Raw genomic sequence first — 57671 nt, forward strand, 5'->3', positions numbered from 1 at the left:
GGTTTTCCCCGGGGGGGGGGCCCGCCCCCCGCCCCCGGTCACCCGCCGCGGGCCCGCTCCGGGGGCCCGGCCCGCCCCGCGCCGGCCCCCGGGGGGCCCCCCCGGCGGGGGGCCCCCCCGGGGCCGTCCGGTCAGTCCGCGTAGGACACCTGGGTCTGGGCGTTCAGCTCCTCCAGCCTGACCTTCTTCGCCGGGTCGGTCAGCGGGTCATCGACACGGAGCACGTCCAGGCCCCGGGTCATGTCGCTGGAGTAGATGTGGCCGTTGTAGTAGTAGGCCGACCACGAGCCGCCCGCCCGGCCGTCTTCGAGGGGGCCGCGCTCGAAGAAGCCGATCTCCTTCGGACGCGCCGCGTCGGTGAAGTCCCAGATCGACACCCCGCCCTGGTACCACGACTGGACCATGACGTCCCGGCCGGGGACCGGCAGCAGCGACCCGTTGTGCGCGACGCAGTTCTCCCCGGGCCGCTGCTCGCGGGGGATCTTGAAGTAGGAGCGCAGCCGGAGGGTCCGGCCGCCGACGACGTCGTACACCGCGCTCGCCCCGCGGTTCGCCGGGGTGCCGGCGTCGCAGGTGGCGACGGTGCCGCCGCCCAACTCGTCGCCGAAGACCACCTTCCGGGCGTCGCCGGAGAAGGTGGCCGAGTGCCACAGCGCGAAGTGCTTCTCGTCGCGCACCCGCTGGAGCACCTTGGGACGGACGCGGTCGGAGATGTCCAGCAGGAATCCGTCGCCGAAGCAGGCAGCCGCCGCCAGGTCCTTCTCCGGGTAGACCGTGATGTCGTGGCAGCCCGCGGGGTGATCGACGTCCTCGGTGCCGGAGATCCGGGGCCGCGCGACCACCCTGGCCGCCGCCGGCTTCCCGACCGGGACCTTCACCACCGAGAACCTGTCGTGCGGCGCGGGACAGGTCCGGGAGTCCGGCTCGGGGCCGGGGGAGGAGACGTAGAGGTACACGGTCCGCGGGTCGTCGCCGGGCACGAGGGTGTGGGTGTGGGAGCCGCAGTCGGTGCGGACCGCCGAGACGAAGACGGGACGGGTCCTGTCGGTGATGTCGAAGATCCGGATGCCCTCCCACCCCTCGGAGAGACGGGCCGCGCCCCGGTCGGTGTCGCACCGCGACCCGCGACGGGGGGAGTCGACCGACAGGAACAGCAGGTTCCCGTGCACCGACACGTCGTTCTGCGCGCCGGGGCACAGCACCCGGCTGAGCACCGCGGGCTTCCCGGGGTCCGTGATGTCGTACACGGTGAAGCCGTCGTAGTTGCCGACGAACGCGTGGTTCCCCTCGAAGGCCAGGTCGGTCCCCCAGGAGTCGGGGCCGTCGAACGGCGCCGCGGGCGGGACGTTGGCCACGTGGGTGACGTTGGGGCTGTGCGAGACGTCCTCGGACGCCGGTCCGCCGGTCCGCGCCGACGGAGCGGCCCGGGATCCCCCGGTGTCCGCGGTCCCCGTGCGCCCCGCGGGATCGGGGCCGGCGGCGCATCCCGCGGCGAGCAGCAGGGTGATCAGGACTGGCACCACGGTCGATCGCACGGGGTTCCCATCACGTCGGCGGCCTTTGCCCCATTATGGAAGCCGCTCGCCGTACGTGGGGACGGGAATCGGAGGCGCTCGCCGTACGCGGGACCCGGGTCGGAGACGCTCGCCGTACACGAAGACCGGGATCGAGGGCGCTCGCCGTACGCGGGACCCGGGTCGAAACCGTGCGCCGTACGCGGGGACCCGGATCCACGCCGTGTTCCGTACACGGGCCCGGGCGCGCCCGCCGTCGTCGCGGCGGGCGCGGGGTTGCGCCGGATGAGGAGGCTCAGGAGCTCCAGAGCATGTTGCTGAGCTCTGCGTCGAGGTCCATGAAGTCGGTCTCCCGTCCGGCCGGCACGAGTTCGTAGGTGCGGTGCAGGAACTCCGTCAGCGGAGCCAGCGGCACCTCGAACAGGGCCTGCCCGAACGGGGACGTGAGGCTGATGTGCAGGGTGCGCTCGCCGTCGGCGCGCGCGGGCCACACCTGGACGTCGCCGTCGCCGACGCGCCGTACGATGCCCACGGTCAGCAACTCGCGGGCGAAGATCCACTCGACCGGTTCGTCGTTTCCCACATGGAATGCCATTCTGATCGCGTACGGGTCATCGGCCGTGTAGCTGAGACCGGCGAGCAGGGGGACGGTGGTACGGTCGGGGACCACAAGCCGAAGGCCAAGCTCGGCGGAGACGGTGGAGCTGTTCATCGTCAGCCAAACCTTTTTCGTCGTAGGTCCCCTCTGCGGGGCTTTCACTGCTCTGGCGGACTGTGTCCCGAGCTATGACGCGGAACAAAGAAACCTGTAGGAAAGATTCCGCCTCCAGGCCCTTCTGTAACACACATCACAGCGCGACATTTGGGCCTCTACCTGGCTAAACATCTCCAACAGGGCCATATTTACAAGGGTTTTGCGTATCGTTTTGGTCACCGTCGACTCCCCGGGCAGGGCGTCTCGGGCATAGGGGGTCAGCCTGGGCTGGTTCAGTGCTTGTTCGGACTAGGTCGATGCTATGACACCGTAGCCCTCCGGTGGACGCATCCTCCGATCTTTGGGCCGTCATCGTGTCGCCCTCGCGGGCGTCCGGCGGCCCGGGGCGCGCTTCGCCAGAACGCCGGGAGTGCTGTATGGTTTTCCACGTCGGCACCGCAAGGCGCCGGACAGGGCGGGCGATTAGCTCAGCGGGAGAGCGCTTCGTTCACACCGAAGAGGTCACTGGTTCGATCCCAGTATCGCCCACCGCATCAGAGGCCATCCGTGATCACACGGATGGCCTCTTCTGGTCTCACGGGCCACCGTGGCCCCCGGGCGGGGACGGATCGCCCCCGCCCCCGCCCCCGCCCCCGCCCCTCCGCCCGTTGTTCCCGGGGCGGGGATCACCGGCCGGCGCGGGACGTCCTCCGGCCCCGGCCGGCTCGTGGAAGACGGTCGTTCACAGCCGGCCCGGCGCCTCCCGGATCTGGCGCAGTACGCCGCGGGCGCCCTCGGTCTCGGCGATCGAGCCGGCCTCGTCGAGCAGTCCCAGAGCCTCGTCGCGGCGGCCTTCCGCGGCGTTGACGTAGGCCAGTCCGACCAGGTTGGCGGCGACGCCGGAAAGGAACCCGATCTCGCGGCGGAGCCGGGTCGACTCCTCCAGGCGTTCCCGCGCCGCCTTCGGGCGGCCCGCCATCTGATCCGCGATGCCCAGGTGCCGGAGGGCGTAGGACGCGGTCAGAGCGTCATCGGCGCGCACCGCTTCCCGGTGCGACCGCTCCAGCAGGGGGACCGCCGCGGCGTCGTCGTCCCGTACGACCTGATGGAAGCACCCCATCCAGAACAGGGCCTCCGCCTCGCCGCGTACGTCTCCGAGGTCCCGGTAGAGGTCGTCGGCGCGCTCGAACAGCCTCAGCTCCTGAGGATCCTCGCGTCCGTCGCCGAGGAACCGCGCGTGCGCGACACGGCCCCGGGCGAGGGCGAGGTCCGCCTCCACCGCGTCCAGTTCCCGATCGGCCGCCGCCACGGCATCGGTGTCGTCCCCGAAGACCGCTCGCTCGTACAGCGTCCTGGCCCGCTCGATCCGGCCGTCCGTACTCATCGCGCCCCCACCGTTTCCGTCTGGTTCGCCGAACCCTAGAAGACCGGGACGGTGCACGCGTCCGAACGCCGTCTCCCGGCATGCCCGGGGCAGGACGATATCCGGCAGGGGCGGCCGTTGCGAGCCGCGCCGGGTCGCGGAGGACGAGACCCGCACGGTGATCGTGCCGCTGCATGGAACCCTGGCCGTCGGCACGCTCGCCTCCATCGTGCGGCAGGCGGGTCTCGCTCCCGGGCGTCTGCGCGATCCGCTCTGATCACCGTCGCGCGGTCTTCCGCCGATGACGCTCGCCGGTCGGGCCCGGGTGAAATTTTCACCGGTCCGGGCCGTCCGGGTGTCGCCGTCGTCTCGTGAAGAGCCAGGCCGGAGGGGCGGAGGGCGGGGGTGGCCGGTACGGGGCGGGCGGGGTTTGTTGACGCGTCCCGGCCCTTCGGATGTACTCCGCGACACCGCCGCGTTTCCCGCGGTGGTTGTATGGCCCGGGAGGTCGTCACTTGTTAGCGCTAACAAGCGATAGCGGCACCGCCGCCTCCTTCGCGGGCCGCGACCCCGCCCGTGACGCGAAGCGCCGCGGAATCCCGCCCGGGGCCGGCTGGGAGACCGTCCCGGGCGCGCCGGCCGTGGGGAGCCCGGGTGGGACTCCCCACGGCCACCGCGCGCGCCGGAGCCTGACGTGCCGTCCCCGCCGTGGCCGCCGGGCCTGCCCACCTGGGCGGATCCCGCCTGCCGGACGCCGGACGCGCGCGCCGGGACGTGGGCGGGCCCGTCCACGTCCGGGGCACGCCGGCGGACCGGCGACGGACGCGCCGCGACCCGATCACCTCAAGATCAATCCGATTTCTCCAGATCGATGTCCGACGAAGGGACAGCCATGCTCGAAAACACCGTTCCCGGCCCCGGCCGCCGACGGACCCCAGGCGGCTTCGGCCGGTTGACCGCCGTCACCGCCGCCGGTGTGCTGGGAGCCGGCCTCATGCTGGCGCTGCCGACCTCGGCGTCCGGCGCGGCCACCACGCTGGGCGCGGCGGCCGCGCAGAGCGGCCGCTTCTTCGGCGCCGCGGTGGCGGGTGGGAAGCTCGGCGACTCCACCTACGTGAGCATCCTGAACCGGGAGTTCAACTCGGTGGTCGCCGAGAACGAGATGAAGTGGGACGCGACCGAGCCCAACCAGAACCAGTTCAACTACAGCGGCGGCGACCGGCTCGTCAACCACGCGATGGGCCAGGGGATGAAGGTCCGGGGCCACACCCTACTGTGGCACAACCAGCAGCCCCGCTGGGCGCAGAACCTGTCGGGCTCGGCGCTGCGCAACGCCGCGATCAACCACGTCACCCAGGTCGCCACCCACTTCCGCGGCAAGATCAACTCGTGGGACGTGGTGAACGAGGCGTTCGCCGACGGCGGCTCCGGCGGCCGGCGCGACTCCAACCTGCAGCGCACCGGCAACGACTGGATCGAGGCCGCGTTCCGGGCGGCGCGGGCCGCCGACCCGGGGGCCAAGCTCTGCTACAACGACTACAACACCGACGGGATCAACGCCAAGAGCACCGGCATCTACAACATGGTGCGCGACTTCAAGGCCCGCGGCGTGCCGATCGACTGCGTGGGCTTCCAGTCCCACCTGGGCACCACGATACCGGGCGACTACCAGGCCAACCTGCAGCGCTTCGCCGACCTCGGGGTGGACGTGCAGATCACCGAGCTGGACGTGGCCCAGGGCTCCAACCAGGCCAACGTGTACGCCGCGGTGACGCGCGCCTGCCTGGCGGTCTCCCGGTGCACCGGCATCACGGTGTGGGGCATCCGCGACAGCGACTCCTGGCGCACGGGGGAGAACCCCCTGCTGTTCGACGCGAGCGGTAACAAGAAGCCCGCCTACACCTCCGTGCTCAACGCCCTCAACAACGCCGGCTCGACGGCGACCCCCACCGCCACCCCCACCGTGACGCCCACGTCGACGCCGACCTCGACGCCGACCACCGGCACCGGCGCGTGCCGGGTGAGCTACACGATGAACTCCTGGGGTAACGGTTTCACCGCCGGCATCAGCATCACCAACACCGGTTCGTCGACGCTCAACGGCTGGTCGCTGGAGTTCACCCTGCCCTCCGGCCAGACCATCACCTCGGGCTGGAACGCCACCTACTCGCCCTCCAGCGGCCGGGTGACCGCGCGCAACGTCGACTACAACGGCACGCTCGCCCCCGGGGCGACGACCGACATCGGCTTCCAGGCCGGCCACACCGGCAACACCTCGAAGCCGGACTCCTTCACCCTCAACGGCGCCTCCTGCACCGTCGCCTGACCCTCCGTCCGGCGGCGACCGACGCCACACCGGCCGGGCCGTCTCAGGGGGCGGCCCGGCCGGAAGATCGATCGGAGGTTTCACCCCCCTACCCACGGGTAAGGCCGCTGACCTGGTCTTACATACTCCGTGGAGGAATTCGCCGGATGGATGCGAGCAAGCCCGCCAAGGCGGTCAAAGACGTGGTGAAGAACGCCGCCGAGAAGGTGGCCGACGCTCTGACCCCGGATGTCCCCGGTTCGCCGGGGAGTGCCCCGCCGACCGTCGAGGAGCCGACCACGCCGCGCGACCCGCTGCCGCCGAAGAGGGAGCAGGGCGCTCCGGCGACCGTCACGCCGACCGGGGCGGAGACCGGCGTGCCCGCCACCGCCAAGGGCCAGCAGGGCGCCTACCTCACCACCGCGCAGGGGGCGCGGCTGCGCGACACCGACCACTCGCTGAAGGCGGGAGAGCGCGGCCCGACCCTGCTGCAGGACCACCACCTGCGCGAGAAGATCACGCACTTCGACCACGAGCGCATCCCCGAGCGTGTCGTCCACGCCCGGGGCGCCGGCGCCCACGGCGTGTTCGAGGCCTACGGCACCGCCGAGGCGGTGACCAGGGCCGGGTTCCTCAAGAAGGGGCGGAAGACCGACGTCTTCGTGCGGTTCTCCACCGTCCTCGGCTCGCGCGGCTCGGCCGACACGGTCCGCGACACCCGCGGCTTCGCGACGAAGTTCTACACCGACGAGGGCACCTTCGACCTCGTCGCCAACAACATCCCGGTCTTCTTCATCCAGGACGGCATCAAGTTCCCCGACGTCATCCACGCCGGCAAGCCGCACCCCGACCGGGAGATCCCGCAGGCGCAGAGCGCGCACGACACGTTCTGGGACTTCGTCTCCCTGCACACCGAGGCGCAGCACCACACGATGTGGAACATGTCCGACCGCGGGATCCCGCGCTCCTTCCGGATGATGGAGGGTTTCGGCGTCCACACCTTCCGGCTGGTCGACGACGCCGGGGAGACGGTGCTGGTCAAGTTCCACTGGAAGCCCAAGCTCGGCGTGCACTCCCTGACCTGGGAGGAGGCGCAGATGCTCGGCGGCATGGACCCCGACTTCCACCGCCGCGACCTCTACGACGCGATCGAGGCCGGCGCCCATCCCGAGTGGGAGCTCGGCATCCAGGTGTTCCCCGACACCCCCGACGAGACCTTCGAGGGCATCGACCTGCTCGACCCGACCAAGATCGTGCCCGAGGAGCTCGCGCCGGTGCAGCCGATCGGGAAGATGACGCTCAACCGGACGCCCACGAACTTCTTCGCCGAGGTCGAGCAGGTCGCCTTCCACGTCGGCCACCTGCCGCCGGGCATCGACGTCACCAACGACCCGCTGCTGCAGACGCGGCTGTTCTCCTACCTCGACACGCAGATCACGCGGCTGGGCGGCCCGAACTTCGCGCAGATCCCGGTCAACCGCCCCCACTGCCCGGTCAACGACATGCTGCGGGACGGCTTCCACCAGCACGCCGTACACGCCGGGGTCGCGCCGTACCGGCCGAACTCCCTCGACGGCGGCAACCCGTTCGTCGCCGGTGACGCCGAGAACGCGTTCGTCGACGCGCCGGTCGAGGTCGCCCGGGCGCGCAAGGTCCGCGCCAACCCCGTGTCCTTCGACGACCACTACAGCCAGACGCGCCTGTTCTGGCGGAGCATGTCTCCGGTGGAGAAGGAGCACATCATCCGCGCCTACACCTTCGAGCTGGGCAAGTGCTACGAGCAGGCGATCAAGGAGCGCCAGCTCCAGTGCCTGGCGAACATCGACCCGGTCCTCTGCCAGGAGGTCGCCACCGGGCTGGGACTGCCCGCGCCGGAGCCGGCGCTGCCGCTCGTCGACACGGCGCCCAGCCCCGCGCTCTCGCAGGTGGGCGGTGAGTGGCCGGCCGACGGCCGCATCGTCGGCGTCGTCGTCGACGATGACGCCGACCTCGACGGTGTGCGCGAGCTGCGTGCGGCCGTGTTCGCCGCCGGCATGGTGCCGCTGCTGATCGCCCCGCACGGCGGCATGGTGGGGGACATGCCCGTGCAGCGGACCTTCGCCACCGCGCGGTCGATCGAGTTCGACGCGCTGCTGCTGGCCGCCGCGCCGGCGCCCGCGCCCGACGCCGTGCCCGCACGCGACGCCAAGGCGGGCGCCGCCGATTCCGCCGTGGTGGACCCGCGCGTGACGCTCCTGATCGACGAGTGCTGGCGGCACGCCAAGGCGATCGGCGCCTGGGGCACCGGCGTGGCCGTGCTGGAGCGCGCCGGGATCATCGGCGCGCCGGGCGTCGTCCGAGGCGACTCCGCCACGGAGGTCCTCGCCGGCGTGCGCGGGCTGATGGCCGCCCACCGCGTCTGGGAACGGTTCCCCGCCTCGGTCTCCTGAGGCCCCGGCGTCCGGCGGCGCCGAGGTGAGGTCCCGGCATCCGGGATGCCGACGTGAGGTCCCGGGCCCGGCGGCGTCGACGCCGCCTGGCCGGATCCCCGTGAGCGATCTGCTCGCCCGCGGGGATCCGGCCAGGGGGCGTCCCGGTCGTGCGGGCGGGACGCGGCGGTCCGGGCCCGGCGACGGATTCCTCCGTACGGCGCCGCGGACCCCGCGGTTCACAATGACCTGACTGAAACCTTGACGTAACACGCGGGCACGTTTCATAGTGGGCCGGTCGGCCTAATACGCATCGAAACTACGGAGGACTTGCCACCCGCATTTATGTTAACGCTAACAAAATAAACGTCTTTCTCTTTTCTGTCACGATTCCGCAGGTCAGCGGGCATCTTGCCATGCGATTGATCACGTGGCTATCACCCATGTCTTTCGGTCGGTGAATCATGCCCGAAACCCCCGGAATCCATGGCACACCCCCTGGAAGGCAGATGTTCATGATGTCCGTCCGATCCCGGTCACGGCACTTCAAAAAGGCATTGCTGTCCGCGGGCGCGACCATCGCGCTCGCCGCCGGTCTGCTGTCCGGCGTCTCCGCTCCGTCGCAGGCCGCGACATCGCAGCCGTGTGACATCTATGCCGCGGGCGGCACGCCCTGCGTGGCGGCGCACAGCACGACCCGCGCGCTGTACGGCGCCTACAACGGGCCGCTGTACCAGGTGCGCCGCTCCTCCGACAACGCCACCCGCGACATCGGCGTGCTGAGTGCGGGCGGAGTCGCCGACGCCGCCGCGCAGGACTCCTTCTGCGCCGCAGCCACCTGCCTGATCACGGTCATCTACGACCAGTCGGGACGCAACAACCGCCTCACCCAGGCCCCTCCCGGCGGGTTCTCCGGACCGGCCCCGGGCGGATACGACAACCTGGCGGACGCGACGCTGGCGCCGATCATGGTCGGCGGGCACAAGGCGTACGGCGTCTACGTGGCTCCGGGCACCGGGTACCGCAACAACGCCACCAACGGCGTCGCCAGGGGCGACCAGCCCGAGGGCATGTACGCCATCTTCGACGGCACCCACTACAACGGCGGCTGCTGCTTCGACTACGGCAACGCCGAGACCAACAGCCGCGACAACGGCAACGGCACCATGGAGGCCATCTACTTCGGCAACAACAAGGTCTGGGGCTACGGCGCCGGCAACGGCCCCTGGATCATGGCCGACCTGGAGAACGGCCTGTTCTCCGGCGTCAACCAGAAGTACAACGCGGGCGACCCCAGCATCAGCCACCGGTTCCTGACCGCCGTCGTCAAGGGCGAGCCCAACCACTGGGCCATCCGGGGCGGCAACGCCCAGTCCGGCGGCCTTTCGACCTTCTACAACGGGGTGCGGCCCAACGTGCCGGGCTACAACCCGATGAAGAAGGAGGGCGCCATCATCCTCGGCATCGGCGGCGACAACAGCATCGGCGCCCGAGGCACCTTCTACGAGGGCGTGATGACCTCCGGCTACCCGTCGGACGCCACCGAGAACGCGGTGCAGGCCAACATCGTCGCCGCCGGGTACGCGACGGGCGGCGGTACGGGCGGGACGCTCACCCCCGGCTCGTCGGTATCGCTGCGTGCGACGACGGCCTGCTGCACCGGCCGCTACATCCGGCACCAGAACGACAACGCCGTCACCTCGGTGATCACCTCGTCCAGCTCCGCCACCGACAAGAACGACGCCACCTGGATCGTGCGCGCCGGCCTGGCCGGCGGCTCGTGCGTGTCGTTCGAGTCGAGGAACTACCCCGGCAGCTTCCTTCGGCACTACAACTACCGGCTGTACCGGCAGGCGAACGACGGCAGCTCGCTGTTCGCCGCCGACGCGACGTTCTGCCCGCAGTCGGGGAAGAACGGCCAGGGCGTCTCACTGGCCTCGTACAACTATCCGGACCGGTTCGTCCGCCACTACTACGACACCGTCTACATCGCCGCCAACGGCGGCTCGAACGCCTTCGACAGCCCCACCTCGTGGAGTGACGACGTGAGCTGGATCGTCGCCCCTCCGTGGGCGTAGCCGCCGGCGAACAGAGCGGAGCCGTCCCCATCCGATGGGGACGGCTCCCGTCGTCCTCGCCCCTCCGCTGCTCATCCGGGTGGGACCGCGGCCCGGAAGCGGATGGGCGGGGTCAGCTCGTGCAGGACGCCTTGGCCGAGACGTAGACGCGGACGGCGCCTCCGTTGGCGGCCGTCACCGTGAGCCTGTCACGGCTGAAGGCGTCGGAGTCGGTGTCCAGGCTCGTCGTGACCGACACCCCGGCGCCGGCGGTGACGCTGATCGTGTCGGTCAGCATCGTGGGCGCGTACGAGGGGCACATGACGAGGAACGATCTGGTGGCGCCGGGCTCGACCCAGACCGCGTTGCCCGCGGAGCCGGTCTGCGCGGAGGCCGGGGCCGCGACGGCCGCCCCGCCCGCCACGACGGCGGCCGCCAGCACGACTCCGGTCACGAGGTTCTTGATCATGGTGATGTCCTTTCGCATGGGTTTCGCTGGGTTCTCCGGTCCCTTCCGGGACCGCCTCATCAGGGGAGGTGAGGTACGGTGCCCGGCCCCGAAGGGCCGTGAAGGCGCCGTTCTCCCGCCCTGCCGGGCCGGGAGGACGACACGCCGGCCCGACGGGGCCGGAAGCGGGCGGCCCGCCGGGGCGGGTCCGCAGGGAGGGGGTCGCAGGGCCGGGGCCTTCAGCGGCCGGCTGGGATCCCCTCCCGGGCGGCGGCCCGGGGACCGGCCGGGACGCCGCCCGGCCGCGGCAGGAGCACCCGGGCCACGACGCCCGGCGACAGCAGCCGCCGCGGCGGCTCCTGCAGGTTGGCGACGCTCAGGAAGGCGTTCCCGACCACCGGGTCCGCCTCGGCGGCCACGTGGAGACGGGCGAGGTAGCCGTTCAGCAGCCGCAGGCGCGCGGTGCGCCGGCCCTCGACGGACGGGAACCGCAGGTCCCCGCCGGCCGACATGTCCCACGGCACGTCGATGATCCGCGCGGCGCGCCGGAAGAAGCGGCGGGCCAGGCCGCCCGGCCCTCCGTCCGCCAGGCAGTCGCGCAGCGCGGCGGCCTCGCAGGCCGCCACCGTCATGCCCTGCCCGTAGGTGGGGTTGAACTGGCACAGGGCGTCGCCGAACACCACGTAGCCCTCGGGGAAGCGGTCCAGCCGCTCGTACCGGCGGCGGACGCTCACCGGGATGCGCATCGGCCGCGGCTCCCCGAGCGGTTCGAGCCGCCGCAGGAGGTCGTGCAGAGCGGGGACCGGGAGCCGGGCGGCGAACCGGTGGTACCCCTCGGGGTCGGCGGGCGGGACGTCGTCGCCCATGCCGTACAGGGTGACCAGCCAGCGGTCGCCCTCCGCGCTGAGCGCGACCCCGCCCCTGGGGACGGCCGCGCTGTGCCCCACGATGAGGGCGACGGCGTCGCAGTCGCCCGGCCGGCGCCGGTACTCGCGCGAGACGTACATCAGCCGGGACTCGACGCGTTCCTCCGGCACCGGCCCGTACCCCAGCAGGCGCAGCCACTCGGCGCCCCGGTTGCCCCGGCCGGTGGCGTTCACCACGAGATCGGCCGCCATGTCCCGCGGCCGGTCACCGGGGTGCAGCAGCCGCACTCCGGTGACCGCGCCGCCGGCGCCGGTGATCGGCTCGACCACCTCGCAGCCGTCGAGGATCGTCACGCCCGGAAGGGCCTCCACCCGGGACCGCAGGGAGCGTTCGAGCCGCGGCCGGCTCACCGACAGTCCGCGCAGCCGCGAGGGCGCGGGGCGCAGCAGCCTGCCGTCGTTGTACCAGCGGACGTCGCCCTGGAGGTCGCAGGCGACGGCGCCCGTCGCGACGAGGTCCGCGGTGAGTCCGGGGAACAGCTCCTCCAGCACCTCGCAGCCCCGCGACAGCATCCCGTGCGCGTGACGGCCCTGCGGCACGCCCCGCCGCGGGACGCCCTCGACGGGCAGCGCGTCGCGGTCGACCACCGTGACCCGGCCGAACGTCTCGCTCAGCACCCGGGCCGCCAGCAGGCCGCCCATCCCCGCCCCGGCGACGACGGCGTGCCCCGGGTGTCCGGGCCGCTCACCGCGACCGTCGCGGCCGGGAGACTCCGAGTGCCCGGCATATACGGCATATCCAGAATGTCTGTTGTCCCCGCCGTCCCCGGATGGCCGGTGGCCGGTGTCCTCCATGGCGTCCTCACCCTCGTCGTCCGGCCGCCCCGCGGGGCGGCGCCGTGCTCACGACATGAGGATGTGCGCGGCCGCTGGGAGGCCGCCGGGAGACGGCTTCCCCAGCGGTCACCCGGCGGTCGCCCGGTGACCGCCCAGCGACCTCCCAGCGTTCTCCCAGTGACCGCGGCCCCGGCCGTCAGAGGGAGCGGCGGCCGGTCAGGTCGGCGATCAGGGTGGTGAGCAGGGCGCTCACCTCCTGCCGGGACAGCGCGCCGCCGCGGGCGGCATGCCGTTCGTACTCCTCCGGCGGCAGCGCCTCGCGGACCGCGGCGGCCTCGCGCGGCCCGTCCAGCGGGTCCATCAGTTCCGGGGAGACACCGGCCCGGGATCCGATGGCCCGCACCGCGCCCATCAGCACGGCCGCCTCCTCGGCCCGCCCGGCCAGCACCAGCGCGCGGGCCGCGCTGTGCACGGTCACCAGCCAGAAGGAGGTGTCCCCGTAGCGGTCCATCGCGGCCAGCACGTCCCCCGCGACGGCCAGGGCCCGGAGGCCGTCCCCGCGGTCGCAGGCGGTCTTCAGGTCGCACCAGGCGACACCGTCCGCGACCCAGTCGTGGCCGCTGGCGCGGGCGGCGGCGAGGGCCTCCCGGAAGGCCGTGCCGGCACCCGGCAGGTCTCCCAGGATCCGCAGCACCATGCCCTGGATCATGAGCGTCTCGGCTTCCAGCCAGACCTGGGCGGTGCCCCGGGCCATCTCGACGGCCGCGCGGGCCGACGACGCGGCGTCGAGCGGAACCCCGGTCAGCAGGCCCAGATATGCCACGTAGGCGGCGGCGCCCGCCTCCGTCACCGGGTCACCGGCCTCGCGGGCCTCCTCCACGGCCCTGCTCGCCCTCTCGTACCCCGCCTCCGGATACCCGGCCAGGTAGTTCAGCGCCGCGTCGGCGAGCCGGGCCGGCGCCCGGAGGCCCGCGCTCGCCCAGGGGGCCCAGACGAACCCGTCCAGCAGCCAGGCCGTCCCCTCCGCGACATGGCCCCGGCGGAACCAGAACCAGAAGAGCGCGCTGCCCAGTCGCAGTGCGTATTCGCCCTCGCCTTCCACCAGCGCCGACGTGAACGCCGCCCGGAACTCCGGCTGGTCGAGGCTCAGCCCGTCGAGCAGCTCCGCCCCCTGCGGGCCGCGGAGGTGGCGTTCGGCGTTCTCGGCCCGGGCCAGGACCCAGGCGCGGTGGCGCTCCTCGGCGTTGTTCAGCTCGACGGGTGAGAGCGCGCCCGTGGCGTACCGGCGCAGCGTCTCCAGCATCCGGTAGCGCCGCGGCGCCGTGCCGGGCACGGCGATGACCAGTGACTTGCGGACCAGAGCCGACAGCGGCCCCAGGACGGGGGAGACCTCCCCGACGGCGGCGGCCCCGTCGAGGTCGAAGCCGGAGGCGAACACGCCGAGCCGGTAGAACAGCCGGCGCTCGTCCGGCTCCAGCAGCTGGTCGCTCCAGGCGACCGTGTCCAGCAGCGTCCGGTGGCGGTCCGGGCGGTCGGCCGAGCCGCCCACCAGCAGGGTGAAGCGGTCCTCCAGGGCGTCGGCGATCTGGCCGACGGACAGCATCCGGCACTGCGCGGCGGCGAGCTCGACGGCCAGCGGGATGCCGTCGAGATCCTCGCACAGGGCGGCGATCCGCTCCAGGTCGCCCGGCTCGGGCGTCCAGCCGGGCTGGGCGGCGGCCGCGCGGTGCAGGAACAGCTCCACGGCCTCCGTGGCGGCGGGCAGGGGCGGCACCTCGTAGATCGCCTCACCGGTGATGCCCAGCGGCTCGCGGCCGGTGCACAGGATCCGCAGGGATCCGCAGCGGGTCAGCAGGGTGTGGACCAGCTCCGCGGCGGGGGCCAGCAGGTGCTCGCAGTTGTCCAGGACGATCAGCGTGTCGCGCTCGACGAGCATCGTGGCGAGCCGGTCGGGGGAGGGGACGGTGGGCAGGCCCAGGGCGTCGGCGACGGTCGCGGCCAGCAGCTGGGTCGCGGTCAGCGGCTCGGGCACGTGCCGCTCTCCCAGCTCGACGAGCCAGGGTCCGTCGGCGTCGGCTCGGGCGCGGGCGACCTCCAGGGCCAGCCGGGTCTTGCCGACGCCGCCCGGACCGGTGAGCGTGACGAGCCGGTGCCCGTCCAGCAGGCCGGCGACGGCCGTGAGGTCGCCGCCGCGGCCGACGAAGCTGGACAGGGCGAACGGCAGGTTGCCCGGGGGCGGCGCCGGGACCGCGGTCCGGGTGGAGGGGACGCGGCCGGGCCGCTCGGGCGCGGGGGCCGGCCGCGGGTTCCGCCGCCCGGGAGCCGGGGCCAGCCGCGGGTCCTGGGCGAGCACCGCCGCCTCCAGGTCACGCAGGCCGGGGCCGGGGTCGATGCCCAGCTCGTCGGCCAGCCGTCTGCGAACCCTGCGCAGCGCGGTGAGGGCGTCGGCCTGCCGCCCCGACCGGTACAGGGCGAGGGCCAGCAGCTCCCAGCCGCGCTCCCGCAGCGGCTGTTCGGCGACCAGCGCCTCCAGCTCGCCCACGGCGGAGGCGTGCCGCCCCGCCGCGATGACGGCGGCGAGCCGGTCCTCACGCACCGTGGCCCGCAGCTCCTCCAGCCGGGTCGCGTCCGGCGTCGCGAACGCCGCCCCGTCGAAGTCGGCGTAGGCCGGGCCCCGCCAGAGCGCGAGCGCCCGCCCCAGGAGGTCGGCGGCCTCCTCAGGTTCGCCGTCCTCCAGCGCGTGCCGGCCGCGGGCGGCCAGCTCCGTGAAGCGCTCGGCGTCGATCGCGTCCGGGGCGGCGCGCAGGGCGTATCCCGGCCCCTCGCGCACCAGCAGCCGGGCCGGGGCGCCGGGGACCCGTTCGGGTTCCAGCGTCCTGCGCAGGTCGGCGACGTATCCGTGGAGCGTCGTCACGGAGGGCGCCCTGGAGCCCTCCCAGACCTCGGACAGGATCCGCTCCGCCGGGACGCTCCTGCCCCGCGCGATCAGCAGCCGCGCCAGCACGGCCCGCTGGCGGGACCCGCCCAGCGCCGCCGGGCGATCGCCCACCTCGGCCCGGAGCGACCCGAGCACCCCGAACCGCACGTCCCCGGCGAGTCTCACCGGCGGTCCTCCCTCGATCCGCCGGCCGTACGGAGGTCCGGCCGTCCGGGTCCCCGGTCGGCACGGTCGGCGCGGTCGGCGCGGGAGACGGAGGGGGCTGGGCGGGGGGCGGGGGAGCGGACGCCTGGACGCACCGGTTCGGCCATGCGGCAATGATGCTCCCGTTTCCGGCCGGGCGCAGCGGTCTCCTCGCCGCCTTCCGGAGAGAATCCCGTGCCCCGCGGGAACCCGGCTTCTCCGGGCGCCCATCTCTCGCGGAACGTTCCATCCCGGCCGAATTACGGATGGACATCACCGAACGTTTCGGTCGTGATAGTAAAGACCCTCAAAGTTTTCCGTACACGGGGGCGAAAGTGACGACCATCAGCCGGCGACGGCTCCTCCAGGCGGGCGCGGGGGTCGTGCCCGCGCTCGCGCTCGGTGCCCGGCCCGCCGAGGCCGCGACCATCACCACGGGCGTCGTGCCGAGCGCGCTCGCCGGGTTCGACAGCGCGATGAAGACCTACATCGCGGAACGCGGCATCGGGTGCGCCCAGCTCGCGGTCGCCCGCAAGGGGAAGATCCTCCTCGCCCGCGGCTACGGCGTCTACAGCCGGTCGGCGACCCTGCGGAAGGTGCAGCCGACGTCCCTCTTCCGGGTCGCCAGCCTCAGCAAGAACATCACGGGAGCCGCGATCGCCCGGCTGGCCCAGGACGGCAAGCTGAGCCTCGGGGCGTCGGTGGCGTCCCTGCTGGGGCTGTCCACCACGACCGACCCGCGCCTGGCGAAGGTCACCGTCTGGCGGCTGCTGCAGCACACCGGCGGCTGGGACCGCGGCGCGTCGCCGGACCCGCTCTGGGCGGACCACGCGATCTCCGCGTCGCTCGACGCGCCGCTGCCGGTCGACCACGCCGACATCATGAGGTGGACGACCGCCAGGAAGCTCGACTTCGATCCCGGCACCAGGCACGTCTACAGCAACTACGGCTACATGCTGCTCGGCCGGATCATCGAGAAGGTCTCCGGCATGAGCTATGAGTCGTACGTCAGGCAGAAGCTCCTGGCGCCCCTCGGGATCACCAGGCCGGTTCTGGGCGGCAGCCTCGCGTCGGAGGCCGCATCCATCGAGGTGCCCTACGCCTCGAAGTACACGAACAAGACCGTCCTCGACGACTCGGGCACGGTCGTGCCGTACCCCTACGGCGGCTTCAACATGCCGAACCAGGACGCCAACGGCGGCTGGCTCGCCTCGGCCGTCGACCTGGTCAAGTGGGGCTTCGCCTTCGACGCCGCCGGGCCGGTGCTCAACTCGACGTCGCTCTCCCGGGTGTTCGCCAAGCCCGAGACGGGCGTCACCTCCGGCGGCTCGTGGTACGGCTTCGGCTGGTACGTCCGCAACAACAACGAGGGCGGGCTCAACACCTGGCACAACGGTTCCATGCCCGGCACGTTCGCGTTCCTGGCGAGGATCCAGAACGGCGTCAGCTACTGCGCGATCTTCAACCGCAGGGAGGAGGAGGGCACCCCGGACTTCGACTCGATCGACCCGATCCTGGGCAAGGCCGCCTCAGGTGTGAAGACCTGGCCGACGACGGACCTCGCGCCGAACTACTTCTGACCCGCGCCCCGCCTCCGACCCGCCCCCGCCGGTCCGGCGGGGGCTCAGCGCGTCGACTCGCGGACCACGAGCTCGAAGGGGGCGACGTGCTCCCCGGCCGGGCGGAGGGGGCCGCGGACGCGCTGTACCGCCAGCTCGACGGCCTTCTCCGCCATCCACCGGTGGTCCGGCGCCACCGAGGACAGCGAGGGGACGAGGAAACGCGACTCGGGAACGTCGTCGAAGCCGATGAGGCGGACGTCGCCGGGAACCCGCAGCCCGCGATCGGCCAGACCCCGCAGGACGCCGAGGGCGACGGTGTCGGTGACCGCCACCACCCCGTCGACCTCCAGGCCGGAGTCGACCATGCGGTGGGCGGCGTCCCGGCCGGCCTCCATGGTCATGCCGTCCAGGGGGAAGAGCAGGGGCGGATCGGCGGGCAGGCCGCGTTCGGCGAGCCCGTCGAGGTAGCCGCGGTAGCGGCGCGTCACCACGTTCACGCCCTCGCGGGGGACGCCGGAGACGATGCCGATCCTCCGGCACCCCCGGTCGGCCAGGTGGACGGTCGCCGCCTTCATGCCCTCCTCGTTGGGCATGGCGACGTGGTCGAAGCGGCCGCCGAAGTCCCGCTCGCCGAGCATGACGACGGGGAAGCCGGCGCCGGTCAGCCGCTCGTCCAGCCCGTCGAGGGCGACGGCGCTGAGGATCAGGGCGTCGAACTGCAGGACGCGGGAACGGGTGAGCGCGCCGGCCTCCCCGGCCTCCGCCGCGCCGGTCCGCTCGATCGCGACGTGGTAGCCCCGGCGCCCGGCCGCGTCGATGACGAGGCCGGCGAGATGGCCGAAGTAGGGGACCTCCACCTCGGGGACGGCCAGGCCGATGACGCCGGTCCGCCCGGACCTCAGGGAACGGGCGGAGACGTTGAGGCGGTAGCCCGACTGCCGGATGGCCTCCAGCACCCGCCGGCGGACCAGGTCGCTGACCCCCTCGCGGTCGTTGACGACGTTGGAGACGGTCATCTTCGACACTCCGGCGAGCCGGGCGACGTCCTCCATGGTCACCATGCCGCGCCCCGTGTTTCGCCGTCCGGTCCGGATCCGGCCCGGACGTCTTCGGCCGGGCCGCCATCGGTGGCGAGTTTATCGCCCGGGAGATCCCGCGGACCCGGTCACCGCGACGACGGGACGGTGAGGGACCCTGTGCGGCCGCGGCGCGTCCGGGGCCGCACGGGATCCCGTCACGCGAGACGCCCCTCCACGGTGACGAAGGAGTGGGCGGGCAGGCGCACGCGCAGCCCGGAGCCCGTGGCGGAGACCTCGTACGGGCGGGGGGCGACGACGCCGGGCGCGGCGGGGGTGTTGTGGTCCTGCAGCCTGCCGGAGGTGAGGACGCGGGCACGGACGTCGGCCACGGCGCCGCCGCGCAGGTCCAGATCGACGTCGACGGCCTCGCCGGCGTCGAGGTTGGACAGCGAGACGAGCACCCGGCCTTCCTTACGGCTGGCCGACAGCGAGACGGTCGTCAGGCTCGCCTGTCCCACCTCGCGGGAGGGCAGGCCGGCGGGGAGGTCGACGCGCAGCGACGCGGCGTCCTGGTGGCCCTTGTTCATCTCGAACACGTGGTAGGTGGGGGTCAGCACGAGGGCCCCGGAGTCGGGGTCGGTGAGGATCATGGCCTGCAGCACGTTCACGGTCTGGGCGATGTTGGCCATGACGAGCCGGTCGGCGTGGCGGTGGAAGACGTCGAAGTGCAGGGCGGCGACCAGCGCGTCGCGCAGGGTGTTCTGCTGGTACAGGAAACCGGGGTTCGTGCCCGGTTCGACGTTCCACCAGGTGCCCCACTCGTCCAGCACCAGGCCGACGTTCCTGCCCGGGTCGTAGCAGTCCATGACGTTGGAGTGGCCGGTGATGAGCTCGTCGACGCGGGCGGCCGCGACCATCGTGCGGTAGTGGTCGTCGGTGTCGAAGACGGTGGCGTCGCCCTTGTCCTCCCAGGCGCCCGGGACCGTGTAGTGGTGGAACGACAGCGCCTGCATGAACGGCGCGGGCCGGTAGGCGCACCCCAGGTCGCCGAGCTGCTTCATCAGCGTCTCGGTCCAGGCGTAGTCGTCGCCGTTCGCGCCGGCGGCGACGCGGTAGAGCCTGTTGCCGCCGTGGTCGCGGCAGTAGGTGCCGAACCGGCGGGCCTCGGCGGCGTACTGCTCGGCGCGCATGTGGCCGCCGCAGCCCCACGCCTCGTTGCCCAGCCCCCAGAACCGCACCCGCCACGGCTCCTCGCGGCCGTTGGCCCTGCGCAGGCGCACCATGGGCGAGTCGCCGTCCCGGGTGAGGTACTCGACCCAGTCGCTCATCTCCCTGACCGTGCCGGATCCGACGTTGCCGCTGATGTACGGCTCGGCGCCGAGCAGCTCGCACAGGGCCATGAACTCGTGCGTGCCGAAGTGGTTGTTCTCCTCGACGTTCCCCCAGTGGGTGTTGACCATCACCGGACGCCGGTCCCTGGGCCCGATGCCGTCCATCCAGTGGTACTCGTCGGCGAAGCAGCCGCCCGGCCAGCGCAGGTTCGGGATGTCCAGCGCGCGCAGCGCCTCCACCACGTCCAGCCGGATGCCGCCCGCGTTCGGCAGGTCGCTGTCCTCTCCCACGTAGAAGCCGCCGTAGACGCAGCGGCCCAGATGCTCGGCGAAGTGGCCGTACAGGTGCCGGCTGATCACCGGGCCGGGGACGTCGAGGTTGATGACGGCGGGTACGACGAGGTCGGTCATCGGGGTGAACCCTGCCTTCGGTGGAGGGAGCGAGTCGAGGGGACGACCGGCGATGGGGGGCGAAGCGCCTTACTTTATCGATATATGTATCGATAAAGTAAGGCGACTTTACCGATACGGCCCCTCGTGTCAAGCCCCCGGTGCGAGGCGCGGACGGCCCGGGTGCCGGAGCGCGTCATCCGGGAGGGTGGAGGGGAGGCGGCACGGCGCCCGAGTGCCGGGCCCGGGGGCGGGATCGAAACCGGGATCGAAACCGGGAGCGGGATCGGGGCGGGGGCGAGGGCTGGGACGAACATCGTTCTAGACTGACCGCACCCACTAGAACGGAGTTCGGTAACGATGCGAGTCGGACTGTTCATCACCGAGCCCAAGGGGCCGGACGCGCTGGGCAAGCTGCGGGACCGGATCGCCCGCGGCGCCGACGACGGCTTCTCCTCGGCCTGGATCTCCAACATCTTCGGCCTCGACGCGCTGACCGCCCTGGCCGTCACCGGAAGTCAGGTCCCCGGCATCGAACTCGGCACCGCGGTCGTGCCCAGCTACCCCCGTCACCCCGCGGCCCTCGCGCAGCAGGCGCTCACCGTCAACGCCGCCCTGGACGGGCGGCTCGCGCTCGGCATCGGGCTGTCGCACCGGATCGTGATCGAGGACATGTACGGCTACGGCTTCGAGCGGCCCGCCCGTCACATGCGCGAGTACCTGTCGGTCCTGCTGCCCCTCGTCCGGGGGGAGAGGGCCGACTTCGACGGCGAGACGCTCAGGGCGCACGTGCAGCTGTCCACCCCGGGCACGGGCGACATGCCGGTGCTCATCGCCGCGCTGGCGCCCCGCATGCTCAAGCTCGCCGGGGAGAAGGCCGACGGCACCGTGCTGTGGATGACCGGTCCCAAGACCGTCGCCGGGCACGTCGCGCCCGCCGTGACCGAGGCCGCGCGCGCCGCCGGACGGCCCGCGCCGAGGATCGTGTGCGCCCTGCCGGTCTGCGTCACCGACGACGCCGACGCCGCCAGGGCCCGCGCGGGGGAGGTGTTCGCCGGCTACGGCGACCTGCCCTCCTACCGGGCGATGCTCGACCGCGAGGGGGCCGCGGGCCCGGCCGACGTGGCGATCACCGGGAACGAGGACGAGGTCGCGGCGCAGCTCACCGCGCTCGCCGAGGCGGGGGTCACCGACTTCGTGGCCGCCGAGTACGTCCGGGACGACGACCGGACCCGCCGCTTCCTCAAAACGCTCCTGTCAACGACCCAGGGCTGAAGCTCTGGGCTTGCGCCTCTCGCGCCTGCCTGGACGGCAGGCGCGAGAGGCACTGACCCCGCTTTCCACGGCGGGGTCGTTGGGCGCGTTGACGAACGCCCACGCCGTCCCGGCCCGTCGTGCGACGTTGAGGGCGGCGATGTGATCGGCGGGCCCAGCGAACCCGCACGACCGACACGAGAAAAGGTCCCGGCCCGGCTTCACCTCGCCCGGACGGACGCGCCCGTCAGACGCCGAAGGCGCTCAGCGTCGGCCAGGCCGAGCCCACCCCCGCCAGGACCCCGGCGGCGACCTGCGCCGGCGTGTGGTGGGCCAGCCGTACCCGCGCCCAGCAGACCGTCGCGGTGACCAGCGCGCCGGCCGCGAGCGTCGGCGCGGCGGGCAGCACGTGGGCCAGCACCACCACGGTGCCCGCCGACACGGCCGCGTGGAAGGAGATCTTCCACCGCAGCGTGACCGGGACCGTCACCGCCAGCGCGGCCAGCATCGCGGTCACCGTGGCCACCAGCAGCCGGGGCGCGCCCAGGACCGCCAGCAGCACCAGCGCCGCCAGCACCGCGGCGACCGCCACCAGCAGCGGCCCCGTACGGCGCGTCCGGTCGACCAGGTGGTGGGAGTCCAGCCGCCCCGACCGGACCCCCGCGTAGATCACCCCCGCCGGGACGCCCCCGCACAGCGCCGAGGCGACCAGCCCCCAGGCGGCGGCGGGCGGGCCGCCGGCGAGCAGCCCGACGACCGGCGGGAGCGTGATGACCAGCACCTGGGGCGCGAACAGCCCGGTGATCCACCGCGCCGCCACAGTGGCCCTGGCGGCCCTGTCCGGCGTCACCGCCGTCAGTCGTTGGCGTGCAGCGCGCTGTTGAGCTCGATGCCGGTGCCCCGCCGGGGGACGACCTCGACGGCGCCGGAGGTGGAGTTGCGGCGGAACAGCAGCCCGGACCCGCCCGACAGCTCGGCGGCCTTGACCACCCGGCCGTCCGGGAGGGTGACCTTGGTCCCGGCGGTGACGTACAGGCCGGCCTCCACGACGCAGTCGTCGCCGAGGGAGACGCCGATGCCGGCGTTGGCGCCGAGCAGGCAGCGCCGCCCGACGGAGATGACCTCCTTGCCGCCGCCGGAGAGGGTCCCCATGATCGAGGCGCCGCCGCCGACGTCGGAGCCGTCGCCCACGACCACGCCCGCCGAGATGCGGCCCTCGACCATGGAGGCGCCGAGCGTGCCGGCGTTGTAGTTGACGAAGCCCTCGTGCATCACGGTCGTGCCGGACGCCAGGTGCGCGCCGAGGCGGACGCGGTCGGCGTCGGCGATCCGGACCCCGGCGGGGACGACGTAGTCGACCATCCGCGGGAACTTGTCGACGCCGTACACGGTCACCGGGCCGCGGGCGCGCAGCCGCAGCCGCGTCCGCTCGAAGCCCTCCACCGCGCACGGGCCCTGATTCGTCCACACCACGTTGCCCAGCAGGCCGAACACACCGTCGAGGCTCAGGCCGTGCGGCGCGACGAGGCGGGACGACAGCAGGTGCAGGCGCAGGTAGACGTCGTGGGTGTCGGCCGGGGCCTCCGACAGCTTGGCGATGCCGGTCCGGACCGCGACCACCTCCACGCCGCGGGCCTCGTCGGGCCCGAGCAGTGCGGCGACGTCCGGGCCGAGCGCCTCGGCGGCCTCCTCCGCCGTCAGCCGCTCGGTGCCGGAGAGGGGCGGCTCGCCCAGCTCGGGGGAGGGGAACCAGGTGTCGAGGACGGTTCCGCCGGCGGTGATGGTCGCGATGCCGGCGCCGTACGCGCCGGAGGTCTGGGCTGCTGCGTTCACCCTTCCAAGGGTAGTCAGGGTCGCCGCCGCGGCGTGCCCGGGTCGATCTTGGCGCGCCGGGCCGCCTCCGGGATGCCGCCGGACCCCGGGGCACCGGCGCGGTGAGGCGCGGTCGCCGCGCCCCGAGGGCGTGATGCCCGGGATATCGCCCGTCCGGCACCGGTAGCATCGGTTGGACAGACCAGAATGTCGTCGTCTCCCAGGGAGCAACCGTGTCCGCCGTGCCAGAACTTCGTGTCACCCTCGCCGGAGCCGAGCGCGTGGTGGCGGAGGGCACGACGTACGGCGACGTGCTCGGGGCCGACGGCCGCTCGGTGGTCGCCGCCCGCGCGAACGGCGAGCTGAAGGACCTCGCCGCCCGCGTCGCCGACGGCGACGTGATCGAGCCGGTGGAGGTCGGCAGCCCCGACGGCCGGGCGATCGTGCGCCACTCCACCGCCCACGTCATGGCCCAGGCCGTTCAGGAGATCTTCCCCGAGGCGAAGCTCGGCATCGGCCCGCCCGTCGAGAACGGCTTCTACTACGACTTCGACGTCGCCGACGCGTTCACCCCCGACGACCTCAAGCGCGTCGAGAAGCGCATGCGCGAGATCGTCAAGCAGGGCCAGACCTTCTCCCGCCGGGCCGTCTCCGACGACGACGCCCGCGAGGAGCTGGCCGCCGAGCCGTACAAGCTGGAGCTGATCGGCCTGAAGGGCGGCGCCTCCGCCGAGGACGGCGCGAACGTCGAGGTCGGCGCCGGCGAGCTGACGATCTACGACAACCACGACCCCAAGACCGGGAAGCTGTGCTGGAAGGACCTGTGCCGCGGCCCGCACGTGCCGACCACCCGGTCCATCCCGGCGTTCAAGCTGATGCGCTCCGGCGGCGCCTACTGGCGGGGCAGCGAGAAGAACCCGCAGCTCCAGCGGATCTACGGCACCGCCTGGGAGTCGCGCGAGAAGCAGGACGAATACCTCCACCTGCTGGAGGAGGCCGAGAAGCGCGACCACCGCAAGCTGGGCGCCGAGCTCGACCTGTTCTCCTTCCCCGACGAGCTGGGCTCGGGCCTGCCGGTCTTCCACCCCAAGGGCGGCGTGATCCGCCGCGTCATGGAGGACTACTCCCGGCGCAGGCACGAGGAGGCGGGTTACTCCTTCGTCAACACCCCGCACATCACCAAGGGCCACCTGTACGAGGTCTCCGGCCACCTCGACTGGTACCGCGACGGCATGTTCCCGCCCATGGAGCTGGAGGGCGCGGAGTACTACCTCAAGCCGATGAACTGCCCGATGCACAACCTGATCTTCGGGGCGCGCGGACGGTCCTACCGCGAGCTGCCGCTGCGGCTGTTCGAGTTCGGCTCGGTCTACCGCTACGAGAAGTCCGGCGTCATCCACGGCCTGACCCGGGTGCGCGGCATGACGCAGGACGACGCGCACATCTACTGCACCCGCGAGCAGATGCGCGACGAGCTGACCTCGCTGCTGCGGTTCGTGCTCGACCTGCTGCGCGACTACGGCCTGGAGGACTTCTACCTGGAGCTGTCCACCAAGGACCCGGAGAAGTTCGTCGGCTCCGACGAGGTGTGGGAGGAGGCGACCGCGACGCTGCGCGAGGTCGCCGAGGCCGAGAAGCTGGAGCTGGTCCTCGACCCGGGCGGCGCCGCCTTCTACGGTCCCAAGATCTCCGTGCAGGCGCGCGACGCGATCGGCCGCTCCTGGCAGATGTCGACGATCCAGCTCGACTTCAACCTGCCCGAGCGGTTCGGGCTCGAATACCAGGCGGCCGACGGCACCCGCAAGCGGCCCGTCATGATCCACCGGGCGCTGTTCGGCTCGATCGAGCGGTTCTTCGGCGTCCTGGTCGAGCACTACGCCGGCGCCTTCCCCGCCTGGCTCGCCCCGGTGCAGGTCGTCGGCATCCCGATCGCCGAGGCCCACGCGCCCTACCTGCAGGACGTCGCCAAGAAGGCCCGCGAGCGGGGTGTCCGCATCGAGGTGGACGCCTCCGACGACCGGATGCAGAAGAAGATCCGCAACGCCCAGAAGTCGAAGGTGCCGTTCATGCTGCTGGCCGGCGACGACGACATCGCGGCCGGCGCGGTCTCCTTCCGGTTCCGCAACGGCGAGCAGAAGAACGGCGTCCCGGTCGACCAGGCGATCGACGAGATCGTCGACGCGATCGAGCGCCGCGTCCAGGTCTGACGCTCCAGGTCCGACACCCCGGAGCCGGTCCCCCGATCGGCCCGTTCCCGGCCGCGGCGGACCCCCGCCGCGGCCGGCGCCCCTCCCCACGGTGTACGGCCCGCCCGCCGGACGTCCGGCGGACGCGTGCCGGCCCCGCCTCCTGGGCCGCCGCGGCCGGGAGGCACCGGGCCGCGGGAGGTCGCGGGGCAATATGCTGAACGCCATGAGCGAAGAGCCGCAGGCGCAGCACGGGGCGGGCACACCGGACGCCTTCGAGAGGCTGTGGACTCCGCACCGGATGGCCTACATCAAGGGCGCGAACAAGCCGACCGGCACCGGCCCCGACGACGGCTGCCCATTCTGCGACATCCCCCGGATGAGCGACGAGGACGGGCTGGTCGTCGCCCGCGGCACGTCGGTCTTCGCTGTGCTCAACCTCTACCCGTACAACTCCGGGCACCTGATGGTCTGCCCCTACCGCCACGTGTCCGACTACGCCGACCTCGACGCCGGGGAGACCGCCGAGCTCGCCGACTTCACCAAGCGGGCGCTGGCCGCCCTGCGCAAGGCCAGCGGCGCGCAGGGCTTCAACGTCGGCATGAACCTCGGCGCGGTGGCCGGCGCGGGCATCGCCGCGCACCTGCACCAGCACGTGGTGCCCCGCTGGGGCGGCGACACCAACTTCATGCCGGTGGTCGGCCACACCAAGGTGCTGCCTCAGCTCCTGCGCGACACCCGCGACCTCCTCGCGGGCTGCTGGCCCGCCTCCGCGTAGACGGGGGCTCCGTCCCGCAGCGCCTGGACGCCCGCCGACAGCACCAGCGGCAGCCCCAGGGCGAGCGCCATGGACAGCACGGCCGCACCGGAGTCGTTGACCAGCATGCCCACCACCCCGCTGACGAGGGTGCCGATCAGGCCGGCCTTCAGCGCGGGGGAGTGGGTGAAGGCCGCCGGCAGCACCCCCGCGCTCGCCGTCCCCGGCCGCAGCAGCCCGTAGACCAGGAACGCCGCCGCGGCCAGCACGATCGGCATCAGGTTGGGGCTGAGCAGGGTGTTCAGCATCGCGCCGAGCTTGCGGCCGATCACCTCCAGCGCCTCGCCGGTGATCACCTGACCGACGAACCGCCCCAGGTGCGTCTGCGACCCGGGCGGACGCAGGTGGTCGAGGAAGGCGATGACCATCACCGTGACGCCGCCGGCCACGCAGAACGAGCCCAGCCTGACGACCGACACCTTCCGGCCGGCCAGCAGCAGGGAGGCCACCGCGATGCCCGGCACGAAGGCGATCACCCCGCCGAAGTCGCTGCCCACCCCCGGCCAGCCGCCCAGGATCATCGCCGCGCAGCCCGGGACCGCCACGGCGGTGACCGCTGCCGTCCGCCGCCCGCGCGCGGCGAGCCGGTGGGCGAGCACGGCGGCCAGCAGCAGCACCGAGGTGGCGAAGAGCGCGAACGGGATGTTGCCCAGGCCGTAGTAGCGGGCGCCGACCACCGCGGTGTAGCCCATCACGCTGTTCAGCTGCAGCGGGGTGCCGGTGAGAAGGTCGCCGGCGAGCACCACGGCGGTGACCCCGGCGACGACGGCCAGCGGTCCGAGCGGGTCGCGCCGCCACGGGCCGGCCAGCGCCACCGCGGCCAGCGCCGCCGCGATCGCGACGATCCCGCCGGTCAGCGCGAGCACCGGTGCTCCGGCGTGCCGCCAGGGCAGCAGGTTGACCAGGTACGTCGACACCGGCAGCGCGGCCAGCGCCAGGGCGGCCACCCGGATCGCCCCCGTCCCGCGTCTGCGCCGCATCAGCAGGAACGCCACCAGGTAGAAGCCCACCTGGAGCACGGCGACGGAGGTGAAGAACACCCCGCTCATGTTCCTGATCGCCTGACCGGCCCGGTCGGCGCCGACCAGCTCGTCCCGCGCCGCCCCGGCCCCGCCGGTACGGCCTCCGGCCCGCCAGGGCACGCCGATGACCGTGTCCGGGACGGGTACGCCCGCCGTGGTGAGGATCGTGGCGGTGAGGTCGGGGAGGATCGTGACGTCCTCGCGGTGCGTGGAGGCCGCTCCGAGGAAGCGTCCCGCGACGTCCGCTCCGCGCATCATGGCCACCCGCAGGTGCGGGGTGTCCCCGTGGTCGGACAGACCGGCCAGCAGCACCCTGGTGTCCGGCGGCACCGCGGCCAGCACCGCGCCGACGGCGGTGTCGGCGTCCCGCAGCGCCCGCGCCCGCCGGTCCGGGCCGAGCGCGTCCTCGGCGCCGGGCAGCCGGTCTCCGGCCAGGTAGGGGCGGATCAGGCCGTCCACGTCCACGGCGGCCACCGGGCACCGGGTGAAGGCGTCCGGCGGCAGGTCCGGCAGGTGCGCGGGGGAGGGGGCGTAGACGTCGACCGCGCCCCGCCGGTCGGCCAGGGCCAGCGCCGCGCCCGGCCCGACGGCGAGCGTGCACCCGCCCGCGGCGTGGACGGCCTCGCCGAGCGATCCGGCGTTCCGCTGCCGGGCGACCCGGAACAGGTAGTCGTAGTCGGGGACGACCGCGCCGGCGCCAGACGGCTCGGGCGTGGGCGGCAGCCCGCAGCCGTAGCCGACCGCCGAGCGGACGCCGGCCGACACGGTCAGCCATCCGTCGTAGGGGCAGGTCACCTTGCCGACGGTGCGGACCGACAGCGAACCGGTGGCGCTCTGGCCGGCCAGCCGCCACAGGTTCGGGGTGGCGCCGGGACCGAGGTCGCTCCACTGCAGGCCGGGGACGCCGATCAGGACGACCCGCCCGGCGGGCGGCGCCGCGTGCGCCGTTCCCGGCCACAGCGCGCTCACCAACATCGCAAACGCGACGAGCGTCCGCTTCACCGACGACCTCCCCTACGGCGGGCAACGCTGGAACCGTAGGGGAAGATCATGGTGCCGGTCCACCCACCGGCGTGACGGCGGGTCGCGGCCCGGCGGATCGGGGCGCGGCGACCCGGGCGGGGGGAAGCCCGCCTCCCGAGGTCCGGGCCGGGGCGGCGGGCGGATCCCCGCGGGGTCAGGGCGCGGTGACCTGGGCGGGGTCGCTCTCGTGGCCGAGGCGGTCCACGGCGGTGACGAGGTAGGCGCCGCCGCCTGGCGCGGTGAACGCCTGGCGCGGGCCGCCGCCGGCCGGCACGACCGCGACCAGGTGGCGGGCGTCGGCGGTGGCGCACTCGCCGACCTTGCCGGACGGGATCCGGTAGACGGCGTAGGCGCGGGCCCCGGCCGAGGAGTTCCAGCTCAGCGCCCTTCCCTGGATCCCCAGGCCGGCGGGCCGGGCGGGGGCCCGGCCGCCGAGGTCCTTCATCAGGGGGAGCAGAGCCGGGCGGTCGTAGTAGCTCTTCGAGATCCGGTTCAGCGCGCCCAGCGGGTTGCTGAGAAGCTGCTTGGCGCTGAAGTACACCTCGCCGCGGATCTGGTCCTGCTTACGGTTGACGCCCAGCTGCGACGCCAGCTCGCCGGGGCTCCGCCAGGCGCCGCCGGTGCCGACCTGGTAGAGCGCCATGCCGATGTACAGGTGCACCCCGGTGCCCTTGACCTCGTTCGCCCACCACGGCGCCAGCGCGTCGTAGTCGGCGGCCTGGAAGCCGCGCGGCCAGTACAGCTGCGGGATGACGTAGTCGACCGTGCCCTTGCGGATCCAGTGGCGGGCGTCGGCGTAGATCGAGTCGTAGGCGGACATGCCGGAGGTGGCCGACCCGGTGCGGTCCTGGGCCTTGTTGCGCCAGATCCCGAACGGGCTGACGCCGAACTTCACGTAGCTCTTCGTCTCGTGGACGGTCCTGTCGACCTGCGCGATCAGTTTGTCGACGTTGGCGCGGCGCCAGTCGGCGAGCTTCTGGCCCTTGCCGTACTTCCGGTAGGACGCCTGGTCGCCGAAGCGCCCGCCCGCGCCGGGGTAGGGGTAGAAGTAGTCGTCGAAGTGGACCCCGTCCACGTCGTAGCGCGACACCACGTCCTTGACGACGGCGGTGACGTGGTCGCGCACCTGGGGCAGCCCCGGGTCGTAGTACAGGCGGCCCTCGTAGGGGATGGTCCAGCCGGGGTGGAGCCGGGCCGGGTGGTTCGGCGGCAGCCGGTCCGCCCCGCCCTCGAAGGAGGCGCGGTAGGGGTTGAGCCAGGCGTGGAACTCCAGCCCCCGGCGGTGGGCCTCGGCGGTCAGGAAGGTGAGCGGGTCCCAGCCGGGGTCCTTGCCGGCCTTGCCGGTGAGGTATCGCGACCAGGGCTCCAGAGCGGACTTGTAGAGGGCGTCGGAGGCGGGCCGGATCTGGACGAACACCGCGTTGAACCGGCGCTTGACGGCCTCGTCGAGGATCCTGGTGTACTCCGCCTGCTGCCGGGCCACGGGCAGGCCGGCCCTCGACGGCCAGTCGAGGTTGTCCACCGTGGCGATCCACACGCCGCGCAGCTCCCGCTTGGGGTGCTCCGGGTCGGGGGTGCAGGCCGCCGTGGAGCCTCCGGCGCCGCTGTTCCCCGCGGTCTCGGCGTCGTTCCCGGAGCCGGTCCCGGAGGTGGCCTTCCCGCTGTCGGCGCCCCGCTTCAGGGCGGGAGGCTTGGCGGCCGGAGCGTCGGGGCCGAATGCGTAGGCGGCGCCGTTGGCGGCGACGGCGAGGGCGGCTGCGGCGAGCAAAGGACGTCCGGTTCGCATGGTTCCTCAGTCTGGCACCGCGAACGATCTGCTTTGGCCCGAAAAAAGAAATCGTTTTGTGATGCTGGTGTGACGCTTGCCCGATTCTTGGGGGAGGCATGGGCATGCGCGCCCGCGCCTCCCCCGATCGGCGGCCCGCGGGTCCGGGTCCGGCCCGCGCTTCCGGGACCGCTTCCGGCCGGTTTTTCGGCCCCGGCCCGTGGTCAGCCGGCGACCTTCTCCACCAGGTGCGACGGAAGCGGCTCGTAGCGCAGGAACGACCGCTGGAACGTCCCGGTGCCGTGGGACATCGACCGCAGGTCGATGGCGTAGCGGGTGATCTCCAGTTCGGGGATCTCCGCGCGGACCAGCGTGCGGCCGACGCCGACCGGCTCGGTGCCCAGCACCCGGCCCCGGCGCGACGACAGGTCGGACATCACCGCGCCGACGTGGTCGTCGGCGACCAGCACCGCCACCTCGTCGACCGGCTCCAGCAGCAGGGTCGGCACCTTGGCCGCCGCCTCCTTCAGCGCGAGCGCTCCGGCGATCTGGAACGCCATGTCGGAGGAGTCGACCGGGTGAGCCTTGCCGTCGTAGAGCGTCACCCGCACGTCCACCATGGGGTAGCCGGCCACCACGCCGCGCTGCATCTGCGTGCGCACCCCCTTCTCCACCGAGGGGATGAACTGGCGTGGCACCACACCGCCGACGATCTTGTCGACGAACTCGAACCCGCCGCCGGAGGGCAGCGGCTCGACCTCCAGGTGGCAGATGGCGAACTGCCCGTGGCCGCCGGTCTGCTTGACGTTGCGGCCCATCGCCTGGCACCGGCCGCCGAAGGTCTCCCGCAGCGGCACCCGCAGATCCACCTTCTCCACCTCGACGCCGTGCCGCCGGCTCAGCCGGTCCAGCAGCACGTCGGCGTGGGCCTCGCCCATGCACCACAGCACGAGCTGGCGGGTCTCGGCGTTGTTCTCCAGCCGGAGCGTCGGGTCCTCGGCGACCAGTCGCTGCAGCGCCTGGCCGAGCTTGTCGTCGTCGGCCTTGGATTTCGGCTGGATCGCCACCGGCAGCAGCGGCTCGGGCATCGCCCAGGACCGCATCAGCAGCGGCCGTTCCTTGTCCGAGAGGGTGTCGCCGGTCTCGGCGCGCGACAGCTTGGCCACCGCGACGATGTCGCCGGCCACGCACCTGCCCACCGTGCGCTGCTGCTTGCCCAGCGAGGACGACAGCGCGCCGATCCGCTCGTCCACGTCGTGGTCCTCGTGCCCCCGGTCGCTCAGGCCGTGCCCGGAGACGTGCACGGTCATGTCGGGCCGCAGGGTCCCGGAGAACACCCGCACCAGGCTGATCCGGCCCACGTAGGGGTCGCTGGTCGTCTTGACGACCTCGGCCACGAGCGGCCCGTCGGGGTCGCAGGCGAGGCCGGCGACGGGCCCGCCGTCGACCGAGGTGATCTCCGGCAGCGGGTGCTCCAGCGGGGAGGGGAACCCCTGGACGATGCCGTCGAGGACCTCCCTGGCGCCCACGCCGCCGCCGGTGGCCAGCACGGGGTAGAAGCCGCCGCGGGCGACCGCCTTCTCCAGGTCCTCGATGAGGACCTTGGTGTCGATCTCCTCGCCGGAGAGGTAGCGGTCCATCAGGGACTCGTCCTCGCTCTCCTGGATGATCCCCTCGATCAGCGCGCCGCGGTACCGATCGATCCGGTTCTGGTACTCGGGGCCGGGTTCGTTCTCCGTCCGCGACCCGGTCGCGTAGTTGTGGAACTTCTGGGTCAGCAGGCCGATCAGGCCGTTCAGGCGGCCGTTGGTGACCACCGGGAGGTACAGCGGCGCCACACCCTCGCCGAACGCCTCCTGGCAGGTGGCGAGGACCTCCTCGAAGTCGGCCCGCTGGTGGTCGTTCTTCGTGATCACCACGGCCCGGGGCATGCCGACGGCGGCGCACTCGTCCCAGATCATGCGGGTCAGGCCGTCCACGCTCTCCGTCGCCGAGACCACGAACAGCGCCGCGTCGGCGGCGCGCAGCCCGGCGCGCAGGTCGCCGACGAAGTCGGCGTAGCCGGGGGTGTCCAGCAGGTTGATCTTGATGCCGTTGTGCACCAGCGGCGCCACGGAGAGGTTCACCGAGCGCTGCTGGCGGACCTCGACCTCGTCGAAGTCGCTGACCGTGGTGCCGTCCTCGACCCGCCCGGCCCGCTGCACGGTGCCGGTCGCCGCGAGCAGCGCCTCCACCAGGGTCGTCTTGCCCGATCCGGAATGGCCGACCAGCGCGACATTGCGCACCATGTCGGGGCGGTCGGCCTCGGGTGCCCTGCCCGCGGCTCCCGTTGCTCCGCCTCCAGCCTTGTCTGCCACGTCGCCTCCCGCGTCGTTGCCGAAGGAGCGCGGCCAGGCGCGGCCACACCCCGTCCGCCGCCGCGTCCGTACACCGCAAGGACGCGGTGTGTTCACCAAATACCCATGTGGCGAATATCACAAGAGGTCCACGCCGATCCGCTTGCGGAGCGTTGGCTGCGCGCTCTCAGACGGCGTGGCCTACGATCGGACCGCGATGCTGAAACTTCTGCGCCCTGCCGTGACCCGCGTGCTGACCCCCCTGGGCAGAGCCCTCATCCGCCACGGGATCAGCCCCGACATGGTCACCGCCGCCGGCACGCTCGGCACGGTCGCCGCAGCACTCTTCTTCTATCCCCGAGGGGAGTTGTTCCCCGGCTCGGTCGTGATCACGTTTTTCGTCCTGGCGGATCTCCTCGACGGGGTCATGGCCCGGATGACGGGCACGGGGAGCGTCTGGGGCGCCTTCCTCGACTCCACCCTCGACCGCGTGGGCGACGCCGGGATCTTCTCCGGGCTGGTGATGTGGTTCGTGGTGAGCGGTCAGCGGACGCTGGCCGGGGTCGCCCTGTTCTGCCTCGTCGCCGGGGCCGTCGTGTCCTACGTCAAGGCCCGGGCCGAGGGCCTGGGCCTGTCGTGCGACGTCGGGCTCGCCGAACGGCCCGAGCGCCTGGTCGTGGTCCTGGTCTCGGCCGGGCTCGGCGGCCTCGGCGTGCCGTACATCCTGGCGGCGGGGCTGTGGCTGCTCGCCGCCGCCAGCGCGTTCACCGTCGGCCAGCGGCTGCTCCACGTGCGCCGCCAGGCCGTCTCCACCCCTCCACGCTCCCTCCGCTGAGGACAACGATGAACGACAAGCCGTCACTGCAGGAACGTCTCGTGGCGGCCGGCTTCGGCGCCGGCTGGGCGGTCGTGCCCCGCCTGCCCGAGCCCCTGACCGCCTGGGCCTTCCGGACGGCCGCCGACCGGCTGTGGAAGCGCCGCGGCGGGCAGGTGCTCCGGCTGGAGGCCAACCTCGCCAGGGTCAGGGGCACCTCCCCGGACGACCCGGCGATCCGTGAGCTGAGCCGCGCGGGCATGCGCTCCTACTTCCGCTACTTCCACGAGGTGTTCCGGCTGCCCTCGATGCGTCCCGAGGAGATCCTGTCGCGCACCCGCGCCCACAACGCCGAGCTGGTCCAGGAGATCCTCGGCGCGGGCCGGGGCGTGGTGTTCGCCCTGCCGCACATGGGCAACTGGGACCAGGCGGGCGCCTGGTTCGTGCAGATCGGCCACCCGTTCACCACCGTCGCCGAGCGGCTGCGGCCCGAGTCGCTGTTCCACCGCTACACCGCCTTCCGCGAGGGGCTGGGCATGGAGGTGCTGCCGCTCACCGGAGGGGACAACCAGATCTTCGCCGTGCTGTCGCAGCGGCTGCGGGCGGGCCGGCCGGTCGCGCTGCCCGCCGACAGGGACCTGACCGCACGGGGGATCGAGGTGAAGTTCTTCGGGGCGGCCACCCGCATGCCCGCCGGGCCCGCCATGCTCGCCCTGCACACCGGGGCCGCGCTGATCCCGGCCATCCTGTCCTTCCAGGGCCGCGACTGGGTGGTGCGGTTCTGCGACGAGCTCCCCGTGCCCGCCGAGGGCACCCGCCAGGAGAAGGTCGCGGCCCTCACCCAGGACCTCGCCACCGTCTTCGAGAAGGGCATCGCCGAGCACCCCGAGGACTGGCACATGCTGCAGCGGCTGTGGCTCGAGGACCTGGAGCCCCGCGGATGACCGCGGGCTGCGCGCCGGGCGCGCGGGACACGGCGGGCACGGCCCGCGCCGGGGAGAAGCGGGAAGCGGTGGAGCGATGAGGATCGGCATCGTCTGCCCCTACATGTGGGACGTGCCGGGCGGGGTCCAGGTGCACATCCGCGACCTCGCCGAGGCGCTCATGGACGACGGCCACGAGGTCCAGGTGATCGCCCCGGCGGGTGACGACGCGGCGCTGCCCCCTTACGTGACCTCGGTGGGCCGGGCGGTCCCGGTCCCGTTCAACGGCTCGGTCGCCCGGCTGTCGTTCGGGTTCCTGTCGGCGGGGCGGGTGCGCCGCTGGCTGCGCGAGGGCCGCTTCGACGTTCTGCACGTGCACGAGCCGTTCATCCCCTCGGTCGGCCTGCTGGCCTGCTGGGTGGCCAGGGGGCCGATCGTGGGCACCTTCCACGCCTCCTACGGCCGCTCGCGGGCCTTCTCGGTGGCCTCGCCGGTGATCATGAGCGTGCTGGAGAAGATCACCGCGCGGATCGCGGTGTCCGACGCGGCCCGCAAGACCCTGGTCGAGTTCATCGGCGGCGACGCGGTGCTCATCCCCAACGGGGTGACCGTCGGCCGCTACGCCCACGCCGAGCCGCTGCCCGGCTGGGACGACGGCGAGGTGATCGGCTTCCTCGGCCGGATGGACGAGCCCCGCAAGGGCCTGCCGGTGCTGCTGGAGGCGTTCTGCCTGCTCGCCGCCGAACGGCCGCGGCTGCGCCTGCTCGTCGCCGGGCCCGGCGACGCCGGCGAGGTGCTCGGCAGGGTCCCGGCCCGCTTCCACGACCGGATCGGCCTGCTCGGCATGGTCAGCGAGGAGGACAAGGTCCGCGCCTACCACTCGGTGGACGTCTTCTGCGCCCCCAACCTCGGCGGGGAGAGCTTCGGCATCGTGCTCACCGAGGCGATGTCGGCCGGGGCGGCGATCCTCGCCAGCGACATCCCGGCCTTCCGCAAGGTGCTCGACGACGGCGAGGCCGGCGCGCTGTTCACCGTCGGCGACGCGGCCTCCCTCGCCCGCGAGGCCGCCGCCCTGCTCGACGACCCCGGGCGCCGGGCCGCCCTGTCGGAGGAGGCGCGCCGCGCCGTCCGCAAGTACGACTGGTCCACGGTCGCCCGCGACGTGCTGCGCGTCTACGAGACCGTGGCGATCCCCGCCGGGGTGAAGGAGGACGAGGCGTCGTGAGCGCCACACTGGTCGCCGTGGCCGGCGCGGTCGTCGTGCTGGTCGCCGTCTACGTCTCCTGGCGGGCCGGCCGACTGGACCGGCTCCACATCCGCCTGGAGCTGGCCCGCGAGTCCCTGGACGCCGCGCTGGTACGGCGGGCCGCCGTCTGCCTGGAGCTCGCGGCCTCGCGCGTGCTGGACCCGGCGACGAGCCTGGTGCTGGCCGCCGCCGCCCACGAGGCCCGTACGGCCGGCGCGGAGGAGCGCGAGCACGCCGAGAGCGACCTGTCGCGCACGCTGCGCGCGGTGGCCGACCAGGACCGCTTCCGCGACCGGCTGTCCGCCGACCCGGCCGGCCGCGAGCTGCTGTCCGAGCTCGACACCGCGGTGGCGAAGGTGGTCTACTCCCGGCGCTTCTACAACAACGCGGTCGGCGTGACCCGCGCCGCCCAGCGCCGCTGGCTGGCCCGCACGCTGCGCCTGGCCGGGCACACCGATTACCCCGGCTTCTTCGAGATCGACGACGACGCCCCGAAGGCCCTCGCCGCCGAATGACCGCCGGGTGATCCCGGCCGTCTCCGCACGCGCTCACCGGCGTGCCCCGGGGCCGTCCACCCGGCGTCGGCGGCGGTTCCCGGACGTCCCGATGCCGAACCGCCGGTGAACCGCCGCCCGACCATCGAGCCGCTGCCGAGCCGCCGCCGGCCCGTTACTGAACAAGACTCGCGAAAGCGGGATAACCGGCAACTGGGACACCGGTAAGCTCGTGCTCGTTTTCTGGCCCGACTTGGAGGAGATGAGCCGTGCGGGTGTCCCGGAAGATCGCCGTCACACTGGCGGGGGCGGCCGTCCTCGCCCAGGCCGCGGCCTGTTCCTCCGACGAGCCCGCGGCGGGCAAGGAACCGCAGGCGGCGGCGGAGGACACGACGCCCGCCGAGACCCCGTCCCCGGAGCCGGCGCACCCCTTCACCGGCCTGCCCGGCGCCGCGCGCAGGCCGGTGCTCGCGGCGAAGATCGAGAACACCTCGGCCGGCAAGCCCCAGCTCGGCCTGAAGAGCGCCGACATCGTCTACGTCGAGCAGGTCGAGGCCGGCCTGACCCGCCTCATGGCGATCTTCTCCTCGAAGCTCCCGCCCAAGATCGGACCGGTGCGCAGCGCCCGCATCTCCGACCTGCACATCCTGCCGCAGTTCGGCAAGCCCGCCCTGGCCTACTCCGGCGTGCAGACCAAGATGATCCCCAAGGTCCAGGAGGCGTCCCTCGTCGACGTCTCCGACAGCAGGGCCCCGGGCGCCTACTTCCGCCAGCCCGGCCGCTACGCGCCCTACAACCTGTTCGCCGAGCCCAGGAAGCTCCTGGCCAAGGCGTCCGGGACGAGCAAGGCCAAGGACATCGGCTTCACCTTCGGCGACGCCCCCGAGGACGGGACGCCGAAGAAGTCGTTCAGCGTGCGGTACCCGGCGGCCCGCTTCACCTTCACCTGGTCGGACGCCGCCAAGAAGTGGCTGGTCTGGCAGGACGGCAAGAAGGACATGGCCGCCGAGGGCGGTCAGCTCGGCGCCCCGACCATCGTCGTGCAGTACGCCAAGACCGAGCGTTCGGAATACCACGACCTCAACCAGAGCTACACCCCCCTGGTGCACTCCACCGGCACGGGCAGGGCGGTCGTGCTCCGGGACGGGCAGGCGTTCAAGGCCAAGTGGTCGCGCGAGTCGGAGCGGGACGGCACCGTCTTCACCACCGAGACCGGGGACCCGATGAACTTCGCCCCCGGGCAGGTGTGGGTCGTCCTGGCCGCTCCCAAGCCCGTGATCCCCTGACGGGGGCGGCCGTACAGGAGCCGGCGACCCCCTGACGGGGGCGGCCGGCCGTACAGGATGGCCAAGAAGATCCCCCGAAGGCGACGGATCGGCGTGTGAGGGCACACACCGATCACCGCCTACCATGAAGAAGTGGCGGCCGTCCCCGTGAAAGGGGCGCCCGTGATCCGCAACCAGCCGTCGTGAGGTAGAGCCCCGTGTCCAGCAGCACGCCCGAAGTCACCGAGTCCGCCGTCACCGGAACCGCCCGGGTCAAGCGCGGCATGGCAGAGATGCTCAAGGGCGGCGTCATCATGGACGTCGTCACCCCGGAGCAGGCCAAGATCGCCGAGGACGCCGGCGCGGTCGCCGTCATGGCCCTCGAGCGGGTCCCCGCCGACATCCGCGCCCAGGGCGGCGTGTCCCGGATGAGCGACCCCGACATGATCGACGGCATCATCTCCGCCGTCTCGATCCCCGTCATGGCCAAGGCCCGCATCGGCCACTTCGTCGAGGCCCAGCTCCTGCAGTCGCTCGGCGTCGACTACGTCGACGAGTCCGAGGTGCTGACCCCCGCCGACTACGCCAACCACATCGACAAGTGGCGCTTCACCGTGCCCTTCGTCTGCGGCGCCACCAACCTCGGCGAGGCGCTGCGCCGCATCACCGAGGGCGCGGCCATGATCCGCTCCAAGGGCGAGGCCGGCACCGGCGACGTCTCCAACGCCGTCACCCACATGCGCACGATCCGGGGCGAGATCAAGCGCCTCACCTCGCTGCCGGAGGACGAGCTGTACGTCGCGGCCAAGGAGCTGCAGGCGCCGTACGAGCTGGTCGCCGAGGTCGCCAGGGCCGGCAAGCTGCCCGTGGTGCTCTTCACCGCCGGCGGCATCGCCACCCCGGCCGACGCCGCGATGATGATGCAGCTCGGCGCGGAGGGCGTGTTCGTCGGCTCGGGCATCTTCAAGTCCGGCAACCCGGCGCAGCGCGCCGCCGCGATCGTCAAGGCCACCACCTTCTACGACGACCCGGACGTCGTCGCCAAGGTCTCCCGGGGCCTGGGCGAGGCCATGGTCGGCATCAACGTCGACGACATCCCGGTCCCGCACCGCCTCGCCGAGCGCGGCTGGTAGGAGATTTCAGGGAAGGCGGCATCTGTGAAGGATGCCGCCTTTCCGCTTTCCCGAACTGTTCCTCCACCGTTGTGAACTGATCTCCTCGCAGCGGATCGGTATCGGACCAGTGAGTGCCTCGACGTCGATATCTGGTGATGAACACCAAATGCGCGTCGAAGTGGGAGACGACATGGCGGCGGTGCGTACTTCGAGGTTCGGTTTCCATCTCGGTGAGGTGAGCCGAACGCTACGATCCGGGCGTGGAGACGGTGAAGCAGGCCCGGGCGCACGTGGCCCGCCTGGAGTTGAGCAACGCTCAGGCGGCGGTGCTGGACGGTCAGGCGCACGCCGCCCGGGCCCTGTGGAATCTGCTCCACGAATACTTCACCTTCCGCCAAGGCCGCTTCGCCACGCTGAAAGACTGTGACGCGGCGATCCGCCAAGCCCGCCGTGAGATCGACTGGCTCGGGCAGCTGCCTGCCCAGGCGGCTCAGGCGGTGTTGAAGACGTATCGGCAGGCGTGGGTGAACTTCTTCAACCCTGACCACCCCGCCGACCGCCCGACGTTCAAGACCCGCCACCGCTCCCGCCCGGCCGTCGACGTGCCTCAGGCCAGCGCTCTGCGGATCGCGCGGATCAATCGGCGCTGGGGTGCGGTCAGCCTGCCCAAGATCGGCCGGGTGCGCTTCCGGTGGACCAGGGACCTGCCCGGCGTCACCCGGGGCGGCCCGGTCGGGCGGATCACCGGAGCGCGGTTGGTCAAGGACGCCTTCGGCTGGCAGATCGTCTTCCGCACCGAGACCATGACCGCCGTGATCTCCGACCCTCATCCCGACCCGATGGTGGGGATCGACCGGGGCATCACCGTCGCCCTGGCGTTGTCGGACGGCACCACGCGTGAGCACGGGCCTTGGCTCACCACGGGCGAGAAGGAACGTCTGCGTCGCCTGGAGCGGAAGTCCGCCCGCCAGCGCCGCGCCCGTGGCTCCGGGCAGCCCACCTCCAAACGACTGACCCGCACCTATGCCCAGATCGCCCGGCTCCGCGCGACAGCCAAGCGCCGAGCCGTGGACTGGCAGCACCAGACCACCACCGAACTCGCTCGCGCCTTCAGCGTGATCGCGGTGGAGGACCTGGAGATCACGGCCATGCTTCGCTCCGCCAAGGGCACGCTTGAGCGCCCTGGCCCCAATGTGGCGCAGAAGGCCGGGCTGAACCGCGCCATCGCCGGGGAGGCGTGGGGCCGCACGGTCACCTTCCTGGAGTACAAGATCCGTGATCGCGGCGGCCAGGTCGTGAAGGTCCCGGCAGGGGGGACATCGCAGACCTGCCACCGGTGCGGGCATCGCGACCCGGCGGCCCGCAACGGGATCAGGTACGCCTGCGCCAATCATGCGTGCGGCTGGGTCGGGCACGCCGATACCAATGCCGCAATCAACATTTACAACGCCGCGGGGACCGCGGTGTCAGGACGTGGAGACCTCGGGGCTGCCCGGTCCGCGAAGCGTCAACCCCCGTGCGCCGCATGACCACGACGCGACGGGAGAAGCTCCGGCCTTCAGGCCGGGGAGGGGTTCAAAACAACCAGCGCGGTTACGTGCTGACCCGGATCGAGCCGGGCGCGCTCACCGCCGACTTCAAGGTGGTGCCCAGGGTGACCGAGGCCGGGGCCGGCGCGTACACCAGGGCGACCTTCGTCGTGGAGGACCGGGTCCCGGGCGTCCAGCAGACCTACCTGCGCCCGCTGGACCCGTCCGTGGCGAGGCGGGCCGAGCCGTCGGACGCCGAGCGGATCCAGGAGGTGGTGGACGCCGAGACCAGGCGTCCCTGACCGTCTGGTCCCCGCCGCGGCGGGGGGACGGCGGGGGAGGGCGGCGTCCCGGCGGGGCGCCGCCCTCCCTTCGGAATAATGCTTAGTCTGGCTAAGTTAGACTGGCTAACCATGACGACGGACGAACTCGCCGAGAGCCTCTCCAAAGAGCTGCGCCACCTGGTGCTGCTCCTGCGCCGCGTGGCGGCGGGACAGCCGGTCACCAGCCAGCAGTACGCCGTGATGGGATCGCTGGAGGGCGGTCCGCGCCGGATGACCGAGCTGGCCGAGGAGCACGGGGTCCAGCTCCCCACCATGACGGTGCAGATCAACAGGCTGGAGGAACCCGGCCTGGTGGCCCGCTCCGCCGACCCCTCCGACGCCCGGGTCCGCACGGTCGAGCTGACCGGGGAGGGTCGCGCCCGCCTGGCGGCCGTACGCCGGGCCCGCGTCTCCTACCTCGTCACCCAGCTCGGCCTGCTCACCCCCGAGGAGCGCGACGCCGTCGCCGCCGCCCTGCCCGCGCTGGCCAAGCTGGGCCGCGCGTGACCCGCGAGGTCCCGTGCCCGGTCGCGCGTGACCCGCGTGACCCGCGAGATACCGCGCGGCCCGCGGGCCGCCCCGAACCGGCCGATCCGCGGGCCCCGTGGGATCCCGCGCGGTCCCGCAGGCGATCCCACGTCCCCGACCGGCCGTGACCCGGCCGGCCTCCTTCCCTCAAGTTCCCCTCAAGGAGCCACTCCCATGTCCTCGCAGAGTCCGGGTGGAATCCTCCGCCAGCCGATGTCGGTGTGGGCCACCGCCTTCGCCGCGGTGGTCGCGTTCATGGGCATCGGCCTGGTCGACCCGATCCTGCCCTCCATCGCCGAGAACCTGAACGCCGGCCCCAGCCAGGTCTCCCTGCTGTTCACCAGCTACTTCCTGGTCACCGCCGTGGCGATGCTCGTCACCGGCTGGGTCTCCAGCCGGATCGGCGGCAAGCGCACCCTGCTGCTCGGCCTGTTCCTGGTCGTCGTCTTCGCCGGCCTGTCCGGCACCTCGGACAGCGTCGGCGCGCTCATCGGCTTCCGCGCCGGCTGGGGGCTGGGCAACGCCCTGTTCGTCGCCACCGCCCTCGCGGTCATCGTCGGCGCGGCCAGCGGCGGCGCCGAGGCCGCGATCATCCTGTACGAGGCCGCCCTCGGCCTGGGCATCTCGATGGGCCCGCTGGCCGGCGCCCTCCTCGGCGACTGGAACTGGCGCGGTCCCTTCTTCGGCACCGCGACCCTGATGGCCGTCGGGTTCGTCTTCATCGCGACCCTGCTGAGGGACACGCCCCGGCCCGCGGTGAAGACCCGCCTCAGCGACCCGCTGCGCGCCCTGGCCCACGGCGGACTGTCCACCACCGCCTTCACCGCGTTCTTCTACAACTTCGCCTTCTTCACCATCCTGGCCTTCACCCCGTTCATCCTCGGCATGTCGGCCTACGGCATCGGCGCGGTGTTCTTCGGCTGGGGCGTCCTCGTGGCGCTCGCCTCGGTCTTCGCCGCCCCGGCCATGAGCCGCAGGATCGGCTCGGTGCGGGTGCTGTACCTGTCCCTGGGGACGCTCGCCGTCCTGCAGGCGGGCATCGCCCTGTTCAGCGCGACCGGCCTGCGCGCGGGCGTCGTCGTCTGCGTCGTGCTGTGCGGCATCCCGGCCGGGCTGAACAACACCGTGTTCACCGAGGCCGCCATGGAGGTGTCCGACGCGCCCCGGCCCGTCGCCTCGGCCGGCTACAACTTCGTCCGCTGGATGGGCGGGGCCATCGCGCCCTACATCGTGACCAAGCTGGGCGAGGAGATCGGCGCGCCCGTGCCGTACTGCCTGGGCGCGGTCTGCTGCCTGGTCGGCGTGGCCTTCCTGTACGGCAGGCGCCACCATCTGGCGAGCCTCACGCGGATGGACGCCGGTCACGCCGGTCACGCCGCCCGCGACCTGTCGGCCGCCTGACCCCGGCGCGGCCGGAAACGGAACCGGGGCCCGGCCGTACGGCGTGGGCACGGCGGGGCACGGCGGGCCCCGCGCCCGCCCCGCCCCGCCCGGCCCGCGGATCGGCCGGTTTGGGGCGGTCCGCGGGGTGGCCATACGCTTGAACCGCATCACGAGCCCCTCGAAAGGACCATCGGTGACCATCGCCCCGACGATCGGTGTCTTCGCCCTGCAGGGAGACGTCCGCGAGCACGCGCGCTGCCTGGAGCAGGCGGGCGCCAGGGCCGTGGCCGTACGGCGCCCCGAGGAACTGGAGGCGGTCGACGCGCTGGTCGTCCCGGGAGGGGAGTCCACCACGATGTGGAAGCTCGCCGACACCTTCGAGCTGCTGGAGCCGCTCCGGGCGAGGATCAAGGACGGCATGCCCGCCTACGGCTCCTGCGCCGGCATGATCATGCTGGCCGACCGGATCGAGGGCGGCATCGAGGGCCAGCAGACCATCGGCGGCATCGACATGGTGGTCCGGCGCAACGCCTTCGGCCGCCAGGTCGACTCCTTCGAGTCCGACATCGACTTCGCGGGCATGGGCCCGCTGCGGGCGGTCTTCATCCGCGCCCCCTGGGTGGAATCGGTCGGTTCCGATGTCGACGTGCTGGCCCGGGCCGAAGCTGGGGATAGGATCGTCGCGGTCCGTCAGGGGCCTCTGCTGGCCACGTCCTTCCACCCGGAGCTCACCGGGGGCTGCGATGTGCATTCATACTTCGTTGAGATGGTGAGGGAGCTCTAGTCGATGTCCGGCCACTCCAAATGGGCGACGACCAAGCACAAGAAGGCCGCGCTCGACTCCAAGCGCGGCAAGCTGTTCGCCAAGCTCATCAAGAACATCGAGGTCGCGGCCCGGACCGGTGGTCCCGACCCGGACGGCAACCCGACGCTGTACGACGCCATCACCAAGGCGCGCAAGAGCTCGGTCCCGCTGGACAACATCGAGCGCGCCCGCAAGCGCGGCGGCGGTCTGGAGGCCGGCGGCGCCGACTGGCAGACCATCATGTACGAGGGCTACGCCCCCGGCGGCGTCGCCGTGCTGATCGAGTGCCTGACCGACAACCGCAACCGCGCCGCCTCCGAGGTCCGCGTGGCGCTGACCCGCAACGGCGGCTCCCTGGCCGACCCCGGCTCGGTGTCCTACATGTTCAACCGCAAGGGCGTCGTGCTCGTCCCCAAGGGCTCGCTGACCGAGGACGACGTGCTGGTCGCGGTCCTCGACGCGGGCGCCGAGGAGGTCAACGACCTGGGTGACCAGTTCGAGGTCGTCTCCGAGGCCGGCGACCTCGTCCCGGTCCGCAAGGCCCTGCAGGACGCCGGGATCGACTACGACTCGGCCGAGTCGAGCTTCCTGCCGACGATGAACGTCCCGCTCGACGAGGACGGCGCGCGCAAGGTCTTCCGGCTGATCGACGCCCTGGAGGACAGCGACGACGTGCAGAACGTCTGGGCCAACTTCGACGTCTCCGACGACGTCATGGAGAAGCTGGACGCCTGACCGGCCGCCCGCCGCCTTCGCCGTACGCCCGTCCCGCCGTACCGCGGAGGCGGGCGTACGGCCGCCCGGGGCCCCTCCCGCGCGCTCCCGTGTCCGGGGCGGCGCCCGCCCGGACGCGTGGCCGTACACGGGTGGATCCATGGGCTTCCCATGAGGTTCCCCGGAAAAGCGCGGCCTTCGGTTTACCTAAATAAATGAGGGCATATGCCGCCCTACGATGCCGAACCCTGACCTCATCTTCGCCGTGGCGGGCGTCGCCGCCCTGTTCGCGGCGATCCTGCCGCGCCTGCTCAACCGGCGTGCCTTCTCGCTGCCGCTGGCCTGCCTGATCGGCGGCGCGCTGCTCTACCTCCTGCCCCTGGACCTGCCCGAGCCCGACCCGGTGGCACACCGGGCGCTGCTGGAGCACGCCACCGAGATCTGCGTCCTCATCTCGCTGATGGGCGCCGGGCTGGCGATCAACCGGCCCTTCGAGCCGCGCCGCTGGACCTCCACCTGGCGGCTGCTGGGCTGGACGCTCCCGCTGACCGTCGGCGCCGTCACGCTGGCCGTCCACGGCCTGCTGGGCTGGCCGTGGGCCGCCGCGCTGCTGCTGGGCGCGGTGCTCGCGCCGACCGACCCGGTGCTCGCCTCCGACGTGCAGGTCGGCGAGCCCGTCGACTCCGAGACCGACGACGACGAGGTCCGCTTCACCCTCACCTCCGAGGCCGGGCTCAACGACGGCCTGGCCTTCCCCCTGGTGTTCGCCGCGATCGCGCTGGCGGCGGCGGGCGGCGGCCTGGAATGGACCGGGGAGTGGGTGCTGGTGGACCTGCTCTACCGGTGCGGGGCGGGCGTCGTGGGCGGCCTGCTGGCCGGCAAGGCGCTGGGCCGGCTGTTCTTCCGCGCCCAGGTCTCCGACCTGCGGCTCGCCGAGCATCGCGACGGCTTCGTGGCGCTGGCCGCGACCTTCCTCGCCTACGGCCTGACCGAGCTGGTGCACGGCTACGGCTTCATCGCGGTGTTCGTGACCGCCTGCACGATCAGGGCCGCCGAGCGCACGCACGGCTACAACGCCGTCCTGCACGGCTTCATCGAGCAGATCGAGCGGCTGTTCACCGCCTGGCTGATCCTGCTGCTCGGCGGGTTCGTGGCCACCGGCGGCCTGGCCGCGCTCACCTGGCGGGGCGCGGCGGTCGGCCTGCTCCTGCTGCTGGTGATCCGCCCGCTGACCGGGTGGCTCGCCACGCTCGGCGGCCGGCCGGGGCCGCGCGAGCGCGGCGTGATGGCCTTCTTCGGCATCCGGGGCATCGGCTCGCTGTTCTACCTCGCCTACGCCCTCGGCCAGGCCGACTTCGGCGTGCCCGCGGAGGAGCTGTGGGCGGTGGTGGCCTTCACCGTGCTGGCCTCCCTGGTGCTGCACGGCGTCACGGCGACCCCGGTGATGACGCGCCTGGACCGCCTGCGCGGCCACCAGGAGCCGGACGGGGCCGATGAGCGCTCCCCGGAGCGCACGGCCTAGGTTGGGGGACCGTGGAAATACGTGAGCTGACCGCCGGCGATCTCGACGCGGCGCTGGACAACCGTGTCCGGGCCTTCGGGCCCGTCCCGGAGGGCGAGGCGGAGCCCTGGCGGCGCGGCGTCCTGCCCGCCGTGGAGGAGGGCAGATACCTCGGCGCCTTCGACGGCGCCCGCCTCGTCGCCACGACCCGCATCGAGGACTTCACCCAGTGGTGGCACGGCAGGCCGCTGCCCATGGGCGGCATCGCCTCGGTCACCGTCGCCCCCGAGGACCGGGGCCGCGGCGTCGGACGGATGATCATGCGGGCCGCCCTGGACCGCTGCGCCGCGCTGAGGCTGCCGGTCTCGGCACTGTACCCCGCCACCACCCGCATCTACCGCTCGCTCGGCTGGGAGCACGCCGGAGCCCTGCACCGGGCCGTGCTGCCCACCGAGGGGCTGCGCTCGATCCGCACGACCGGCGACGTCCCGCTCCGCCGTACCGGCCCCGGGGACGCCCGCGCGCTGGGCGAGGTCATCGGGCGCGTCCACGCCGCCACCCGCGCCTCCGGGCCGGTCCGCCGGAGCGAGGCGGACGTGCGCCGGTGGCTGGAGAGCACCCGCGACTTCGTCTACCTGGCCGAGGACGGCTTCGTGGCCTACGGCTGGGACGGCCCCGACATCGCGGTCACCGGCCTGGTCGCCGGCTCGGAGGCCACGGCCAGGGCGCTGTGGGCGCTGGTCGGCTCCTCGTCCTCCGTCGCCAAGAAGGTCCGCGCGGTCGTCGCCCCCGACGACCCGGTGTTCTGGCTGCTCGGCGAGCGGGCGAACGACGAGGTCGCGCAGAGCCGCTGGATGTTCCGCGTGGTGGACCCGGCGGCGGCCGTCGCCGGGCGCGGGTTCCCGGCGGGCGTCACCCTCGACGTCGTGGTCCACGTCGACGACCCCGAGCGGCCCGCCTCCTCCGGGCCCTGGCATCTGGCGGTCTCCGGCGGCTCCGGTACGGCCCAGCCCGCCGGGACCATCCCGGGGACGGCCCCCGCCCTCACCGCCGGGGGCCTCTCCGCGCTGTTCGCGGGCGTGCCGGCCGCCACCCTGCGCCGCGCGGGCCTCCTCACCGGGCCGGCGGACGCCGACGACGCCCTCGACGCGGCCTTCCACGCCCGGCCGTACATGACCGACTCGTTCTGAGCGCGCCGGCCACGGGACAGGGTGGGACGGTGACGGCGGCGAGGGCGGTTCGATGGCCGTGCGCGCCCTGTCCGCAGACGGTAGAGTCGGGCACCGAACAGGTGTTCGGCGAGCGGAAGGCGTGCCGGTGCGGTTGCCCGAACTGCGGGTGATGGGGGTCGATCCGGGGCTGACCCGGTGCGGGCTCGGAGCGGTCGAGGGGCGCCCCGGGGCGCCGCTCCGCCTGGTCAAGGTCGGGGTGGTGCGCACCCCCGCCGACGACGAGATCGGCGCCCGGCTGGTGGCGATCGAGGCCGGCATCGAGCGCTGGCTCGACGAGATCGAGCCGGACGCCGTGGCCGTGGAGCGCGTCTTCGCCCAGCACAACCTGCGCACCGTCATGGGCACCGCCCAGGCGTCGGCGGTGGCGATCCTGTGCGCCTCCCGCCGTGGGCTGCCGGTGGCGCTGCACACCCCGTCGGAGGTCAAGGCCGCGATCACCGGCAGCGGCACGGCCGACAAACGCCAGGTCGGCACCATGGTGACCAGGCTGCTGCGGCTCGACGCCATGCCCAAGCCCGCCGACGCCGCCGACGCGCTCGCCCTGGCCATCTGCCACGTCTGGCGGGGCGGCGCCCAGAACAGACTGGCCGAGGCGGCCGCGCGGGCCACCGGCGCGGGCGGCGGGGTCACCGCCGCCGCGTACTTCCGCGGGCGGGGCAGGCCCGCCGGATACTCGAGAGGAACGACGAAGTGATCGCCTCGGTGCGAGGACGGGTGGCCGCGATCGCCCCCGACGGAGCGGTGGTCGAGGTCGGCGGCGTCGGCGTGCTGGTGCACTGCACGCCCGGCACACTGGCGGCGCTGCGCGTGGGGGAGGAGGCCCGGCTGGCCACCTCGCTGGTGGTGCGCGAGGAGTCCCTCACGCTGTACGGCTTCGCCGACGACGACGAGCGGAGGATCTTCGAGCTGCTCCAGGCGGCCAGCGGGGTCGGCCCGAAGGTCGCGCTGGCGATGCTCGCCGTGCACACGCCCAACGCGCTGCGGATGGCCGTGGCCGCCGCCGACGTCAAGGCGCTGACCCGGGTCCCCGGGGTGGGCCCCAAGGGCGCCCAGCGGATCATCGTCGACCTCAAGGACAAGCTCGGCACACCCGAGGAGGCCGTCAGCGCCGCCCTCAACGGCGGCCCGGCCGTCCCCGCCTGGCGCGAGCAGGTCCACTCCGGCCTGGTCGGGCTGGGATACTCGGCCAAGGACGCCGACGAGGCCGTCGCGCTCGTCGCGCCCCAGGCCGACGCCGAGACGGCCCAGGGCCGCGCGCCCCAGGTGGCGGCGCTGCTCAAGGCCGCGCTGCGCGTGCTGAGCGTGCGGTGAGGGGGGAGACGCCGTGAGCTTCGAGCGGGAACTCGTCTCGGCCGACGCCGAGGGCGACGAGCGGCTGGTCGAGGCCGCGCTGCGGCCCAAGCGGCTGGAGGAGTTCATCGGCCAGGCGCGGGTGCGCGAGCAGCTGTCGCTGGTGCTGCAGAGCGCGCTGCGGCGCAACCGGCCGCCCGACCACGTGCTGATGAGCGGCGGCCCCGGTCTCGGAAAGACCACCCTCGCCATGATCATCGCCACCGAGCTGTCGGCCCCCATCCGGATCACCTCCGGGCCGGCGCTGGAGCGGGCCGGTGACCTCGCGGCCATCCTCTCCACATTGTCGGAGGGCGAGGTGCTGTTCATCGACGAGATCCACCGGATGGCCCGCCCCGCCGAGGAGATGCTCTACCTCGCGATGGAGGACTTCCGGGTGGACATCGTGGTGGGCAAGGGGCCCGGGGCCACCGCGATCCCGCTGGAGGTCGCCCCGTTCACCCTGGTCGGCGCCACCACCCGGGCCGGCCTGCTGCCCGCGCCGCTGCGCGACCGGTTCGGGTTCGTCGCCCACATGGACTTCTACGACGCCGGTGAGCTGGAGCTGGTGCTGCACCGCTCGGCGGCGCTGCTCGGCCTGGAGCTGCCCGGCGACGCCGCCCGCGAGATCGCCGGGCGCTCCCGCGGCACGCCCCGCATCGCCAACCGCCTGCTGCGCCGGGTCCGCGACTTCGCGGAGGTGCGGTCCGACGGCGTCGTCACCCGCGACGTCGCCGCGGCGGCGCTGAACCTCTACGAGGTCGACGCCGAGGGGCTCGACCGGCTCGACCGGGCGGTCCTCACCGCGCTGCTGGGCAAGTTCGGCGGCGGCCCGGTCGGCCTGTCCACCCTCGCGGTCGCGGTCGGCGAGGAGCCCGAGACGGTCGAGGTGGTGGCCGAGCCGTTCCTGGTGCGCCAGGGGCTGCTGGCCCGCACCCCCCGCGGCCGGGTGGCGACCGCCGCGGCATGGCTCCACCTGGGGCTCGTCCCGCCGCCGGACGCCTTCGGCGCCCCGCCGGCGTCCGCTGATCTCGGGGATGACCCGGGCTCGATGTGACGTTGGGATTGCAGAGGGAAACTCCGCGGGGTCAATCACAGATCGATGACAACGATATCGAAATGGGAACTTCCTTCGGAGCCCGTTCGTGGGTTCGTTGCCGCGCTCCTAACAGCTCGCCTAAACTCCGTGGCTTGGCTGGCTGTGTAGGCTGACGTGCTGAGCGGCGTGCCCGTTATACGACGTCCGGCGCCACGCCGGTCATTTCTGAGCGTAAGGAGCGGCCCCATGGGCGGCAGCAGCGGTTACTCAAGCCTCATCATGATCGCGTTGATGGTCGTGGTGTTCTACTTCCTGCTCATCCGGCCGCAGCGCAAGCGGCAGCAGGAGCAGGCCCAGATGCAGAACTCCCTGGCCCCGGGAGCCCGCGTCATGACGACGACCGGCCTGTTCGCGACCGTCACGGCCATCGACGCCGACGACGTGATCCTGGAGGTCGCCCCCGGCGTCGAGACCCGGTGGGTCAAGGCCGCGATCGGCCGCGTCCTGACCCCGGTCGACGACACCGCCTCCGATGACGTCGAGTCCGCGGGCGTCGTGGAGGACAATGAGGTGGAGACCGTTCAGCCGAAGAGCGACAACCAGGACTCGCAGCAGAAGTGAGCAGGCTCGCCATCCATCCCCTATAGCCGAAAGAACTGACGACCAGTGGCCCGACCGACCAGCGGCCAGAGCAAGCCGGGGCGCATGCTCCTGGCACTTCTGGCACTCATTCTCGCCATGGGCGGGGTGATGGCCCTCAACAAGGCGTTCACCCCCGAGTATGGCCTCGACCTCGCAGGCGGCACCACGGTGACGCTGACGCCCGTCACGCCCAACGGCGGGGCTCCCTCCCAGGAGAGCCTCGACCTGGCCGTGAACATCATCCGTGACCGGGTGAACGGCAACGGCATCTCCGACGCCGAGGTCGTCAAGTCCGGTGACAACATCGTCATCTCCGTCCCCGGAGCCGGCCAGGAGGAAGTCGTCAAGCTGGTCGGCACCACCGCGGAGCTGCGTTTCCGCCAGGTGCTGGCGGTGGGGGAGGGCTCGCCCGCGCCCCCGGGGCAGATGCCCACCCAGGCGCCGACGCCGTCCACCGCCCCGTCGGACGGCAAGGCCACCGACGGTGGCACGGGCTCGACGCCGGCCCCGACGAGCACCGCCCAGTCCAGCCCGAGCGCCTCGCCCACCGGCCGGGCCCTGTCGTCGGCGCTGACCGCTCCGGACCCGTCGGCGACCCCCTCCGCCGAGGCGGGGGCGAAGAAGGCCGCGCGCGACGGTGACAAGGCGAAGAACGCGGACAAGGCCGAGGACGGCGACAAGGCCGCCGACCGGGCCGCGCGCCGGGCGGCCAGGAACGCCGCGGCCCCGTCCGCCACCCCGAGCCCCAGCGCGACCCCGCCCGCGGCGAACGACCCGCTGGCCGGCGTCGACACCACCGGCGTCGACCCCAAGGCCCTCGAACGGTTCAAGACGCTCGACTGCGCCAAGGACAAGGGCCAGGGCGCCCAGGACGCGCCGGACCAGCAGTACGTCGGCTGCAGCCAGGACGGCTCGGCCAAGTACATCCTCGACAAGGCCGCCGTCACCGGCACCTCGATCGACAAGGCCACCTCCGGCGTCGACCAGACCACCGGCGAGTGGCTCGTCCAGCTCTCCTTCAAGGGCCAGGGCCCGCAGCAGTGGTCGAAGGTCACCACCACCGCCTTCAACTCCCAGCCGCCGCGCAACCAGGTCGCGATGGTGCTGGACGGCGTGGTGATCTCCGCGCCGGTCATCCAGGAGCCCATCACCGGCGGCCGGGCCCAGATCTCCGGCAACTTCACCCAGGTGACCGCCGACGAGCTGGCCAACCAGCTCAAGTACGGCGCGCTGCCGCTGAAGTTCAAGACGGACTCCATCGAGGAGGTCTCCTCGACCCTGGGCGCCGACCAGCTGCGCGGCGGCCTGATCGCCGGCGCGATCGGCCTCGGGCTCGTGCTGGTCTACTCGCTGCTCTACTACCGCGGCCTGGGCATCGTCTCGGTGCTGAGCCTCGTGGTCGCCACGATCCTGACCTACGAGTCGGTGGTCGTCCTCGGCGCCACCGCGGGCTTCCGCCTGTCGCTGCCGCACATCATCGGCCTCATCGTCTCGATCGGCATCACTGCGGACTCGTTCATCGTCTACTTCGAACGCATCCGCGACGAGATGAAGGAGGGCCGCCGCTCGCTGCGGGCCGCCGTCGAGGTCGCGTGGGCCCGAGCCCGGCGCACGATCCTGATCGCCGACGCGGTCATGTTCATCGCCGCCGTGGTGCTGTACTTCCTGGCCGTCGGCGGTGTGGCCGGCTTCGCGTTCGCGATGGGCCTGACCACGCTCATCGACATCGTGGTGGTGTTCATGTTCACCAAGCCGTTCGTCGCGCTCCTCGCCAGGAGGAAGTTCTTCGCCAAGGGCCACAAGCTCTCCGGCCTCGACGCCGAGCGCATGAGCCAGAGCCCCGCCGCCCCGACCGTTCCGCAGGAGGCCTGATGTCCGGCATCGCGCGCCGGCTGTACCGCGGCGAGGTCAACGTCGACTTCGTCGGCCGCAGAAAGCTCTGGTACGGCCTGTCGGCCCTCCTCCTGGCCATCTCCATCGTCGGCCTGATCGTCAACGGCCTGAACCTCGGCGTGGAGTTCAAGGGCGGCTCGGTCTTCTCCTTCAAGGCCCCCTCGGCGACCATCGAGCAGGTGCGCGGCACCTTCGAGGACGCCGGGGCGCACCAGGTCATCGTCCAGGAGACCAACAACGGCTGGAGGGTCACCACCGAGAGCCTGCCGGCCCAGGAGGTCACCAAGACCCAAAAGGCCGCGGCGGACGACTACGGCCTGGGGCAGAACGACGTCACCGTCCAGGTCATCGGCGGCTCGTGGGGCGGCCAGGTGGCCAACAAGGCCGTCATCGGCCTGATCGTCTTCATGCTGGCGATCATCCTGTACCTGACGGTGGCCTTCGAGTGGAAGATGGCGCTGTCGGCCATCGTGGCGCTCTTCCACGACCTTGTCATCACCGCCGGCGTGTACGCCTGGTCCGGCTTCGAGGTCACCCCGGCGACCCTGCTGGGCTTCCTGACCATCCTCGGATACTCGCTGTACGACGCGGTCGTCGTCTTCGACATGATCAAGGAGGTCACCGCCAAGCTCGGCACGACCTCCAAGATGACCTACACCGAGGCGGCCAACAACGCGCTGAACCACACGCTGATCCGGTCGCTGAACACCACCCTGGTGGCGATCCTGCCGGTCGCGGCGATCCTGTTCATCGGCACCACGCTGTTCGGCGCGGGCACGCTGAAGGACCTGTCGCTGGCCCTGTTCGTCGGCATGATCGTCGGTACCTACTCCTCGCTGTGCGTGGCGACGCCGCTGCTGGTGACGCTGAAGGAGCGCGAGCCGCGCTACCAGGCGATCGCCCGCCGGGTCGCGAGCCGCGGCACCGGGACCGCCCCCGTCAAGGGCGCCCGCCAGCCGGTCGCGGCGGCGGCGGCCAACGGCTCCGGCTCGGCCGGCTCCGTGGCCGACGGCGACAAGCGCAAGAAGAAGTAAACCCACCCAGATGGCGCCTCCGCTCCCGTCCCCCGGGAGCGGAGGCGTTTTCATAAGGAAGTGACATGAGCGACCTGCGCACCCTCATCCTCGGCCGGATCCGCGACGTGCCCGACTATCCCCAGCCGGGCGTGGTCTTCAAGGACATCACCCCCCTGCTCGCCGACCCCGAGGCGTTCGCCGCCGTGGTGGACGAGCTGGCCTGCGCGTACCGGGTGGACAAGATCGTCGGTATCGAGGCCCGCGGGTTCATCCTGGCCGCCCCGGTGGCGCACAAGGCGGCCGCGGGGTTCGTCCCGGTACGCAAGAAAGGCAAACTTCCTGCGGAAACGCTTGAGGAGTCCTACGATCTGGAGTACGGCTCCGCTGTCATCGAGGTGCACCGGGACGCCTTCGCCCCCGGCGAGCGGGTCCTGATCGTCGACGACGTGCTCGCCACCGGCGGCACGGCGCGTGCGGCGGTGGAGCTGGTCCGCAGGGCGGGCGCCGAGGTCGTCGCCATCGCCGTGCTCATGGAACTGGCCTTCCTCAACGGGCGGGAACGACTCGACGACGTCGAAGTCCGTTCCCTGGTGATCGTCTGATCCGACCCCGGTGGGGCAGGGTTCCTGACATGTCTGGATACACTGGAGGATCTGGACTCGAACGTGAGGAGTCTGAGTGCCCCGTGATGTGGTCGTTCCCGACGTGACCGCCGATGGAGGCGGGCCCGAGGAGGCCGCCCCGGCAGGCGGTGCCGGTTCCCCCATGTCCGGAGCCACCGAGGAGAAGCCTGCCGTACGACGCAGGATCGCACGCTTTGGGGGGCAATGGAGTGGCGCCATGAATCCGGTGCTGGAGCCGTTGTTCCGCACGGTCCGCGCGACGCATCCGAAGGCGGACCTGCGGCTCCTTGAGCGTGCCTACGACGTGGCGGCCTACCACCACCGTGATCAGAAGCGCAAGAGCGGGGACCCGTACATCACCCACCCCCTGGCGGTGGCGACGATCCTGGCCGAGCTGGGCACCGACGACGAGACCCTGTGCGCCGCGCTGCTGCACGACACCGTCGAGGACACCGCCTACGGCCTGGACGAGCTGCGGGCCGACTTCGGCGACAACATCGCGCTGCTGGTCGACGGCGTCACCAAGCTCGACAAGGTCAAGTTCGGTGACGCCGCCCAGGCCGAGACCGTCCGCAAGATGGTCGTGGCGATGTCGCGGGACATCCGGGTCCTGGTGATCAAGCTCGCCGACCGGCTGCACAACATGCGGACCATGCGCTACCTGCCCGAGCACAAGCGGCAGCAGAAGTCCCGCGAGACCCTGGAGATCTTCGCTCCGCTCGCGCACCGGCTGGGCATGAACACGATCAAGTGGGAGCTGGAGGACCTCGCGTTCGCCATGCTCTACCCCAAGCGCTACGACGAGATCGCCCGCATGGTGTCGGAGCGGGCCCCGCGCCGTGACCTGTTCCTGCAGGAGGTCATCGAGAGCGTCTCCAAGGACCTGCGCGAGGCCAAGATCCGCGCGGTGGTCAAGGGCCGGCCCAAGCACTACTACTCGGTCTACCAGAAGATGATCGCGCGCGACGTCGCCTTCGACGACATCTACGACCTGGTGGGCATCCGGGTGCTGGTCGACACGGTCCGCGACTGCTACGCCGCCCTCGGAACGATCCACGCGCGATGGAACCCGGTGCCCGGCCGGTTCAAGGACTACATCGCGATGCCCAAGTTCAACATGTACCAGTCGCTGCACACCACGGTCATCGGCCCCGAGGGCAAGCCGGTGGAACTGCAGATCCGCACCCACTCCATGCACCACCGGGCCGAGTACGGCGTGGCCGCGCACTGGAAGTACAAGGAGGACATGACGGCCTCCGGCGCCCCGGGGACGAAGCTGAAGCCCGCCAGCGACATGGCCTGGCTGCGCCAGCTCCTCGACTGGCAGAAGGAGACCGCCGACCCCGGCGAGTTCCTGGAGTCGCTCAGGTTCGACCTGTCGGTCTCGGAGGTGTACGTCTTCACCCCGCGGGGCCAGGTGATCGCCCTGCCCGAGGGGGCGACGCCGGTCGACTTCGCCTACGCCGTGCACACCGAGGTCGGTCACCGCTGTATCGGCGCCCGGGTCAACGGCCGCCTGGTGCCGCTGGAGTCGCGGCTGGGCAACGGCGACACGGTGGAGATCTTCACCTCCAAGTCGCCGGACGCCGGTCCCTCGCGTGACTGGCTGAAGTTCGTCAAGTCGGGCCGGGCCCGCAACAAGATCCGGCAGTGGTTCTCCAAGGAGCGCCGCGAGACCGCGATCGAGGCGGGCAAGGAGGCCATCGGCCGGGCCATGCGCAAGCAGGGGCTGCCGCTGCAGCGCCTGATGTCGGGGGAGTCGCTGCTGACCCTCGCCAGGGACCTGCGTTACCCCGACGTCTCCGCCCTGTACGCGGCCGTCGGCGAGGGCCACATCGCCGCCCAGGCGGTCGTGCAGAAGCTCGTGCACTCCGTCGGGGGAGTGGACGGCGCCGAGGAGGACATCGCCGAGGTCTCGGTGCCGACGAAGCTGCGGGGCCGTCCCCGCGGCGGCAGCGGCGGCGCGGGCGTGGTGGTCGCGGGCGACTCCGACGTGTGGGTGCGCCTGTCGCGCTGCTGCACCCCGGTGCCCGGCGACGACATCCTCGGTTTCGTCACCCGCGGGCACGGAGTGTCGGTGCACCGCACCAACTGCCCCAACGGGGATCAGCTGAAGACCCAGCCGGACCGGCTGGTGGAGGTGTCCTGGGCGTCGGGGAGCGACTCGGTGTTCCTGGTGGCGCTCCAGGTCGAGGCGCTCGACCGGCCGCGGCTGCTGTCGGACGTCACCCGCACCCTGTCGGACCAGCACGTGAACATCCTGTCGGCGTCGGTCACGACGTCCCGCGACCGGGTGGCGATCAGCAAGTTCACCTTCGAGATGGCCGACCCCAAGCACCTCGGGCACGTCCTGAAGGCGGTGCGCAACATCCCCGGCGTCTACGACGTCTACCGGGTGAGCGGCGCCGGCTCCTGACCGCCGCCCCGGGGCGTGTCCGTCCCGGGCGCGGAGAGGGAGCCGGCCCCGGGCCGTCGCACGGGCACGAGCCGACCTGACGGGCCCGCTCGGGCTCTGTCACGCGGACGGGGGCCCGTACAGCCGAACCGGGCGCCCCGCGCGGGGACACCCGGTCACGTGCCGTGCGGGAGGTCAGGAGAACTCGGCGAGCGTGCGCTCGGCCTCCTCCAGCCAGGAACGACGGGCTTCCAGGGCCTCCTCGGCGTCCTTGACGTCCTTGTCCCGGCCCGCAGCCCTGGCCTTGGCCAGGCGGGCCTCAAGCTGCTCGATCGACCGGTGGAGCTGGTCGACCGTGTTCTGGGCGCGGGCGCGGGCCTCGGGGTTGGAGCGCTTCCACTCCGCCTCCTCGGCCTTGCGGACCGCCTCGTCGATGCGGCGCAGACCGCCCTCCAGGCGGTCGCGCTGCTCCCGGGGGACCGGACCGGCGGCCTCCCAGCGCTCCAGGAGGCCCCGCAGGGTCGCCCTGGCCGACCGGGCGTCGGAGACCGGCAGGATCTTCTCCGCCTCGGCCAGGAGCTGCTCCTTGACCTCGGCGTTGGCCGCGAGCGAGGCGTCGCGCTCGGCGAAGACCGCCGAGCGGGCCTGGAAGAACTGGTCCTGGGCGGCCTTGAACCGGCCCCACAGCTCGTCCTCGACCTCGCGGGAGGCCCGGCCCGCGGCCTTCCACTGCCGCATCAGCTCGCGGTAGGCGGCGGCCGTCCCGCCCCAGTCGTCGGAGGAGGCCAGCGCCTCCGCCTCGGTGACGATCTGCTCCTTGGTGGAGCGCACGCCCTCCCGCTGCTCGTCCAGCCCGGCGAAGTACGCCTTGCGCCGCTTGGCGAAGGCCGTCCGGGCGGCCGACAGCCGCTTCCAGAGCGCGGCCTCGGTCACCCGGTCGATGCGCTCGGCGGTCTTCCACTCCTCGATGAGCTGTCGCAGCCGTTCGCCGCCGCTCTTCCAGTGCGTGGTGTCCTCGGCGATCCGCTCGGCCTCGCCGACGATGCGCTCCTTGACCGCCCTGGCCTCGGCTCGGGCCACGTCGCGCGCGGCCTTGACCTCCTCGCGGCGCTGGGCGACCGTCTCCGTGAGGGCGTTCAGGCGGCCCAGCAGCGCGTCGAGGTCGCCGACGGCGTGCGCGCCGGTGATCGCCTCACGCAGCTTGACGATCGTCGCCTCCGCCTGGGCCGGTGGCAGGTCGGTGCCGCGGACCCGCTGCTCCAGCAGCATGACCTGCCCGGCCAGCTCGTCGAACTTGCGATGGAAGTAGGCGAGTGCCTCTTCCGGCTCGCCGGCCTGCCAGGACCCGACGGCCCGTTCTCCCTCAGCCGTACGCACGTAGACGGTGCCGTCGTCGTCTACCCGGCCCCACGGGTCGGTGCTCACCGTGTCCTCCCGCACTTTCATCAGCCTTTCGAGGCTAACCGCATCTTGGTTGTATTACGTCAGCTCTTGCCGGACATTGTCACGTTTTTGATTTCGACGGTTTCCTTCGGAGCCCCGGTGCCGTCGGGTCCCGGCGTGATGACGCCTCCCTTGTTCACCTCGTCGATGATCTCCATTCCCTTCGTGACCGTACCGAACGGCGTGTAGTTCGGGGGGAGCTGGGTGTCGCCGTACACGATGAAGAACTGGCTGCCGTTGGTGTCGGCGCCGCTGTTGGCCATGGCCACGACGCCGCGGGTGTACTTGGCGCCGTCGAGGTTCTCGTTGACGAAACGGTACCCCGGCCCGCCCTGGCCGTCGGTCTGGCTCTTGCCGTCGGCCTTGGCGAGGGGGTCGCCGCACTGCAGCACCGGGAACTGCTCGGAGCCCAGCCGGTGGCACTTGGAACCGTTGAAGTAGTCCTTCTTCGCCAGGAAGGCGAAGGAGTTGACCGTGCACGGGGTCTTGTCGGCCGACACCTGGATCACGATGTCGCCACGGTTCGTCTTCAGCGTCATCGCCTTGGGCGAGGTGTCCACCTTGGCCGGCGGCATGCCGACGTTCTTCGCCGCCCCCTCGGTGTCGGGGACGTAGCCGCAGGTGCCGGTCGCCGGGTCGAAGGCGGCGGGCTTGGGGCCCTCGCTCGCGCTCGTGGCGGGGCTGGGGCTCCCCGACGCCGACGCGGCGGAGGTGGCGTCCGAGTCACCGCCCCCGATCAGGGCGATCGCGGCGACCACACCGCCCACCACCAGCACGACCCCGGCGGTGGTGCCGATGACCGCGACGCGCTTCGCCCTGGTCTCACGCTCGGTGCGCCGCTTCATCTGCCGCTCGTAGTGCTCGCGTGCCAGCTGCTTCTGGCGGTCCTTGCCGCTCACCGCTTCGCCCTCCCGAGTGCCGGAGTGTTACTTATTGAGGTGGGCGAATCGTATCGGCCAAAGGGTGATGGTTCGCAGCCCGGCGACCCGCACCGGTACCCTTCGGTTACATTCCCATCCGTATTCTTGACGAGATCGGCTGAGGCAGATGCTCATCGCCGGCTTTCCCGCCGGGTCGTTCCAGACCAACTGCTACGTCGTGGCTCCCGCCGCCGGCGAGGAGTGCGTGGTCGTCGATCCCGGGCAGAACGCGGTCGCCGACCTCGACGACGTGCTGCGCGAGCACCGGCTGCGGCCGGTCGCGGTGCTGCTCACCCACGGGCACGTCGACCACATGTGGTCGGTCGCCCCCGTCTGCGGCGCCCGCGACGTCCCCGCGTGGATCCACCC

Annotated in this window: 46 protein-coding genes and 1 tRNA gene (1 of these 47 running past the window's edge); 32 read left to right on the plus strand and 15 right to left on the minus strand. The window is 72.4% G+C overall.

The window, feature by feature from the left end:
• Window positions 1-131: 131 nt before the first annotated feature.
• Both ACZ6W9_RS09125 and ACZ6W9_RS09130 read right to left on the minus strand, forming a co-directional pair.
• Window positions 132-1520 (minus strand): LVIVD repeat-containing protein, encoded by a 1389-nt coding sequence (locus ACZ6W9_RS09125; RefSeq protein ID WP_389969875.1) that lies wholly within the window; start codon window positions 1518-1520, stop codon window positions 132-134.
• A gap of 289 nt (window positions 1521-1809) precedes the next feature.
• The gene (locus tag ACZ6W9_RS09130) at window positions 1810-2226 is read right to left on the minus strand and encodes an SsgA family sporulation/cell division regulator (protein ID WP_089210725.1); all 417 of its coding nucleotides are present in this window, start codon (window positions 2224-2226) and stop codon (window positions 1810-1812) included.
• A 459-nt stretch (window positions 2227-2685) separates the two neighbouring features.
• Between ACZ6W9_RS09130 and ACZ6W9_RS09135 the strand changes: the two genes are divergently transcribed.
• A tRNA-Val gene (locus ACZ6W9_RS09135) sits at window positions 2686-2757 on the plus strand.
• Window positions 2758-2950: 193 nt separating this feature from the next.
• On the opposite strand, the gene ACZ6W9_RS09140 is transcribed toward ACZ6W9_RS09135, so the two are convergent.
• A complete protein-coding gene (locus ACZ6W9_RS09140) occupies window positions 2951-3592 on the minus strand; it encodes a hypothetical protein (protein ID WP_470117124.1) in 642 nt (213 codons plus the stop codon).
• Window positions 3593-3755: 163 nt separating this feature from the next.
• Between ACZ6W9_RS09140 and ACZ6W9_RS09145 the strand changes: the two genes are divergently transcribed.
• The 4 genes from ACZ6W9_RS09145 to ACZ6W9_RS09160 all read left to right on the plus strand — a co-directional run bounded on the left by ACZ6W9_RS09145 (window position 3756) and on the right by ACZ6W9_RS09160 (window position 10362).
• Entirely contained in the window at window positions 3756-3848 is a 93-nt protein-coding gene (locus ACZ6W9_RS09145) for a type II toxin-antitoxin system HicA family toxin (RefSeq protein WP_470117126.1), read from the plus strand.
• Window positions 3849-4463: 615 nt separating this feature from the next.
• Entirely contained in the window at window positions 4464-5897 is a 1434-nt protein-coding gene (locus ACZ6W9_RS09150; protein ID WP_389969871.1) for a glycoside hydrolase family 10 protein, read from the plus strand.
• Window positions 5898-6043: 146 nt separating this feature from the next.
• Entirely contained in the window at window positions 6044-8305 is a 2262-nt protein-coding gene (locus ACZ6W9_RS09155) for a catalase (RefSeq protein WP_470117129.1), read from the plus strand.
• Between the two features lie 494 nt (window positions 8306-8799).
• Window positions 8800-10362, plus strand: coding sequence for an alpha-L-arabinofuranosidase B (locus tag ACZ6W9_RS09160; RefSeq protein ID WP_389969867.1), 1563 nt, complete (start codon window positions 8800-8802; stop codon window positions 10360-10362).
• Window positions 10363-10474: 112 nt separating this feature from the next.
• Here the strand turns inward: ACZ6W9_RS09160 and ACZ6W9_RS09165 are convergent, their stop codons facing one another.
• The 3 genes from ACZ6W9_RS09165 to ACZ6W9_RS09175 all read right to left on the minus strand — a co-directional run bounded on the left by ACZ6W9_RS09165 (window position 10475) and on the right by ACZ6W9_RS09175 (window position 15595).
• On the minus strand, window positions 10475-10810 hold the full coding sequence (locus tag ACZ6W9_RS09165; RefSeq protein WP_470117131.1) for a hypothetical protein: 336 nt from the start codon (window positions 10808-10810) through the stop codon (window positions 10475-10477).
• A gap of 218 nt (window positions 10811-11028) precedes the next feature.
• Complete coding sequence (locus ACZ6W9_RS09170; protein WP_470117133.1) at window positions 11029-12510, minus strand: FAD-dependent oxidoreductase; 1482 nt, start codon at window positions 12508-12510, stop codon at window positions 11029-11031.
• A 178-nt stretch (window positions 12511-12688) separates the two neighbouring features.
• Window positions 12689-15595, minus strand: a complete 2907-nt coding sequence (locus tag ACZ6W9_RS09175) for an AfsR/SARP family transcriptional regulator (protein WP_470117135.1) — start codon at window positions 15593-15595, stop codon at window positions 12689-12691.
• A gap of 353 nt (window positions 15596-15948) precedes the next feature.
• Here ACZ6W9_RS09175 and ACZ6W9_RS09180 point away from each other — a divergent pair, with 353 nt between their 5' ends.
• On the plus strand, window positions 15949-17193 hold the full coding sequence (locus ACZ6W9_RS09180) for a serine hydrolase domain-containing protein (RefSeq protein WP_470117137.1): 1245 nt from the start codon (window positions 15949-15951) through the stop codon (window positions 17191-17193).
• Window positions 17194-17237: 44 nt separating this feature from the next.
• On the opposite strand, the gene ACZ6W9_RS09185 is transcribed toward ACZ6W9_RS09180, so the two are convergent.
• Window positions 17238-18236, minus strand: a complete 999-nt coding sequence (locus tag ACZ6W9_RS09185; protein ID WP_389969858.1) for a LacI family DNA-binding transcriptional regulator — start codon at window positions 18234-18236, stop codon at window positions 17238-17240.
• Window positions 18237-18409: 173 nt separating this feature from the next.
• Window positions 18410-19936: an alpha-N-arabinofuranosidase gene (locus tag ACZ6W9_RS09190; protein ID WP_389969856.1), complete on the minus strand. Its 1527-nt coding sequence runs from the start codon at window positions 19934-19936 to the stop codon at window positions 18410-18412.
• A 339-nt stretch (window positions 19937-20275) separates the two neighbouring features.
• Between ACZ6W9_RS09190 and ACZ6W9_RS09195 the strand changes: the two genes are divergently transcribed.
• The gene (locus tag ACZ6W9_RS09195; protein ID WP_389969855.1) at window positions 20276-21190 is read left to right on the plus strand and encodes a TIGR03564 family F420-dependent LLM class oxidoreductase; all 915 of its coding nucleotides are present in this window, start codon (window positions 20276-20278) and stop codon (window positions 21188-21190) included.
• 226 nt (window positions 21191-21416) lie between these two features.
• Here the strand turns inward: ACZ6W9_RS09195 and ACZ6W9_RS09200 are convergent, their stop codons facing one another.
• Window positions 21417-22019: a phosphatase PAP2 family protein gene (locus tag ACZ6W9_RS09200; protein WP_389969853.1), complete on the minus strand. Its 603-nt coding sequence runs from the start codon at window positions 22017-22019 to the stop codon at window positions 21417-21419.
• Between the two features lie 5 nt (window positions 22020-22024).
• On the minus strand, window positions 22025-23002 hold the full coding sequence (gene dapD / locus ACZ6W9_RS09205) for a 2,3,4,5-tetrahydropyridine-2,6-dicarboxylate N-succinyltransferase (protein ID WP_389969851.1): 978 nt from the start codon (window positions 23000-23002) through the stop codon (window positions 22025-22027).
• A 212-nt stretch (window positions 23003-23214) separates the two neighbouring features.
• On the opposite strand from dapD, the gene thrS reads away from it, so the two are divergent.
• Window positions 23215-25188 (plus strand): threonine--tRNA ligase, encoded by a 1974-nt coding sequence (gene thrS, locus ACZ6W9_RS09210; protein ID WP_470117141.1) that lies wholly within the window; start codon window positions 23215-23217, stop codon window positions 25186-25188.
• A gap of 205 nt (window positions 25189-25393) precedes the next feature.
• Window positions 25394-25945: an HIT family protein gene (locus ACZ6W9_RS09215; RefSeq protein WP_470117143.1), complete on the plus strand. Its 552-nt coding sequence runs from the start codon at window positions 25394-25396 to the stop codon at window positions 25943-25945.
• On the opposite strand, the gene ACZ6W9_RS09220 is transcribed toward ACZ6W9_RS09215, so the two are convergent.
• From ACZ6W9_RS09220 to ACZ6W9_RS09230, 3 genes are all read right to left on the minus strand, one after another.
• A complete protein-coding gene (locus ACZ6W9_RS09220) occupies window positions 25888-28008 on the minus strand; it encodes a hypothetical protein (protein WP_470117145.1) in 2121 nt (706 codons plus the stop codon). The genes ACZ6W9_RS09215 and ACZ6W9_RS09220 overlap by 58 nt on opposite strands.
• A 175-nt stretch (window positions 28009-28183) precedes the next feature.
• Entirely contained in the window at window positions 28184-29815 is a 1632-nt protein-coding gene (locus ACZ6W9_RS09225; protein ID WP_389969843.1) for a glycoside hydrolase family 10-like protein, read from the minus strand.
• 203 nt (window positions 29816-30018) lie between these two features.
• Window positions 30019-32151 (minus strand): elongation factor G-like protein EF-G2, encoded by a 2133-nt coding sequence (locus ACZ6W9_RS09230; protein ID WP_389969841.1) that lies wholly within the window; start codon window positions 32149-32151, stop codon window positions 30019-30021.
• Window positions 32152-32347: 196 nt separating this feature from the next.
• Between ACZ6W9_RS09230 and pgsA the strand changes: the two genes are divergently transcribed.
• The 22 genes from pgsA (at window position 32348) to ACZ6W9_RS09340 (ending at window position 54960) form a co-directional block, all read left to right on the plus strand.
• Complete coding sequence (pgsA, locus tag ACZ6W9_RS09235) at window positions 32348-32965, plus strand: phosphatidylinositol phosphate synthase (RefSeq protein ID WP_389969839.1); 618 nt, start codon at window positions 32348-32350, stop codon at window positions 32963-32965.
• Between the two features lie 8 nt (window positions 32966-32973).
• Window positions 32974-33888: a phosphatidylinositol mannoside acyltransferase gene (locus tag ACZ6W9_RS09240; RefSeq protein WP_389969838.1), complete on the plus strand. Its 915-nt coding sequence runs from the start codon at window positions 32974-32976 to the stop codon at window positions 33886-33888.
• Window positions 33889-33964: 76 nt separating this feature from the next.
• Window positions 33965-35092: a glycosyltransferase family 4 protein gene (locus ACZ6W9_RS09245; RefSeq protein ID WP_470117148.1), complete on the plus strand. Its 1128-nt coding sequence runs from the start codon at window positions 33965-33967 to the stop codon at window positions 35090-35092.
• Window positions 35089-35628, plus strand: a complete 540-nt coding sequence (locus tag ACZ6W9_RS09250) for a hypothetical protein (protein WP_389969834.1) — start codon at window positions 35089-35091, stop codon at window positions 35626-35628. Before ACZ6W9_RS09245 ends, ACZ6W9_RS09250 begins: the two co-directional genes overlap by 4 nt.
• Before the next feature lie 248 nt (window positions 35629-35876).
• Window positions 35877-36893: a DUF3048 domain-containing protein gene (locus ACZ6W9_RS09255; protein WP_470117150.1), complete on the plus strand. Its 1017-nt coding sequence runs from the start codon at window positions 35877-35879 to the stop codon at window positions 36891-36893.
• Between the two features lie 197 nt (window positions 36894-37090).
• Window positions 37091-38005, plus strand: coding sequence for a pyridoxal 5'-phosphate synthase lyase subunit PdxS (gene pdxS / locus ACZ6W9_RS09260; protein WP_362934261.1), 915 nt, complete (start codon window positions 37091-37093; stop codon window positions 38003-38005).
• 242 nt (window positions 38006-38247) lie between these two features.
• Complete coding sequence (locus ACZ6W9_RS09265; RefSeq protein ID WP_470117153.1) at window positions 38248-39516, plus strand: RNA-guided endonuclease InsQ/TnpB family protein; 1269 nt, start codon at window positions 38248-38250, stop codon at window positions 39514-39516.
• On the plus strand, window positions 39513-39818 hold the full coding sequence (locus tag ACZ6W9_RS09270; protein ID WP_389969827.1) for a hypothetical protein: 306 nt from the start codon (window positions 39513-39515) through the stop codon (window positions 39816-39818). Before ACZ6W9_RS09265 ends, ACZ6W9_RS09270 begins: the two co-directional genes overlap by 4 nt.
• A 111-nt stretch (window positions 39819-39929) precedes the next feature.
• On the plus strand, window positions 39930-40346 hold the full coding sequence (locus ACZ6W9_RS09275; RefSeq protein WP_389969825.1) for a MarR family winged helix-turn-helix transcriptional regulator: 417 nt from the start codon (window positions 39930-39932) through the stop codon (window positions 40344-40346).
• A 195-nt stretch (window positions 40347-40541) separates the two neighbouring features.
• Window positions 40542-41768, plus strand: a complete 1227-nt coding sequence (locus tag ACZ6W9_RS09280; protein WP_470117154.1) for an MFS transporter — start codon at window positions 40542-40544, stop codon at window positions 41766-41768.
• A 175-nt stretch (window positions 41769-41943) separates the two neighbouring features.
• Window positions 41944-42534, plus strand: coding sequence for a pyridoxal 5'-phosphate synthase glutaminase subunit PdxT (pdxT, locus tag ACZ6W9_RS09285; protein WP_362934273.1), 591 nt, complete (start codon window positions 41944-41946; stop codon window positions 42532-42534).
• Between the two features lie 3 nt (window positions 42535-42537).
• Entirely contained in the window at window positions 42538-43290 is a 753-nt protein-coding gene (locus tag ACZ6W9_RS09290; protein WP_362934276.1) for a YebC/PmpR family DNA-binding transcriptional regulator, read from the plus strand.
• A gap of 217 nt (window positions 43291-43507) precedes the next feature.
• On the plus strand, window positions 43508-44791 hold the full coding sequence (locus ACZ6W9_RS09295) for a cation:proton antiporter (RefSeq protein ID WP_389969821.1): 1284 nt from the start codon (window positions 43508-43510) through the stop codon (window positions 44789-44791).
• An 11-nt stretch (window positions 44792-44802) separates the two neighbouring features.
• Window positions 44803-45960 (plus strand): GNAT family N-acetyltransferase, encoded by a 1158-nt coding sequence (locus ACZ6W9_RS09300; RefSeq protein ID WP_470117156.1) that lies wholly within the window; start codon window positions 44803-44805, stop codon window positions 45958-45960.
• Window positions 45961-46102: 142 nt separating this feature from the next.
• Window positions 46103-46696, plus strand: coding sequence for a crossover junction endodeoxyribonuclease RuvC (gene ruvC / locus ACZ6W9_RS09305; protein ID WP_362934327.1), 594 nt, complete (start codon window positions 46103-46105; stop codon window positions 46694-46696).
• A complete protein-coding gene (gene ruvA, locus ACZ6W9_RS09310) occupies window positions 46693-47313 on the plus strand; it encodes a Holliday junction branch migration protein RuvA (protein ID WP_362934285.1) in 621 nt (206 codons plus the stop codon). Before ruvC ends, ruvA begins: the two co-directional genes overlap by 4 nt.
• 13 nt (window positions 47314-47326) lie before the next feature.
• The gene (gene ruvB, locus ACZ6W9_RS09315) at window positions 47327-48388 is read left to right on the plus strand and encodes a Holliday junction branch migration DNA helicase RuvB (RefSeq protein WP_362934288.1); all 1062 of its coding nucleotides are present in this window, start codon (window positions 47327-47329) and stop codon (window positions 48386-48388) included.
• A gap of 228 nt (window positions 48389-48616) precedes the next feature.
• Window positions 48617-48991: a preprotein translocase subunit YajC gene (gene yajC, locus ACZ6W9_RS09320; protein ID WP_362934291.1), complete on the plus strand. Its 375-nt coding sequence runs from the start codon at window positions 48617-48619 to the stop codon at window positions 48989-48991.
• A gap of 84 nt (window positions 48992-49075) precedes the next feature.
• Window positions 49076-50884 (plus strand): protein translocase subunit SecD, encoded by a 1809-nt coding sequence (gene secD / locus ACZ6W9_RS09325; protein ID WP_389969816.1) that lies wholly within the window; start codon window positions 49076-49078, stop codon window positions 50882-50884.
• On the plus strand, window positions 50884-51939 hold the full coding sequence (gene secF, locus ACZ6W9_RS09330) for a protein translocase subunit SecF (RefSeq protein ID WP_389969814.1): 1056 nt from the start codon (window positions 50884-50886) through the stop codon (window positions 51937-51939). The genes secD and secF overlap by 1 nt, the downstream gene beginning before the upstream one ends.
• A gap of 65 nt (window positions 51940-52004) precedes the next feature.
• Window positions 52005-52523, plus strand: a complete 519-nt coding sequence (locus tag ACZ6W9_RS09335) for an adenine phosphoribosyltransferase (RefSeq protein WP_470117159.1) — start codon at window positions 52005-52007, stop codon at window positions 52521-52523.
• Between the two features lie 238 nt (window positions 52524-52761).
• Entirely contained in the window at window positions 52762-54960 is a 2199-nt protein-coding gene (locus tag ACZ6W9_RS09340; protein ID WP_362934303.1) for a RelA/SpoT family protein, read from the plus strand.
• A gap of 174 nt (window positions 54961-55134) precedes the next feature.
• Here ACZ6W9_RS09340 and ACZ6W9_RS09345 read toward each other — a convergent pair whose 3' ends face one another.
• Both ACZ6W9_RS09345 and ACZ6W9_RS09350 read right to left on the minus strand, forming a co-directional pair.
• Window positions 55135-56385: a DUF349 domain-containing protein gene (locus ACZ6W9_RS09345; RefSeq protein ID WP_389969810.1), complete on the minus strand. Its 1251-nt coding sequence runs from the start codon at window positions 56383-56385 to the stop codon at window positions 55135-55137.
• Window positions 56386-56423: 38 nt separating this feature from the next.
• The gene (locus ACZ6W9_RS09350) at window positions 56424-57281 is read right to left on the minus strand and encodes a peptidylprolyl isomerase (RefSeq protein ID WP_389969808.1); all 858 of its coding nucleotides are present in this window, start codon (window positions 57279-57281) and stop codon (window positions 56424-56426) included.
• 148 nt (window positions 57282-57429) lie between these two features.
• Here ACZ6W9_RS09350 and ACZ6W9_RS09355 point away from each other — a divergent pair, with 148 nt between their 5' ends.
• Window positions 57430-57671, plus strand: partial view of an MBL fold metallo-hydrolase gene (locus ACZ6W9_RS09355; RefSeq protein WP_362934312.1) — the 5' end (the start) only. The gene runs 472 nt beyond the window's last position; the window shows 242 of its 714 coding nt (coding positions 1-242); it begins with the start codon at window positions 57430-57432; the stop codon falls past the right edge of the window.

This window comes from Streptosporangium sp. NPDC053982, from assembly GCF_055585205.1.

Bases quoted from the DNA above. Each gene is read 5' to 3' on its own strand.
- ACZ6W9_RS09160 (WP_389969867.1), top strand. From the start codon at position 8,800: ATGATGTCCGTCCGATCCCGGTCACGGCACTTCAAAAAGGCATTGCTG.
- ACZ6W9_RS09165 (WP_470117131.1), bottom strand. From the start codon at position 10,810: ATGATCAAGAACCTCGTGACCGGAGTCGTGCTGGCGGCCGCCGTCGTG.
- ACZ6W9_RS09275 (WP_389969825.1), top strand. From the start codon at position 39,930: ATGACGACGGACGAACTCGCCGAGAGCCTCTCCAAAGAGCTGCGCCAC.
- pgsA (WP_389969839.1), top strand. From the start codon at position 32,348: ATGCTGAAACTTCTGCGCCCTGCCGTGACCCGCGTGCTGACCCCCCTG.
- ACZ6W9_RS09335 (WP_470117159.1), top strand. From the start codon at position 52,005: ATGAGCGACCTGCGCACCCTCATCCTCGGCCGGATCCGCGACGTGCCC.
- ACZ6W9_RS09340 (WP_362934303.1), top strand. From the start codon at position 52,762: ATGAATCCGGTGCTGGAGCCGTTGTTCCGCACGGTCCGCGCGACGCAT.
- ACZ6W9_RS09225 (WP_389969843.1), bottom strand. From the start codon at position 29,815: ATGCGAACCGGACGTCCTTTGCTCGCCGCAGCCGCCCTCGCCGTCGCC.
- ACZ6W9_RS09215 (WP_470117143.1), top strand. From the start codon at position 25,394: ATGAGCGAAGAGCCGCAGGCGCAGCACGGGGCGGGCACACCGGACGCC.
- ACZ6W9_RS09270 (WP_389969827.1), top strand. From the start codon at position 39,513: ATGACCACGACGCGACGGGAGAAGCTCCGGCCTTCAGGCCGGGGAGGG.
- ACZ6W9_RS09155 (WP_470117129.1), top strand. From the start codon at position 6,044: ATGGATGCGAGCAAGCCCGCCAAGGCGGTCAAAGACGTGGTGAAGAAC.
- ACZ6W9_RS09290 (WP_362934276.1), top strand. From the start codon at position 42,538: ATGTCCGGCCACTCCAAATGGGCGACGACCAAGCACAAGAAGGCCGCG.
- ACZ6W9_RS09170 (WP_470117133.1), bottom strand. From the start codon at position 12,510: ATGGAGGACACCGGCCACCGGCCATCCGGGGACGGCGGGGACAACAGA.
- secD (WP_389969816.1), top strand. From the start codon at position 49,076: ATGCTCCTGGCACTTCTGGCACTCATTCTCGCCATGGGCGGGGTGATG.
- ACZ6W9_RS09195 (WP_389969855.1), top strand. From the start codon at position 20,276: ATGCGAGTCGGACTGTTCATCACCGAGCCCAAGGGGCCGGACGCGCTG.
- ACZ6W9_RS09345 (WP_389969810.1), bottom strand. From the start codon at position 56,385: ATGAAAGTGCGGGAGGACACGGTGAGCACCGACCCGTGGGGCCGGGTA.
- ACZ6W9_RS09140 (WP_470117124.1), bottom strand. From the start codon at position 3,592: ATGAGTACGGACGGCCGGATCGAGCGGGCCAGGACGCTGTACGAGCGA.
- ACZ6W9_RS09185 (WP_389969858.1), bottom strand. From the start codon at position 18,236: ATGGTGACCATGGAGGACGTCGCCCGGCTCGCCGGAGTGTCGAAGATG.
- ACZ6W9_RS09190 (WP_389969856.1), bottom strand. From the start codon at position 19,936: ATGACCGACCTCGTCGTACCCGCCGTCATCAACCTCGACGTCCCCGGC.
- yajC (WP_362934291.1), top strand. From the start codon at position 48,617: ATGGGCGGCAGCAGCGGTTACTCAAGCCTCATCATGATCGCGTTGATG.
- ACZ6W9_RS09150 (WP_389969871.1), top strand. From the start codon at position 4,464: ATGCTCGAAAACACCGTTCCCGGCCCCGGCCGCCGACGGACCCCAGGC.
- ACZ6W9_RS09130 (WP_089210725.1), bottom strand. From the start codon at position 2,226: ATGAACAGCTCCACCGTCTCCGCCGAGCTTGGCCTTCGGCTTGTGGTC.
- ACZ6W9_RS09295 (WP_389969821.1), top strand. From the start codon at position 43,508: ATGCCGAACCCTGACCTCATCTTCGCCGTGGCGGGCGTCGCCGCCCTG.
- ACZ6W9_RS09280 (WP_470117154.1), top strand. From the start codon at position 40,542: ATGTCCTCGCAGAGTCCGGGTGGAATCCTCCGCCAGCCGATGTCGGTG.
- secF (WP_389969814.1), top strand. From the start codon at position 50,884: ATGTCCGGCATCGCGCGCCGGCTGTACCGCGGCGAGGTCAACGTCGAC.
- ACZ6W9_RS09245 (WP_470117148.1), top strand. From the start codon at position 33,965: ATGAGGATCGGCATCGTCTGCCCCTACATGTGGGACGTGCCGGGCGGG.
- ACZ6W9_RS09240 (WP_389969838.1), top strand. From the start codon at position 32,974: ATGAACGACAAGCCGTCACTGCAGGAACGTCTCGTGGCGGCCGGCTTC.